This is a genomic window from Bradyrhizobium sp. TM102 (assembly GCF_009176685.1).
In the GTDB taxonomy this organism is placed as follows: domain Bacteria; phylum Pseudomonadota; class Alphaproteobacteria; order Rhizobiales; family Xanthobacteraceae; genus Bradyrhizobium; species Bradyrhizobium ottawaense.
Genome location: NZ_AP021855.1, coordinates 2783979 through 2840652 on the forward strand (window position 1 = coordinate 2783979; position 56674 = coordinate 2840652).

Sequence of the window (56674 nt, forward strand, 5' to 3'; positions counted from 1 at the left end):
GTTCGGGCGCAGGGCGTCGTCGACCATCGGCGAGAAGAAGCGGATGGCAGTTCGCAGATGGGTCAACGCGATCCGGATCTGATGTAGCGCGTCGGGATCGCCGCGGCAGGTGCCGTCATGCTGGGCGAGCACGGCATCGAGATGACGGCGCGCGATGATGCGGAACGCCGTATCGCAGGCCATGCCGGGGCTGAGGCGGCCGGGCAGGGCATTGCGCTGCGCCGCCGGCGTGGCGCGAACGGCCGTCGAGGTCTTGGTGGGTCGCGCCATCTTTGCCCGCGCCAATCAGATTGCCCTATTTGCCTTCAGCGATCGCGTCCCGACAGTTCTGGAGCGTCTGCTCTTGTGTCCCGGATGCATCGATGGTCGCCCAGCCGACGTGACCGATATTATAGTGCTCTTGCTGCGCAGCAACCTCCTGCGTGGCGTCGGATGCGTCTCCCCGGCGGCTTCCGATCCGCATCTGCCGGGTCGCGAGGTCCGCAACCAGGAACAGGCCGTTCAGCGGCACATTGCGCTCTCGCGCCAATGCGGCGATCGCGTCCCGTTCGTCCTCGCGGGCGAATACGCCGTCGATGATCGCCGAATGGCCCTGCGCCAACACCCGCCGGGCGTGCTGAGCCAGCGTGCCGTAGACGCGGGCCGCGTGCTCTGGCGTGTAGGCGGACGGCGGCAGGCGGTGCGTGTCCTCGACCCCGAACATCTGCTTGCGAACGAGGTCGCTGCGCAGCACGACGGCTCCCGGGGGCGGCGCGACGACGGGCGCGAGCGCATTCGCCAGGACGGTCTTGCCGGTGCCTGACAGGCCGCCGATCGCAACCAGGCGCGGAGCAGGGGGATGGATCAGCGTCCTGGCGAGGTCAAAATAATGCTGTGCCTGGTCAAGGATGCTGGGGTCATCGGAATGCGGCGGCTTCAGCCGTGCCAGGGCCACCTGGGCGCGGATCGCCGCCCGGATGGACATCAACAGCGGCAGGGCCGAGAGCGCGTCGAGATTGTCGGCCGGCGTTGCGGCGAGATAGCGGTTCAGGACGATGTTGGCGGCGCGGGGCTGATCGTGGTGCAACAGGTCCATCATCGTGAATGCGAGATCGTAGAGCACGTCGACGGTTGCCATCTGCGCATCGAACTCGATGGCATCGAACAGCACGGGCCGGTCGTCGAGCAGGACGATGTTTGCGAGATGCAGATCGCCATGGCAGCGGCGTACGAAGCCCATCCGGCCGCGCTCCGCGAGCAGCGGACGAACACGCAGGAATGCCTCGTGGGAGGCTTTGCCCAGCTTTTCGATGTCTTCCGCGATGAAATGGCCGCCGGCCCGCAGACCGTGACTGTTGCCGTCGATCAGGGCGGGGATGGAGGCGACCCATGCTTCGCCGTCCGCGCGTGTCGCCGCGCCGTGGGAAGCCACGATCGCGTCGGCGGCAGCCGCGGCAAGGGTCGCATCCAGCGGGCCGGCCTTTGCCAGATGATCGAGCGTCCGGTTTTCGTCGAAGCGCGCCATCTCCACCGCATATTCCACCGGCAGGCCCTGTCCGTCGACCTTCAACGATCCGTCCGCCTCTTCGGTGATCGCGACGACCCGGTGGTAGATCTGTGGCGCCAGCGGCCGGTTGATCCGGATTTCCTCCTCGCAGGCCGCCTTACGTTTCTCGAGCGTCGAATAGTCGAGGAAGGGAAACTGCACAGCCCGCTTGATCTTCAGCGCTCGCTTGCCTTCGAGAAAGACCGAAGCTGCGTGCGTGTCGACCCGCTTCACGCCCGGATGCCTGCCAGAATCGGAGAGCGCCGCAAAGATCCGGTCCTGGGTCGCAGAATCGTCTGTCATTCCCGCTGGCACATCCAGATGCGTCGGAAGGCGGCCCGTCCGCCGACCAAGGTAACCCTTAGAAGCAGATCGCGGCCAGTCCTTGACGTCGGTTAACCCCTGTTACTGGTGAACTGGACGAGGTTCCCTTGGCTTGACCAGGATCAAGCATCCGGGCGAACGCGGGCGTATTCTGACGACCAAGGAGAATCCCGATGCCCATCAAGGATGTCTTTCTGCCGCTTGTCGGCCAGCCCCGCGGATCGGCCCTGATTGCGATCGAGAAATGCGTGGCCGTCGCCGCCGACCTCGGCGCCAGGATCACGGGGCTCGCGCTCGAGGAAGACATTTTCGAGCGGCCGAAGGTGATGCTGTCTCATGATCGCGATTCCGCGGAGGCCGGCGTTTCGCGTGAGGCGAACGAGACGCAGCAGCTCCTCGATGCCTTCACCAGCGCGGCGTCCCGCGCCAACATTCGCGCCCAGAGCAGAACGGGCAAGGTACCGGCGGACCAGATCGCGGCGATCCTGGCCGAGCATGCCCGTTTCAGCGATCTCACGCTGTTTCCCGTGAAGCCGCACGACAGCCGAACGGAGCACATCATCGAAACTCTCCTGTTCGAATCCGGGCGGCCGCTGCTGCTCTGCCCGGAGCAGCGTGCGGAGCAGCTGCGGCCGGAATTCGAGAACGTCATGATCGCCTGGGATCATTCTGCCCGCGCTGCGCGTGCGGTCGGCGACGCTTTGCCCATTCTTCAGGCTGCCACCGTGGTCCGCGTGGTGACGGTCGCAGAGGACAAGGCTGACGCGGTCGCGCAATCCGGCGCGGCTCTCGTCGACCATCTGAGAGAACACGGGGTCTATGCCTCCTTCGAAACGGTGACCGGCAACGGCAGCTCGATCGGCAAGGTACTGGGAAGTTGGGCGAATTCCCATGGCATGGATGCCATCGTGATGGGCGCCTACCATCATTCACGCCTGAACGAGATCGTGTGGGGCGGTGTGACAAAGACCGTCATTGGCCAGCCACCATGCTGGGTTATGATCTCGCACTAGGCTCGCCAATTTTCCCGGCCTGATCGTCAACCATCGGAACCGCCGTTGACCCGGCGCATTTGCTTTCATGTCAACCTATCGTCTCAACAATCTGCTGGCGCCGCGTTCAGTTGCGCTCGTTGGCGCGAGCGCCCGTCCGGTCTCAGTCGGACGCGCCGTTCTGGAGAACATTCACAAGGCCGAATTCAAGGGGCGCTTCGGCCTCGTCAATCCACGCCATGCCGAAATCGGCGGCGTCGCGGCGGTGAAGAGCCTGGACAGCTTGGACTTCGTGCCCGAGCTCGTGGTCATCACCGCGCCGGCGCGCGAGATTCCCGGTATCATCGACCAGGCCGGGCGTCGCGGATCGGCGGGCGCGCTGATCGTCTCGGCCGGGCTCGGCCACGGACCGGGCTCTCTGCACGAGGCTGCAATCGCGGCGGCCCGCAAATACGGCATGCGGCTGATCGGACCGAATTGCCTCGGCATCATGATGCCCGGGGTCAGCCTGAATGCCAGCTTTGCCGCGCACATGCCGGGGGCGGGCAGCCTCGCGCTGATCTCGCAATCGGGCGCGATTGCTGCCGGCATGGTCGACTGGGCTGCACAGCGCGGCGTCGGCTTTTCCGGCATCGTCTCCATCGGCGATCAGATCGACGTCGATATCGCCGATCTGCTCGACTATTTCGCGATGGATCACAAGACTCGCGCGATCCTGCTCTACATCGAATCCATCAAGGACGCGCGCAAGTTCATGTCGGCAGCGCGTGCCGCCGCGCGCGTGAAGCCCGTCGTCGTAGTGAAGTCGGGGCGCATGGCGCAGGGCGCAAAGGCGGCCGCCACGCATACCGGCGCGCTCGCCGGCGCGGACGCGGTCTATGACGCGGCGTTCCGCCGCGCGGGTGTCCTGCGGGTCTCCGATCTGCGTGAGCTGTTCGATTGTGCCGAGACGCTCGGCCGCGTCGAATCGCCGACGGGAAAGCGTCTCGCCATCCTGACCAACGGTGGCGGCATCGGCGTCCTCGCCGTCGATCGATTGGTCGAACTCGGCGGAATCCCGGCGACCATCTCGCCGGAGGTGCGCAAGACGCTCGATGCGGCCCTGCCGCCGACCTGGTCCGGTGCAAATCCCGTCGACATCGTGGGCGACGCCGACGCCTCGCGCTACGCGGCGGCGCTCGAGGTGCTGCTGGCCGATCGCGACAATGACGCGGTGCTGGTCCTCAACGTGCAAACGGCGATCGCCTCGGCCGCCGAGATTGCCACGACCGTGACCGAGCTCGTCGCTAAATATCGCGAGAAGCACCGCCGATGGGCCAAGCCCGTATTGGCCGCCTGGGTCGGGGCCGATCAGGACATCATCCAGGCGCTTTCCGGCGCCGGTATGCCCAACTATCCGACCGAGGACGACGCCGTGCGCGGCTTCATGCATCTGGTCCGGCACCGAGAAGTGGTGGAGGAGCTGAGCCAGGTTCCTCCCGCGATGCCCGATACGTTCGTGCCGGATGCCCGGGGGGCGAGGCAGATCGTCACCGCCGCGATCGCCGATGGCCGTGAATGGCTCGAACCGGTCGAGATCAAGCACCTGCTCGAAGCTTACGACATCGCCATGGTGCCGACCTATGCGGCGACCGATGTCGAGCAGGCGGTGGCCTATGCGAAGGAAATCTTCGCGCAGGGCGGCACCGTGGTGCTGAAGATCATGTCGCGGGACATCATCCACAAATCCGATGTCGGTGGCGTCGTGCTCAATCTGACGACGCCGGAGGCCGTGCGAGCGGCCACCTCCGACATTCTCGCCCGGGCGAGAAAGCTGCGGCCCGAGGCCCGCATCGGCGGCGTCATCGTCCAGGCGATGGTCGTCAAGGCGAAGGCGCGCGAGCTGATCCTGGGCCTCGCCGACGATCCCACCTTCGGCACCGTCGTCGTGTTCGGCCGCGGTGGCACGGCGGTGGAGATCATCAACGACAAGGCGCTGGCGCTGCCCCCGCTGGACTTGCAGCTCGCTCGCGATCTGATCGACCGCACCCGCGTGTCGCGGCTGCTAAAGGCCTATCGTGATGTGCCGGCGGTCAAGCAGGACGCCGTCGCCATGGTGCTGGTCAAGCTGGCGCAGATGGCGGCCGACATTCCCGAGATCCGCGAATTCGACATCAATCCGCTGCTGGCGGACGAAACCGGCGTGACCGCGGTCGATGCCCGCGTCGCGGTCGGGCCGCCGCAACGAAAGTTCGTCGGCTCAGGCCCGGCCAATTTCGCCGTTCGCGCCTATCCGTCGCAATGGGAGCGGCGCCTCAAGCTCAAGGACGACTGGCGCATCTTCGTGCGGCCCATGCGCCCCGAGGACGAGCCGACCATCCACGAATTCCTGCGTCACGTCACGCCGCACGACCTTCGCCTGCGGTTCTTCGCACCGATGAAGGAGTTTACCCACGAGTTCATCGCGCGCCTGACCCAGCTCGACTATGCGCGCGCGATGGCCTTCATCGCCTTCGACGAGGCCACCGGCGAAATGGTCGGCGTGGTCCGGCTCCATTCGGATTCGATCTACGAGAGCGGCGAATACGCGATTTTGCTCCGGTCCGATCTCAAGGGCAGGGGGCTCGGCTGGGCCCTCATGCAGCTGATCATCGACTACGCGCGGTCGGAGGGACTGAAGATCATATCGGGCGACGTGCTCAAGGAGAACAGCGTGATGCTCGAGATGTGCCGGCACCTCGGCTTCGAGGTCAAGCCGGACCCGGCCGAGCCCGATATCTGCGACGTCAAATTGAAGCTGTGAGCGCGCCTGCTTCACGAGCGCGCTTCAGCCGAATTCGCCGCGGCGGATGATTTGGCCGTGGTCCGCAAATTCCTGATGATGATCGCGATCAACGGCACCAGCACCGGCACGATCGTGCTGAGCGGATGATGTACCGCGCCTGACACCTGGGCCTGGAGCGCGCGCGCCTCGAGCTGAAGGGCTTCGATGGAGGTGTCGTGAATTTCGTTGGCGAGCTCGATATCGCGGCCTGACGGAGCGCGGCCGGCGATTGCGAACAGAGCGGCCGCGATGGCGAAATTGACGGCGCCGAGGATGGCCGCCGCGGCAATCGCGCTCCAGATCTGCACCAGCGCGAAATAGGCCGACAGTTCCAGCATCAGAAGCCCGAACGCCGCGATCAGGGCCGCAAAGGCACGCAGGCCGAGGCCAACAAGCAGATGGCGCAGCCTGATGTCCGCGATGATCCTGTCGGTGCGCCACAACGCGCGCAGATGTTTGACCACATTCTCGGTATTCACCTAGTGTCTCCTCAGCATGAAGCCGACAACGACGCCGAGCGCGAAGGCGGAGGCGAGCGATGTGATCGGACGGTCCGCAATGAGACCCTGAAGCTGCGCCTGCTCTTCGTCCACGGTCTCGCCGAGCTCGGTCAGCGCCGCCCTGATCTGATCGGCGAGGGCCTCGGCGCGGTCCTTCGAGCTCTCGAACATTTCCTCGCCGGCGGTGCTCAGCAAGCGTGCGACGTCAACCTTCAGTGCCCGCAATTCTTCGCTCATCCTGTCGCTGTCGAACATGGACTTGATATCCCCATTGAATGGACGCAAGCCTAGGGCCCGCGCGCGCGATCGCGCTTGATTTGCGTCAATCGGGCAGCGCAGTTCAGCTCTTGAGACAGGTCAAGCCGGGCGCCATATGCTGGCCTAGAAATGCCGTCTGAATGGGGACCGATTGTCCCGATGAGGTGGAAGCGTGAACCACGAACCGCTGTTGCTCGCGACGCCGTCCGGCGACGTGCTGAACCTGCGCCCTGAAGGGCCCTGGACCGCCGCGAATGTGGTCACGCTCGAGACGTTGTCCCGGTCGGTCGGCGCCGACGTCGATCGCTCGCGCGTCGTCACCCTGGATATGTCGGGCGTCAGTGCGCTCGACACGCTCGGTGCCTGGGTCCTGGAAAAGCTGTCGCGCAGGGCCGCAACATCGGGCAGGTCGGCCGAATTCGTCGGCGTCGCCGATCATTTCAGCGGGCTGCTGGATGAGGTGCGCCAGGTCAACCGCCACACGCCGGCCCCGACGGCTGCGCCCAATCCGGTGCTGGCGAGGCTGGGCGATCTCGGCAAGTCCACGGCCGACGCGCGGGAAGACGTCACGATCTTCCTGCAGATGCTCGGCGCATTGTTCATGGCCGTGATAGGCGTGCTGCGTCGGCCGCGTTCGCTGCGGCTGACCTCGCTGGTGTATCAGCTCTACCGCATCGGGTGGCAGGCGATCCCCATCGTCGCGCTGATCACCTTCCTGATCGGCGCCATCATCGCACAGCAGGGCTTCTTCCACTTCCGCAGGTTCGGCGCGGAGTCCTACACCGTCGATATGGTCGGCATCCTGGTGCTGCGCGAGCTCGGCGTGCTGATCGTCGCCATCATGGTCGCGGGACGGTCGGGAAGCGCCTACACCGCCGAGCTCGGCTCGATGAAGATGCGCGAGGAGATCGACGCGCTCTCGACCATGGGGCTCGATCCCGTCGACGTCCTGATCCTGCCGCGCGTTGCGGCCCTGGTCATTGCGCTGCCGATCCTCACCTTCATCGGATCGGTCGCCGCGCTCTATGGCGGCGGTCTCGTCGCGCAGTTCTATGGCGACATGGGGCCGGCGATCTACATCGCGCGGCTGCACGAGGCCATCTCCGTTACCCATTTCGAGGTGGGCATCCTGAAGGCGCCGTTCATGGCGCTGGTGATCGGAATCGTGGCCTGCAGCGAGGGCTTGCGCGTCAAGGGCAGCGCGGAGTCGCTGGGGCGGCAGACCACGACGTCGGTGGTGAAGTCGATCTTCCTGGTGATCGTGCTCGACGGCCTGTTCGCGATCTTCTTTGCCTCGATCGGAATGTGACGATGGACGTATCGCAGGACGAGTTCGCGATCCGCGTCCGTGATCTCGTGGTCGGATTCGGCCGCCAGACCGTGCTCGACCATCTGTCGCTCGACGTTCGCCGCGGCGAGATTCTCGGGCTGGTGGGGGCGTCCGGCGGCGGCAAGTCGGTGCTGATGCGCACCATCATCGGCCTCATCCCGCGCCAGGGCGGGACCATCGAGGTCATGGGCCAGCCCACCGGCGGCCACGGCCGCGGCGCAGCCACGACATGGGGCATCCTGTTCCAGCAAGGCGCGCTGTTCTCCTCGCTGACGGTCCGCCAGAACGTCCAGTTTCCCTTACGCGAAAATCTTGTCCTGTCGCAGGAGCTGATGGACGAGATCGCGATCGCCAAGCTCGAGATGGTCGGCTTGCGCGCCCAGGACGCCGACAAATATCCGGCGGAGCTGTCGGGCGGCATGACCAAGCGCGTGGCGCTGGCGCGCGCGCTCGCGCTCGATCCGCCGATCCTGTTCCTGGACGAGCCGACCTCCGGCCTCGATCCGATCGCCGCCGGCGATTTCGACGCGCTGATCACGACGCTGCAAAGAACGCTGGGGCTGACCGTGTTCATGGTGACCCACGACCTTGCGAGCCTGACCACGGTCTGCGACCGCGTCGCCGCGCTGGCCGACGGCAAGATCGTGGCGATCGGCCCGATGCGCGAATTGCTGCAATCCGAGCATCCCTGGGTGCGCGCCTATTTCCACGGCAAGCGCTCGCAGATGCTGCAACACGAGATGAGATGAGACATGGAAACCCGCGCTCCCTACGTGCTGATCGGCAGTTTCGTGCTGGCCGCGATCCTCGCGGTGTTCGGCTTCGTCTATTGGCTGAACAACACCGGCGGCATCGGGCCGCGCACGAACTATCACGTGCAGTTTCAGGGGCCGGTCCCGGGCCTCCTGGTCGGCGCCGGTGTGCTGTTCAACGGCATCCGTGTCGGTGAGGTGACCCAGCTCGCGCTCGCGCCGGATAACCCGCGCTTCGTCAATGCGACGATCTCGGTTGCGACCGCCACGCCGGTGCGTTCCGACACCAGGGTCGGCCTCGAATTCCAGGGCCTGACCGGCGTGCCGGTGGTGACGTTGGAGGGCGGGGTTGTCGTTGCCAAATCCGGCGAGCCCGTGACCTTGATCGCCGAGGCCGGCGCCGGCCAGAGCATGACGCAGGCGGCGCGCGATGCGCTGCGGCGGGTCGACACGGTGCTTCAGGACAATTCCGGCCCGCTGAAGGACACCATCGCGAATTTCAGGACGTTCTCCGACGGCCTCGCGCGCAACACCGGCAAGCTCGACGGCATCATTGCGGGCCTGGAGAAGATGACCGGCGGTGGGACGCCCGCGCAGAAAATAACCTACGACCTGCGCACGCCGAAGAATCTCGGGCCGGCCGGCAAGACGCTCTCCGCTTCCCTGGCCATTCCCGAGCCGACCGCGGTCGCAATGCTGCAGACCCAGCGCATGCTGTTCGCGCCCGTCGGGGACAGACCGGGCTTTGCGGATTTCCTCTGGGCCGACAGCATTCCAAAATTGGTGCAGGCACGCCTGATCGACAGTTTTGAGAATTACGACATCGCCCACGCCCCCCTACGCACGACCGACCTCGGTCAGGCGGATTACCAGCTCCTGATCGACATCCGGCGCTTTCGGATCGCCACGGAGGGCGAGGCACGGGTGGAGATCGATCTGTCGGCGCGGATCGTCGACAAGAACGGCAAGGTGGTGGCATCCCGCCTGGTCGAGACCAGCGAAAAGCTCGACAAGGTCGAGCCGGCCGCTGCAGTCGCCGCCTTCGATGCAGCCTTTGCCCGCATCGCCAAGGAGCTGATCGGGTGGAGCGTGCAGGCAGTGTGACGCCGTCTATTCCAGCGTCTTCAGGTAGGACAGGAGATCGTGGATCTGGTCCGGACTGAGCTCGAAGGCCGGCATGTCGTCGTGACCGGTGTAGATCCCTTCGGCCAGCGCCTCACCAAGGGTCTCGATCGGATAACGCCGGTGCAGCGTGCGTAGCGGAGGCGCGCCCTCGAGCGGGCTGTGGGAGACGCGGTCGATCGCGTGACAGCGTGCGCAATTGGCCCGTGCGAAGGCCTTGCCGCGTTGTTCGGCGGTCGGGGCCGCCAGCGCAGGCGTCATCAGAAGCAGCCCAATCAGGCCGTGACGCAGGGCGGCTTGCAGCATGGAAAGTGATCCCGTCGAACTCTGGAAGCAGAATATGACGGGGATGCCACTCAAATTTGATCTCTGTCAATTGGCTTTGGCGCAGTGCAGTAAAATGCACGGGCGCGGTGGACCCGACCCGGTGTCGGGAGCAGCCGGCGCGGGGAGCGGTGGATGAAGCCTTCCGTGGTCACGATTGAGCCGAACGGGCATTTTTGCAGCGATTGCGCCGTACGCGGAGCGGCGGTTTGTTCGTCGCTGGATGCGGCCGAGCTCAGGGAATTCGAGCATCTCGGCCGCCGCGTTCATTTTGACTCCGGCGAGACCGTGTTCTCCGAGGAGGACATGACGACCTCGTTCTACAACGTCCTCGAAGGCGTCATGCGGTTGTACAAGCTGCTGCCCGACGGCCGGCGGCAGATCGTCGGTTTTGCCTTGCCCGGCGATTTCCTGGGGATGAACATCTCCGGCCGGCACAATTTTTCGGCCGATGCGATCGGCGCGGTGACCGTGTGCCAGTTTGCCAAAGCGCCCTTCGGCCGCTTCATCGAGGACCGGCCGCAGCTGCTCAGGCGGATCAACGAGCTGGCCATCCGCGAATTGAGCCAGGCACGCGACCATATGGTCCTGCTCGGCCGACGCTCGGCCGACGAGAAGGTCGCGACCTTCCTGCTCGGCTGGCGGGAAAGGCAGGTCGCGCTCAAGGGTCTGTCCGACACGGTCCCGCTTCCGATGAGCCGTCAGGACATCGCCGACTATCTCGGCCTGACCATCGAAACCGTCAGTCGCACCTTCACCAAGCTGGAGCGTCACGGCGTGATCGAGATCATTCACGGCGGCATCAGCCTGCTCGATCCTGTCCGTGCCGAGGCGCTGGCCGCAGCCTGATAGCCCATCCGCAACGCCCCCGACGTTTTTGATCTCGATCAATGACGCTGGCCTGCTGCAGCAAAATAATGCCCCAGACCTTTGGGAGGGGATAATGCCCGCTGATGCGTTGCTGGTGACCATCGTCGTCGTCGCGATCTTCGTCGCATTCGCCGCAGCTCTGGCTTGGGCAGACCGGCAAACCAGTGCAGGCCGGCTCGATCCGGATTCCAAGCGCTGACCTCCTGAGGTCTTGATCCGCTCAGACGCGCCAACAGCCGAGGCTTGGCCGGCTTGGCCTTCGCCAGCGCCTCAACGCAAGCGCGGCTTGCGCCGCCTGCAACTCTGCATCGACCGGACCGCATCGGCGCATCCTTCGGATGCAGGCTTTCGGCTTGAACGCGGCCTTTTCGGGGCATTTGCCACAAATCGCGCGGGTGCTTTCCGGTTGAAAAGCCTGATAACGTTGACTACGCAGGAACCTCAGTGCCTCGCAGTCTTAGGAGCCCCGCGGCGTGCCTCAGGACAAGACCGGCGACCCCCGACAGTCGGCGGGCAATAAACTATCGGTCCTGCGCAAGCACCCGATCTTCGCGGATCTGGAGCCGGAAGCGCTCGATCAGCTTTGCCGCTACGCCAAGCACACCACCGTGAAGCGCGGCGCGACGATCGCTGCCAAGGGCGATCCCGGCAACAATCTGTTTGCGGTGATCACGGGGACAGTGAAGATTTCCTCCTCGTCGCCCGACGGACGGAACGCCATTCTCAATCTGATCGGTCCCGGAGAAATCTTCGGCGAGATCGCGGTGCTTGACGGCGCTCCCCGGTCAGCCGATGCGACCGCCAACACCAATTGCGAGCTCTACATCATCGATCGCCGGGACTTCCTCCCGTTCGTGAAGAGCCAGCCGGCGCTGGCGATGAAATTCATCGAGCTGCTCTGCGCCCGTCTGCGCTGGACCAGCCAGCAGGTCGAGCAGGTCATCCTGCAAAATCTGCCGGGGCGGCTGGCGAGCGCGCTGCTCGGTCTCACCGAGGAGCGCAAGTTCGACTCCGGCAGCGGCACGCTCGCCATCACGCAGCAGGAGATCAGCGAGATGGTGGGGATGACGCGCGAGAGCATCAACAAGCAATTGCGCGCCTGGGCCGGCCGCAACTGGGTTCGCCTCGAGCACGGCGCCATCGTCGTGCTCGATACGGATGCGCTGCGCGAACTCGCCGAGAGCGGCCTCGACGGCGAGTGAGCGCGTACGCCTAGCCATCGATGATGGCGACTGCGCGGGTCCAGCCCGCGGAGGCGCGTTCGATCTTCACCGGAAAGCACGAGACCGTGAAGCCGGTCGAGGGCAGCTGGTCGAGATTGTGCAGTTTCTCCAGATGGCAATAGCCGATGTGCCGTCCCGCCTTGTGGCCTTCCCAGATCAGGCCGGCATCTTTTGTCTCGGCATATTTCTTCGCGGTGTAGAGGAACGGCGCGTCCCAGCTCCAGCCGTCCGTGCCGGTCAGCCGCACCCCGCGTTCGAGCAGATACATGGTGGCCTCATAGCCCATGCCGCAGCCGGAATTGACGTAGTCGGCCTTGCCGAATTTGGCGCCGGCGCTGGTGTTGACGACCACGATCTCTAGCGGCGACAGCGCGTGCCCGATGCGCTTCAGCTCCTTCTCGACGTCCTCAGCACTCGCCACGTAGCCGTCGGGCAGATGCCGGAAGTCGAGCTTCACGCCGGGCTGAAAGCACCATTCCAGCGGCACCTCGTCGATCGTCCAAGACCGCTCGCCGCGGTTCATGGTCGGATGGAAGTGCCAGGGCGCATCGAGATGCGTGCCGTTATGGGTCGACAGCGAGACCTGCTCGACGGCCCAGCCCTGGCCATCGGGCAAATCCTGCGCCTTGAGGCCGTCGAAAAACTGCAGCATGCGCGGCAGGCCCTGCCGGTGATCGATGTACTGGATGGTCGGATGGTTGCCCGGCGGATCGGCCGTCACGTCGTTTCTGAGCGGCACCGAGATATCGATCAGCTTCCGCGGCATGGGCATTCCTTCGAAATAGTCCGCTGTTTCGGACATCTTGAGGGGCCTCTCTTGGTCGCGTCAAGTCACGTGCCGGCGACGCAAGCCGTCCCGCCGGCTTCCACGACGACGCGAATTGCGCCAGATTGATCGATGCAACTGCTGCATCGATCAATGCCGGATTTGGCTTGGACATGGAATGCCGCGCGCCCTAGGGACGACATTGGCGCTTGACTTCACACCTGAAGGGGAGCGACCCAAGGCGGCCTGCAGCCTGCCGACAACGACATAATCAACCCAGGAGGAAGCCCAGATGAAGACACTCACCGGTATCATCGCAGCCGTTGCATTGGTGCTCTCAGCGCCGCTGGCGACCGCACGCGACTTCCGCTCCGCCGACATCCATCCCGCCGATTATCCGACCGTCGAGGCCGTCAAGTTCATGGGCAAGCAGCTCGCGGCGGCGAGCGGCGGCAAGCTCGGCGTGAAGGTGTTTCCGAACGGAGCCCTGGGCTCGGAGAAGGACACCATCGAGCAACTCAAGATCGGCGCGCTCGACATGATGCGGATCAACGCGTCGCCGCTCAACAACTTCGTGCCGGAAACGATCGCATTGTGCCTGCCGTTCGTCTTCCGCGACACGCAGCACATGCGCACCGTCCTCGACGGGCCGATCGGCGATGAGATCCTGGCGGCGATGGAGCCCGCAGGCCTGGTCGGCCTTGCCTATTACGATAGCGGCGCCCGGTCCATTTACACCGTGAAGGCGCCGGTCAAGTCGCTCGCGGACCTGAAGGGTCTGAAGATTCGTGTCCAGCAGTCCGATTTGTGGGTGGGCATGATCCAGAGCCTCGGCGCCAACCCGACGCCGATGCCGTATGGCGAGGTCTACACCGCGCTCAAGACCGGCCTGGTGGATGCAGCCGAAAACAACTGGCCTTCTTACGAGTCGTCGCGCCATTTCGAGGCCGCCAAGTTCTACAACATCACCGAGCACTCCCTGGCACCCGAAGTTCTGGTGATGTCCAAGAAGGTCTGGGACACGCTGAGCAAGGAGGATCAGGCGATGGTCCGCAAGGCGGCCAAGGAATCGGTACCAGTCATGCGCAAGCTCTGGGACGAGCGTGAGCAGGCGTCCCGTAAGACGGTCGAGGCCGCCGGCGTTCAGGTCGTGACGATCGCCAACAAGGCGGAATTCGTCGACGCGATGAAGCCGGTGTACCAGAAGTTTGCGGGTGACGAGAAGCTGCAGGGCCTCGTCAAGCGTATCCAGGACACGAAGTAACGCCACAGCGTCGGGTCCGGCGTCGCCGCGAAGGCGACCCGGACCCTTGCAAGGAGACGCGGGAATGACAGACCCACACGTCGCAGACCACGAGCAGGGGGCGGTCGCCGTACGCCCGGCGACCGGCTTGCTGTCGCGCGTCAATGCCGTCGTCGCGCGCGCGGGCATGTATCTGTCCGTGAGCGGACTGCTCCTCATCGTCACCGTCGTGTTCTATCAGGTGTTCGGTCGTTACGTGCTCAATTCGAGCCCGACCTGGACGGAGAACCTTGCGCTGGTTCTTATCCTGTATGTCACGCTGATCGGCGCCGCCGTCGGCGTGCGCGATGCCGGACACATCGGCATGGACAGCCTGCTGGTGATGCTTCCGGATCACGCGCGAGAGAAGATCGAGCTCGTCATCCACGTCCTGGTGGCCGCGTTTGGCGTCGCGATGGCCTATAACGGCTGGATTCTCGGCGCATCCGTGGGGACCGTGAAGATTCCCAATCTCGGCCTCCCCGAGGTCATCCGCTACGTCCCGCTGATCGCCTCCGGCGTCCTGATCGTCTCCTTTTCAATCGAGCACATCATTGCTCTCCTGCGCGGCGAAGAGGTCGTCCCCTCATGGAACTGATCATCCTCGGCGCCACGTTCTTCGGCTTCCTGATCCTCGGCGTCCCGGTTGCCTTCGCGATCGGTCTTTCGGCGATCTGCACCATCCTCTACGAAGGTCTGCCGGTCGCCGTCATCTTCCAGCAGATGATGTCGGGGATGAACATCTTCTCGTTCCTTGCGATTCCCTTCTTCGTCTTCAGCGGTGAGCTGATGCTGCATGGCGGCGTCGCCGACAAGATCGTGCAGCTCGCCAAGAATCTCGTCGGTCACATCCGCGGCGGGCTCGGCATGTCGAACGTGGTCGCCTGCACCCTGTTCGGCGGCGTCTCCGGCTCGCCCGTGGCCGACGTGTCGGCGATGGGCGCGGTGATGATCCCGATGATGAAAAAGGAGGGGTTCGACACCGACTACGCCGTCAATGTCACGACCCACGCTTCGCTGGTGGGCGCCTTGATGCCGACCAGCCACAACATGATCATTTATGCCCTGGCAGCCGGGGGCAAGGTATCGATCGGCGCGCTGATCGCCGCGGGCCTCCTGCCGGCAATCGTGTTGATGGCGTGCATGCTGGTCGCCGCTTATGGCGTTGCCGTGAAGCGCGGCTATCCGGCCGGCAAGTTCCCGGGCTGGGCCGAGGTTTTCCGCTCGCTCGCGGCCGCGCTGCCGGGCCTTCTGATCGTCGGCATCATCCTGGCGGGCATCCTGTCCGGCGTCTTCACGGCAACCGAATCTGCCGCCGTCGCGGTCACCTATACGATGCTGCTGACGTTCTTCATCTACCGCACCATGACCTGGAGCAACTTCCTGCGCGCCGCCGCCAAGGCGGTGAAGACGACGGGCGTGGTGCTGCTGCTGATCGGCGTCTCCACCATGTTCCAGTATCTGATGGGGCTGTACGAGGTGGCGGACCTCGCCGGCGACCTGATGAGCAAGGTCTCCACGCAGCCCTGGGTCATCTTTCTGCTCATCAACGTCATCCTGTTCGTGCTCGGCACGTTCATGGACATGGCCGCGACCATCCTCATCTGCACCCCGATCTTCCTGCCGATCGCGATGAAGGCGGGCATGGATCCGGTGCAGTTCGGCATGCTGATGCTGATCAATTGCGCCCTCGGGCTGAACACCCCGCCGGTCGGAACCACGCAGTTCGTCGGTTGCGCCATTGGCGGCATTTCGGTGGGCGCGGTGATGCGCACCATCCTGCCGTTCTACGCCGCGCTGATCGCAGCACTGATGTTCGTGACCTACGTCCCTGCATTCTCGCTGTGGCTGCCTCGCCTGCTGATGGGTTACAAGGGCTAGCAGCTACAGGAGAAGCTATCAGTGACTGACTATCGCAAGCTCTTTGATCTCACCGGCAAGACGGCCGTGGTGCTCGGCGCCGCATCGGGCATCGGCAAATCGTCGGCCGAGGCGCTGGCTGGGCTCGGGGCCCGCGTCGTCTGCGCCGATCGCGCGCTTGACGCCGCGGAGGCGACCGCCGCCGGGATTCGCGACAAGGGCGGCTGGGCGGAAGCAGCCAGCTGTGACGCCGCGAGCGCTGCGGACGTCAATGCGCTGGCCAAAACCGTGATGCAGAAATTTGCCCGGCTCGACATCGCGGTGACCACGCCCGGGCTCAACATCCGCAAGACCATCCTCGACTACACCGAGGAGGACCTCGACCGTGTCCTCAACCTCAACGTCAAGGGCACGGTGTGGTTCTTCCAGGCGTTCGGCCGCATCATGGTCGCGCAAAAGGGCGGCAGCATCATCGCCTGCTCGTCGGTGCGCGCGGTGACCATCGAGCCGGGCCTCGGCGTCTACGGCTCGACCAAGGCGGCCATCGGCCTGCTGGTGAAGGGCTTTGCCTCCGAGGTCGGCCATGCCGGCGTGCGCGTCAACGCGATCGCGCCGAGCATCGCCGAAACCGCGCTGACCGGCCCGTTCAAGCAGCGCCCCGACATCTACAATCTCTACGCCGGCCACACCGTGTTCAACCGCTGGAGCAGCGCCGACGAGGTCGCGACCGCAGTGGCCTATCTCGCTTCGGACGCCGCCAGCTATGTCAGCGGCAGCACGCTGTTCGTCGATGGCGGCTGGACCGCCGTCGACGGCCCGCCGACAGGCCTCACCCAGCTGCACAAATAGGGCGTCATCGGCTCTAGCCGGTAAAGCCAGCGCGCTGGCGCAGGTCCTTCCGATCTGCGCCGGTCAGCAACGCGATCAGCGCGGCCGCCTCTGTCGGATGCGCTGCCCGCATTGTCACGCCGGCCGTGTACATCGTCACGAGTTCGCAGCCGGGCGGCAGCGCCCCCGACAATGCAATGCCGTCTGTCGCGATGATCTCGGTCGCCTGCGTGCATCCGATCGGCTTTGCCGCGCCAGATGCCGCGAGCTCCCGCATCGCGGTTGCACCGTTCGGAAATATCTTCAGGCGCGATGCCACCTCATAGCCGATGCCGAGCTGGTCCAGCACTTTTGCGAAATGCTGGCCCGCGGTCGAGGCCTTGGTGTCGGGGACATAGATTGCATCGGCGCCGCGCAGCACGTCGCGCAGATCGGCCTCCGTCTTCACCGTCACCTTGAGATCGCGGCTGCGGACCGCCAGCGCGGTCTCGACCCGGCCGACATCCGTGATCGATGAGGGGACGATGAACTTCTCCTCGGCAAGCCTCGCAAGCAGCGCCTGCGTCAGGATCACGAGATCGGCCGGCGTGCTCGCGCGCAGCTTGTCCGCCATCACGCCGACCGCGCCGAACTCGCCGTCGATACCGAGGCCGGTTTGCGCCTTGAAAGCGTCGGTAACGCCGCGCACCAGGCCTTGTGCCGCGCCGCCGCTCAAAACGTTCACTGTCGTCAAGGCGCACGCTCCATCGCTGCAATGATCTTGTCGCGCGTGATCGGCAGGTCGCGCACACGCACGCCGAGGCAATCATACACCGCATTGGCGATCGCCGCCGTCACCGGGCCGTGCGCGGCTTCGCCGGCGCCGACCGGCTCGATCTCCGGCCGCTGGATGATCTCGACGTCCACGGCCGGCACCTCGCTGAAGGTCAGGATCGGATAGTCCGTCCAGGAGGTCGAGGTGATGCCGGTGCGGTCGAACCGGACGCGCTCCTTCAGCACCCAGCTCGTGGCCTGGATCGCGCCGCCCTCGATCTGGTTGACCACGCCGTCCGGATTGATGGCCTCGCCGACGTCGACTGCAAGCGTCAGCCGCTTGACGCGGATGTCGTCGGTGCCCTCGATCTCGGCAATCGCAGCGCAATAGGCGCCCATGTTCTTGTAGCGGGCAAAGCCGACGCCGTGACCGATGCCGGGCTGCTTCTGCGGCTTCCATGCGGCGCGTCGCGCCGCAGCGCTGATGACATCGTGCGCCCGCTCGTCACGCAAATGCCGCAGACGGAACGCGATCGGATCTTCGCCGCGCAGGGCAGCGATCTCGTCGAGCAGGGACTCGATGGCGAACACGTTGCCTTGCCCGCCCAGCGTCCGCAGCGCCGAGGTGCGCACCGGCATGGTCAGCAGCCGGTGGCTCGTGATCGTCCAGGCCGGGAAGTCGTAGAGCGGGACGGAGTTGCGGTCGCCGCCGCCGCCATTGGCGGCCGGCGGGTTTGTCGAGATCATGCGGGGATAGGGATTGGCGATCTCGGTTGCGGCAAGCAGCGCCGGCTGCGCCGCGCGTCCCGGCCTTGCTGCATGGCCGTTGCTCCAGATCGCGTGGCGCCAGCCGGCGATCTCGTTGCCTGCATCGAGATCGGCCTCGATCTCGATGGCCATCGCCGCCCCAAAGGGCGCGTGGGACATCTCGTCGTGCCGTGACCACTGCACGCGCACCGGACGGCCACCGGCCGCCTTCGCCAGCAGCACGGCGTCGAGCGCGACGTCGTCGGCCGCATTGTGTCCGTAGCAGCCGGCGCCCTCGATGTGCTCGACGACGATGTTCTCGGCCGGCAGCTTCAGCACGATCGCGAGATCGGCGCGCAGGAGGTAGACGCCCTGGCTGTGCGTCCAGACATGGACACGGTCACTATCCCATCGGCCGATGGCGCAGGACGGGGCGATCGAGGCGTGGGCGATGTAGGGGCGGGTGTATTGCCGGCGGAGGGTCTGGACGGGCTTGCGCGACGGCTCCGCCATCCTGGTGTCGATGATGCTGCTCTCGACCGGCTGGCTCTTCAAAAAGCCCGCCAGATCGTCTTCATCGGGCAGCGGCTCGCCGGCCGACCATGTCGCGCTCTTGCGCAAGGCCTTGAGCGCTGCGTCCGCGGCCGCCTCGTTGTCGGCGACCACGCCGGCAAAGCCGCCGTCGCGGACGATCGCAATGAGGCCGGGGACTGCGCGTGCAGCCTCCTCATTCAGTGCGATCAATTTGGCGCCCGAGATATCCGGCCGCAGTACCCGTCCGTGCACCAGTCCCGGCAGCGCAAGGTCGTGGATGAAACGCGGCCGCGCGAACACCTTGTCGGGAATGTCGACACGTTGGACCGAATGTCCGGCGACGGTGCGCCCGGCGGCACTCTTCGCTGTCGGGCCTGCGGTTGCGTCGTGGTCGAGCGAGACCTCGCCCATCAACTCCCAATAGCTGGTCCTGACATTGCCGGGACCAGAGATGGTGCCGTCGTCGACATCGAGCAGCGATGCATCGACGCCGAGACGTTCCGATGCCGCGCGAAGGAAGCGCTGGCGTACCTCGGCACAGATCTGACGCAGCGCGCGGCCGGACTGCTGGATCGAGAGACTGCCGGAGGTGACGCCTTCGTTCGGGCTCGTCGCCGTCGAGGCACGGATCATGTCAATGCGGCCGATCTCGACATCGAGCTCGTCCGCCGCGATCTGCGCCAGCGCCGTAACGATGCCCTGGCCGATCTCGACCTTGCCGGGCGAGATCGCCACACGGCCGTCATCGGTCAACCTTACCCATGACGACAGCTTGGGATTGGCGATGAGGCTGACAGGCAGTTTCGGGGCAGGGGATGGCACGCTCATGACGCCGCCATCTCCGCCGCCGCACGCAGCACGGCGCGGACCATGCGGTTATGCGACCCGCAGCGGCACAGATTGCGATCCAGTGCGGATCTGACCTCTGCCTCCGTCGGTGACGGATTGCGCTTGAGCAGCGCGGCGGCGCCGACGAGAATTCCTGCGACGCAATAGCCGCACTGCATCGCCTGTTCGGCGATGAAGGCACGTTGCAGCGGGTGCGGCTGCTCTGCGGTGCCGAGGCCCTCCACCGTGACGACGTCCTTGTCGGCGACCGACCACATCGGCATGTCGCAGGAGGTCATCGCGCGGCCGTCGACCATGACGTGACAGGCGCCGCACTCACCGGCGCCGCAGCCGAAATGGGCCCCCGTCGCGCCGAGACGGCCGCGCAGCACATCGAGCAGCGTCTGATGGGGATCGGAATCCACGGTCGTGGCTGCGCCGTTGAGCCGGAATTGAATGGTCGGCATGATCGCTCTGCGGCCTCAGGACTTGTCGAACTTCTTGACGACGTCGGCCCATTTCTCGATGTCGCCGCGCAGGAATTTGTCGAACTGTTCCGGCGTCATCGACATGGGCACGGCGCCCTGTTCTGTCCAGAGCTTGACGATGTCGGGCCGCTTCACCATTGCGTTGACGGCGGCATTGAGCTTGTCGATCACGGGCTTCGGTGTGCCGGCCGGCGCCATCAGGCCGAGCCAGATGGTCGCCTCGTAGCCTGCTACACCGGCTTCGCCTGCTGTCGGCACGTTCGGCAGCACGGTCGAACGCTGCTTGCCGGTGGTTGCGAGCGCGCGAACTTGATTTTCGCCGATGTTCGGCGCCATCGCCGGCACCGCGTCGATCATCATCTGCACCTGTCCGCCGATCACGCCGCTGCGTGCCTCGCCGCTGTTGCGATAGGGAACGTGCACGACATCGATGCCGGCCATGGCTTTGAACAGCTCGCCGGCCATGTGGTAGGGCGTGCCCTGACCGGAGGAGGCGTAGTTCAGCTTGCCCGGCTGCGCCTTGGCGAGCGCGATGAACTCGGCCAGCGTCTTCGCCGGGACTTGCGGGTTCACCACGATGACGAGATCGGAATAATTCACCGGCGCGATCGGCGCGAGGTCGCGCATCAGCTCATACTTGCGCTTGTCCGCCGTCAGCAGCGATTCATTCGCGGTCTGGGTGTTGGACATCATCAGCAGCGTGTAGCCGTCGGCCGGCGACTTCACAGCTTCCACGGTGCCGATGACGCCGCCGGCGCCGGTGCGGTTCTCGACCACGAAGGGCTGACCAAAACTCTCCTGGAGCACGTTGCCGATCAGCCGGGCGGCGACGTCGGCCGGCCCGCCTGCGCCGAACGGCACGACAATCCGGACCGAATGGCTGGGATAATCCTGCGCGAATGAGGGGGCTGCGGAGACTACGGCAAGCAAGCCGGCCGCCAATGCCAGCACGGATCGTCGGGCGATCATGCCCACCTCCCTGATATCGTTCTTGTTGGCCGGCACTGTAGCGGCAGGGAATGCGGACTGTCGACGCCTCACAAAGCCGATCGCATCAGGGAATATCGGGCGGTTTTCGGTGTGACCGCGCCGCCTTCGCGGCTGCAGCAGGAACCCGCGGCGCGCGCGCCTTGAGCAAATCGCATGGGCCGTGCCGGATAAATGCGCTCGGCTGGCTGGTATTTTGGTGTTACGAACTGGGCCATGAACCAGCACGCCAAAATCGAAATCCGCCATTCGACCTGTCCGCATGATTGCCCCTCGGCCTGTGCCCTCGATGTCGAGGTGGTCGAAGGCCGCAGCATCGGCCGTGTCCGCGGTTCGAAAAAGCAGACCTACACGGCCGGCGTCGTCTGCGCCAAGGTCGCCCGTTACGCCGAGCGCATCCATCACCCCGAGCGGGTCACGTTTCCGATGCGCCGCATTGGGCCGAAGGGCTCGGGGCAATTCGCGCGCATCTCGTGGGACGAGGCGCTGGACGAGATCGGGCATCGCTTCAATCAAGCCGAACGCGAATTCGGCGCGGAATCGATCTGGCCCTATTACTACGCCGGCACGATGGGCCTCGTGATGCGGGACGGGCTCAACCGTCTCACGCATGTGAAAAAGTATTCGCGCTTTTATCAGACCATCTGCGCCAATGTTGCGCGCATCGGATTCGCGATCGGCACCGGCAAGATCGCCGGCGTCGATCCGCGCGAGATGGCGCTGTCCGACCTCGTCGTGATCTGGGGCACCAATCCCGTCAACACCCAGGTCAACGTGATGACGCACGCCTCCCGTGCGCGCAAGGAGCGCGGCGCGAAAATTGCGGCGGTCGACATCTACGACAACGAGACCATGAAGCAGGCCGACATCAAGATCATCCTGCGGCCCGGCACCGACGGCGCCTTTGCCTGCGGCGTGATGCATGTCCTGTTCCGTGACGGTTACGCCGACCGCGCCTATCTGGACAAATACACCGACTGCCCCGCCGAGCTCGAAGCGCATCTGGAGACGCGCACGCCGGAATGGGCGTCCGCGATTTGCGGCGTTCCGGTGGCGGAAATCGAAGCCTTCGCGAAAGCGGTTGGCGAGACCAAGCGCACCTTCTTCCGCTTTGGCTACGGCTTTACGCGCAGTCGCAATGGTGCCACGCAGATGCACGCGGCAAATTGCATTCCCGCGGTGACCGGCGCCTGGCAGTATGAGGGCGGCGGCGCCTTCTTCAACAATTACGCGCTGTGGCATTTCAATGAATCCATCATCGAGGGCCACGACGCCATCGACCCGAGCATCCGTGCGCTCGACCAGTCCAAGATCGGCCGCATCCTCACCGGCGATGCCGAGGCCCTGCGCGGCAAGGGGCCGGTCAAGGCGATGCTGATCCAGAACACCAATCCGATGACGGTGGCGCCGGAGCAGGCGCTGGTCCGGCAGGGCTTTGCGCGCGAGGATCTGTTCGTCGCGGTGCACGAGCAGTTCATGACCGAGACGGCGAAGATGGCGGACATCGTGCTGCCGGCGACCATGTTCATGGAGCATGACGATCTCTATTACGGCGGCGGCCATCAGCACATCTCGGTCGGACCGAAGCTGATCGACCCGCCCGGCGAATGCCGCTCCAACCACGAGGTCCTGCAAGGGCTGGCGCCGCGGCTCGGCGCAAAACATCAGGGCTTCGAGATGACGCCGCGCGAGCTGATCGACGCGACCTTGAAGCTCAGCAACCACGGCGACATCGGCGGTCTCGAAGCGGACCTCTGGCGCGACCTGCAACCGGACTTCCGCACCTCGCATTATCTCGACGGCTTTGCCCATGCGGACGGGAAATTCCACTTCAGGGCCGATTGGGCGCATCCGCCGTTCGGCGTGACCATGGGCGATTTCGACAAGATGCCGTCGCTGCCGGACCATTGGGCGGTGATCGAGCACACCGACCAGACCCATCCGTTCCGGCTCGCGACCAGCCCCTCGCGCAGCTTCCTCAACACCACCTTCAACGAGACGCCGTCCTCGCAGGCACGCGAGGGCAAGGCGAGCGTGATGATCCATCCCCTGGATGCCGCCGCGCTCGACATCGCCGACGGCGATGCGGTGACGCTCGGCAATCCCCGCGGCGAGACCACGCTGGTGGCGACGCTGTTCGACGGCGTGCGGCGCGGCGTGCTGATCGCGGAGTCCGTTCATCCCAACAAGAACCATATCGGCGGCCGCGGCATCAACATGCTGACCGGCGCCGAGGCCGTGGCGCCGATCGGCGGGGCCGCGTTCCACGACAACAAGGTCTGGATCAGGAAAGCCGCTCCCGTCTAAGGAGTGCATTCCGTGACGCCGTATCCTGCGAACTCCTTCGCAATGTTCGGGTTCATGGACTTTGCCTGCGCGATATCGGTGGCGCCGTCACCGCCGCTCCTGCGGGTGGCGATGCCGCGGCCGAACAGCGACGATGACGAGCGCGGGTTGCGCTGGATCGCGTCGGTGTAGTCCTTGATCGCCTCAGCGGTCCGGCCGAGCTTGAGGTTGACGAGCCCGCGGCTGTCGAGTGCATCGCTCAATCCAGGATCGACCTGGAGCGCCAGATTGCAGTCGGCGAGCGCGCCCTGCAGATCGCCGGTCGCGGCGCGCGTCCAGCAGCGATTGTTGAGCGCCTCGCCATCCCCGGGATTCCTGCGGATCACGACGTCGAAATCCTGCATGGCGAGCGCGTAGGCGCGCTTGATCGCGTAGACTTGGCCGCGCTTGTAACGCGAGGCGACGTCATTGGGATTCGCCGCGATCTTGCGGCTGAGATCGGCGATGACGGGATCCCTGGCGAGATCGTCCGCGCTCGGGAGCGGCTCTGCCTGCGGCGCCTCGCAGACCGGTTTCTGCGGCTCGGGTTTCTGAGGCTCCGGCTTGGTCGGGTCGCCGGCCTTGGTGTCGGGCGGCCGCGTCACTGAACCCGCGAACGAGAATTCCGTGGTCAGCGAGGACGACAGCCACGGCACCTGCTCGCGCTTGGTGGCGGCGACGACGCCGTTCTTGGTGTTGGTCAGGGCCTGCTCGGCGCTGATGTTCGGCGCGCGCATCTCGCGCAGCAACTCGGCGACGAACAGGCCATGCTCGGTCTTGCCGCTGGCCGCGACCGCACCGAGCGCGGCGGAGTAGAGCACGAGCGAATTGCTCGGCGCGATCGCCGGCGCAAGGCCCGCCGAATAGCGGCGGAAGCGCCGTTCGAACGGGTTGCGGCGCGAGGCGTCGATCAGCGCGATCTTGATCGCAGCGCCGCGCGTGTTCATCTCGGCGAGGATAGTATCAAGGCTGAAGCCGTCGCGTGCCACATCCGGCTCGGTCCAGATCTGCGCGTCGACCGGAAGCAAATAGGTCTGCCGGTTGGACTGGATGGCAAAACCGTCGAAGAAGATCAGCGCCACCGCGCCGCGTTCGATCCGGGCATAGAACCGATCCAGCACCTGCCGCATGGCGTCGGCCGTGAGATTGTTCTGCCGGTCGACGACGAAGCCGTCGCGCTTCAATTCTTCAGTGACGTCCTGGGTGTCGTTGGCGACCTCGTTCAGCACGAACTCGTTGTCGGGGTATCTTGCGTTGCCGATCACCAGCGCCAGCTTCGCGGCATCAGCCGCGTGGCTTGCGCGGCCTGCGCCCAGCGCGAGCAAGCCTGTCAGCAACAAAATCATCGCGGCGCGCATGAAATGGCTCATCGGTGATCAAAATCTCCAGTCAGGATAGCGGCCGTCACCCGCAATTCAATCGCCGAGCGAATTTGCGCCCACACGCTATGGTGACACGGCGTTGCAGATTGCCCTTGCGCGCGCCGCCCGTCCTGCCGCAAATGGCTGCAAAACGGATGGCAAGGAAGCGAGCGTAGCATGACCGACACCACAGCAATCATCACAGAGAAGCGCGGGCAGGCGTTCTGGATCACCATCAACCGGCCGGAGAAACGTAACGCGCTGAACGGCGAGGTCATCGCCGGCATCACCAAAGGCTATCGCGACGCGCACGACGACAAGGACGTCCGCGTCATCGTGCTGACGGGCGCGGGCGACAAGGCGTTCTGCGCGGGCGCCGATCTGCAGAATTCCGGCGCGGCTTTCGCGATGGATCATTCCAAACCAAATGTCGACTATGCCGATCTGTTACGTTTGTCACAGAACGCCACCAAACCGGCGATTGCGCGGGTCGGCGGCGTCTGCATGGCCGGCGGCATGGGCCTGCTCTGCATGACCGACATGGCGGTCGCGGCCGATCACGTCGTCTTCGGCCTGCCGGAGGTGAAGGTCGGCGTGTTCCCGATGCAGGTGCTGAGCCTGTTGCAGAACATGGCGCCGCCGCGCCTCGTCAACGAATGGGCGCTCACCGGCGAGCCGTTCGATGCCAAGACGGCGCAAGCCGCGGGTCTGCTCAACTACGTCGTGCCCACCGCCGAGCTCGATGCCAAGGTCGACTGGCTGATCGGCCGCATCGTCGACAAATCCCCGACCGCGATCCGCCGCGGCAAATACGCCATGCGCGCCATCGCCTCGATGTCGTTCGACGAGAGCATCGCCTACACTGAAAGCCAGATCGCGCTGCTCGCGATGACCGAGGACGCCAAGGAAGGGTTGAAGGCGTTCAGCGAGAAGCGGAAGCCGGTTTGGACGGGAAGGTGAGGGGGATAAATTGGTGCTCGTGACGGTGCCGCTTTCTCTCTCTCTCTCTCTCGTGTCCCGGACGCGCTGCAACGCTCTTGCGTTCCTGCGCAGAGCCGGGACCCAGGAGGCGGCAAAGTAGGCGGCGAGATGGGCCCCGGCTCTGCAGTGCACCGCCGAAGAGGCGCTGCACTGCGTCCGGGGCACGAGGGTGTTTTCCACCAACCCCGATTAAATTTTCAAACAACAGACACGCCTTCGCCTTCCCGCGGCGCATTTCGCCCGGGGTTTGCTTTCGCTTCACGCCCTGTCCGAGGAAAGGGCGCAGGGAAGGCCGGGCGCCGGCTGGCACCCGCAAGACTCCCGTGCAAGAATGATGCACACGCAAGGCACAGGAGCAGTACAGGGCAGCCCAACATCCGGCCTTCCCTGCGCAGTGGTTTGACGGCTTATGCGTGCTCTCCCCGGAGACGAGTTCTGTCTTGCCTCCGTCACTTCCGCGAAAGTCACGGACGCGCCTCGGTCGAAGCGACGCCGCATTCGCGGGGCTTGACCGTAGCAACGACGGCCAGGACCACACGGTTTTGCCGTACGCAGGCTTCCCGCTCTGCCCCAGGGCGTCTTCGCCCAAGGGCCTGGCAGGCATCGAGCGCCGTTCGTACAACGCGGCTTGCGGGACGCTCACAGGGTTCGGCTCAATCCATCGCCCCGCCCTGCGTCTCACATCCGCGACGGCGCTGCCCAGCGTCCACCGCCGCCCGATCCGCGGTTCGTGACGACGTACGACCGCCCCTTGTCACGGGATCAGGATGGGGCGACAATGCGATAAATCAGAAATTCTGTAAAGGCGAATATTTTGGGATGTGACGGTTGACCGAGCGATGGGTGTTTCGCCCGTCGGGTGGCGCAAGGGCTTGTAGGTGTCGTAGGGTGGATTAGCGTCAGCGTAATCCACCACTGTCTGTCCCGCAGAAGCGGAAGAGGTGGGTTACGCCCTGCGGCCGCGCTTTGCGCGCCCACAGGGCTAACCCACCCTACGAGACCTTACCCCGCGTTGGGCTTCAGCCCGGCCGCCTGGATGCCCGCCACCGCGCAGGCCTCGTCATTGTCGGAGGTGTCGCCGGAGACGCCGACGGCGCCGAGCAGCGTCGCGCCATCCATGATCAGGACGCCGCCGGGGACCGGCACCAGCGCGCCCTTGGCGATGGTGTTCACGGCATCGATGAAAAAGGCCTGCTCCTGGGCGCGCTGGAACAGCGCCCGCGAGCCCATGCCCATGGCGAGCGCGCCATAGGCCTTGCCATGCGCGATCTCGCCGCGCATCAGGCTGGTGCCGTCCTGCGCCGCGGCGAGCTTGAGCACGCCGCGCGCGTCGAGGATGGTGACGACCAGCGGCTTCAGCTTGAGTTCGCCGGCCTTCGCGAAGGCGGCATCGAGGATCTTGCGGGCGGTGTCGAGCGTGAGGTCAGCCATGGCTGGTTTCCTTTGCAGCAGTTGAGGTGGAATTGGTCTCAGTACGATCGAGGCTCATCGCCAGCACGCGCGCGACGTGAAGCGCCTCGCGCCGGGTGCCGTCATGGATCTGGTGGCGGCAGGAGGTGCCGTCGGCGACGACGAGAGTCGTCGGGTCTGCGCGCCGCACGGCGGGCAGCAGCGACAGCTCGGCCATCTCGATCGAGGCATCATAGGTGTCCGCGCCATAGCCGAACGCGCCGGCCATGCCGCAGCAGCTCGATTCGATGGTCTCGACCGCAAGGCCCGGGACGAGCCGCAGCACCTGCTCGACCGGCTTGAAGGCGCCGAAGGATTTTTGATGGCAATGGCCGTGCACGACGGCCTTGTGAGCGATGGTGCCGAGCGGCAGTTGCAGCCGGCCGGCCTCGGCCTCGCGCACCAGAAATTCCTCGAAGGTCAGCGCGTGCGCGCCGACCGCCTTGGCGTCGTTGTCCTTGCGCAGCGAGGCGAGCTCGTCGCGCAGCGTCAACAGGCAGCTCGGCTCGAGGCCGACGATCGGTACGCCGCGCGCCGCAAAGGGCGCAAACGCGGCCACGAGACGATCGAGCTCGACCCTAGCTTCATCGACGAGGCCTGCGGACAGGAAGGTGCGGCCGCAGCAGAGCGGACGGCTGCCGCTGGTGGGCTTCGGCAAGTGAACGCGATAACCGCCGGCCGCGAGCACGCGCAGCGCGGCATCGAGGTTCTCGCGCTCATAGATGCGATTGAAGGTGTCGGCGAACAGCACGACCTCGCGGCCATCAACGGGCCCGACCACGTCAGCCGCCGGCGCAAACACGTCGCTGCGGAAGGCGGGCAGGGCGCGGCGTGCGCTGATGCCGGCAAAGCGTTCGAACAGCTTTCGGAGCAGCGGGCTGCGGTTGCGTAAATTGGCCAGCGGCGCGAAGCGCGCGGCGAGGCCGGCATAGCGCGGCAGATAACCCACCAGGCGGTCGCGCAATGTCAGGCCGTGCGAGGCGGCGCGCGCGGCCAGCACCTCGATCTTCATCTTGGCCATGTCGACGCCGGTCGGGCATTCGTGGCGGCAGGCCTTGCAGGAGACGCAGAGTTTCAGCGTTTCCATCATCTCGTCGGAGGACAACGCATCCGGGCCGAGCTGGCCTGAAATCGCAAGGCGCAGGGTGTTGGCGCGGCCGCGGGTGACGTCCTTCTCGTTGCGCGTGGCGCGGTAGGACGGGCACATCACGCCGCCCTCGAGCTTGCGGCAGGCGCCGTTGTTGTTGCACATCTCGACCGCGCCCTGGAAGCCGCCGCCGGCGCCGGGATAAGCCGACCAGTCGAGCTTGGTCTTCAGCTCGCCGACCCGATAGTCGGGCTTGAAGCGGAACAGCGAGCGGTCGTCCATTCTGGGCGCATCGACAATCTTGCCGGGATTGAGCACGCCATCGGGATCGAAGCGCTGCTTGACCTCGCGGAAGTCGGCGACGAGACGCTCGCCGAACATCGTCTCGTGGAATTCGGAGCGCACCAGGCCGTCGCCATGCTCGCCGGAATGCGAGCCCTTGTACTCGCGCACCAGCGCGAAGGCCTCCTCTGCGATGGCGCGCATCGCCTTGACGTCCTTCTCCAGCTTCAAATTCAACACCGGGCGCACATGCAGGCAGCCCTCGGAGGCGTGCGCATACATCGTGCCGCTGGTGCCGTGCTTGGCGAACACCTCCTTCAGCCGTGCGGTGTAGTCGGCGAGGTGCGGCAGCGGCACGGCGCAATCCTCGACGAAGGAGACCGGCTTGCCCTCCTGCTTCATCGACATCATGACGTTGAGGCCGGCGGCGCGGAAATCGGCGATGCCGCTCTGCAGCGCGGGTTCGGTGATCTCGACCACGCCGCCCCATTTGCGTTTGTCGTTGGTCCAGCCGAAGCCGAGATCGCCCATGAGCTCACCGAGCTGCTTCAGGCGCACGAGGTTGTCCGCCTGGTCTTCTTCGGCGAATTCGACGACCAGCACGGCGTCCGGATCGCCCTTGATCGCGGCAGAGATGATGGGGCGGAACATCGCGATGTCGCGGCCGAGCGCGAGCATGGTGCGGTCGACCAGCTCGACCGCGATCGGCTTCAGCTTGACGAGATGCTGGGCCGCATCCATCGCCTCGTAGAAGCTGCCGAAATGACAAACGCCCAGTGCCTTGTTGCGGATCACGGGCCACAGCTTCAGCTCGACCTTGGTGGTGAAGGCCAGTGTGCCCTCGGAGCCGACCAGGAGGTGCGCCATGTTGTTGCGCGCATTGCGCGGCACCAGCGCATCGAGATTGTAGCCGCCGACGCGGCGCTGCACTTTTGGAAAGCGCGCGGCGATCTCGTCGGCCTCGCGCGTGCCGAGATCGAGCATGTCGCGGAACAGGGCGCGGGCGCTGTTGCCCGCGTCGAGATCGGAGAGATCGCGCGAGACCTCGCCGTAACGGCCGAGCGTGCCGTCGGCAAGCGCGGCCTCCATCGATAGCGTGTTGTCGCGCATCGTGCCGTAGCGGAGTGAGCGTCCGCCGCAGGAATTGTTGCCGGCCATGCCGCCTATGGTGGCGCGCGAGGCCGTGGAGACGTCCACCGGGAACCACAGGCCATGCTTTCTGAGCTGCCGGTTGAGATCGTCGAGGACGATGCCGGGCTCGACCACGCAGGTGCGGCCTTCGACGTCGAGCGAGAGGATGCGGTTCAGGTGTTTCGACAGATCGACCACGATCCCGTCATTGACGGTCTGGCCGCATTGCGAGGTGCCGCCGCCGCGCGGGGTCACCTTGCGCCCCTCATCGCGGGTGATCGCCAGGGCCAGCAGGGCCTCGTCCATGGTCTTGGGCACGACCACGCCGGCCGGCACGATCTGGTAGAACGAGGCGTCGGTGGCGTAGCGGCCACGGCTGAAGCGGTCGAACAGGACATCGCCGGTGATTTCCCGGGCCAGGCGTGCCGCCAGGCCGTCCGTTTGGGCCGATTCCGGTGATTTTCCAGCCACTTCCGCCGCCATGGTCCGCTTTCGCCTGTTCGCCGGCACCGTCTTGCCTCCCGTCACGGCCCTTGGCAAGCGAGCCCTGCTTCTTGTGCATTGACGGACCTCGCCGGGCGAGGGACAAGCCCGGCGAATAGTGATATGCGAGCGGCTCGCGGGAGCTCCGAATTCGGGCCGACCGACGCCAAAGCCGAGACAAGCTTCAAAGACCGGGAAGGACGCCGATGACCGTGCACACTGGAAGGCATTTCTTACAGATTCCAGGACCGACCAACGTGCCCGACCGGGTGCTGCGGGCGATGGACATGCCGACCCTGGACCATCGCGGTCCGGAGTTCGCCGAGCTCGGTTTTGCGGTTCTCGCCTCGATGCAGCGGGTGTTCCGCACCAAGCAGCCCGTGATCATCTTCCCCTCGTCCGGCACCGGCGCCTGGGAAGCGGCGATGGTCAACGTGTTCGCGCCCGGCGACAAGCTCCTGATGTGCGAGACCGGCCAGTTCGCCGTGCTGTGGCGCGGCATCGCCGACAAGTTCAAGTTCGACGTCGACTTCATCCCGAGCGACTGGCGCCACGGCGCCGACCTCGCCGAGATCGAGAAGCGCCTCGTCGCCGACAAGCAGCACGCGATCAAGGCCGTCTGCGTCGTGCACAACGAGACCTCGACCGGCTGCGTGACGCCGCCGCTGGAGGTGCGCAAGCTGCTCGACCGCGTCAAGCATCCGGCGCTGCTGATGGTCGACACCATCTCCGGCCTCGGCTCGATGGAATATGAGCACGACGCCTGGGGTATCGACGTTTCGGTCGCGGGCTCGCAGAAGGGCCTGATGCTGCCGCCCGGCCTCGGCTTCAACGCCGTCTCGGAGAAGGCGCTCGCCGTTGCGAAGGCCAACCCCGGTATGCGCTCCTATTGGGACTGGCAGGAAGTCATCAACTTCAACAAGCTCGGTACCTTCCCCTACACGCCCGCCACCAACCTGCTCTACGGCCTGCGCGAAGCGGTCAAGATGCTGGAAGAGGAGGGGCTGGAGAACGTCTGGAGCCGCCACAAGCGCCACAGCGCGGCGACGCGCGCCGCGATCAAGGTCTGGGGCCTGGAGACGCAGTGCGCCGACCCGGCTGCACACTCGCCGGCGCTGACCGGCGTGCGCGTGCCTGATGGCCACGACGCCGACGCCTTCCGCAAGGTGGTGCTGGAGAACTTCGACATGTCGCTCGGCACCGGCCTGAACAAGGTCAAGGGCAAGGTGTTCCGCATCGGCCATATCGGCCATTTCAACGATCTGATGCTGATGGGCACGCTCGCCGGCGTCGAGATGGGCCTGGATCTGGCAAAGATCCCGCACCGGAGCGGCGGCGTGTTGGCGGCCATGGACGTCCTGAAGGGACGCGACGCGGTGCCGATGTCCAAGGCCCAGGTGGCTTAAAGGCTCAACTGGCCTGAACCGACCTAACCAAAAGAAGAGAGCGCGCGATGAACGCACCGACGACGACGAACGAAGACCTGCTCTACTCCGTCACGGACGGCATCGCGCGGATCACCTTCAACCGCCCGCAGGCGCGCAACGCAATGACCTTCGCCATGTATGATCGCATGGCGGAGATCTGCCAGGAGATCAACGCTGACCGCTCGATCAAGGCGCTGATCCTGACTGGCGCCGGCGACAAGGCCTTCGCCTCCGGCACCGACATTTCCCAGTTCCGTGCGTTCAAGACCGCGCAGGACGCACTCGACTACGAGGCCCGCATCGACCGCGTGCTCGGCACGCTCGAGCAGTGCCGCGTGCCCGTGATCGCGGCGATCGCCGGCGCCTGCACCGGCGGCGGCGCCGGCATCGCGGCCTGCTGCGACCTGCGCATCGGCACCGAGACGACGCGGATGGGCTTTCCGATCGCGCGCACGCTCGGCAACTGCCTGTCGATGTCCAACATCAGCCGCGTCGTGGCGCTGGTCGGACCTGCCCGCACCAAGGATCTGATCTTAAGGGCGCGCCTCGTCGAGGCGCCGGAGGCCCTCGCGCTTGGCCTGCTCAACGAGGTCGTGCCTGACGTCGAGACGCTGCAGCGCCGCGCCGACGAGACTGCAAAGCTGGTCGCCAGCCACGCGCCGCTCACGCTGGAAGCGACCAAGGAAGCGGTACGCCGCATCCGCCGCACGCTGTCGCGCGAAGAGGGCGAGGACCTGATCCTGAAAGCCTATATGAGCGAAGATTTCCGCGAAGGCATGGATGCCTTCCTCAACAAGCGCACGCCGAACTGGAAGGGCAAGTAGCTCGCGTCCTTGGCCGGCTGCGCCATATTAGGGCGTGTACGCATAAAGGCGCAGACGTCGGCTTTGAGATTTAAGCAGAAATTTTCTGCTCAATCAGAGCATTGCCGGTTTTGACCCGGAAGCGGACTTGGCGGTCTTGCCGTAGACCGCTAATATTTTTGAGGGTCACTTGCGGAACTGCACGGCATGGCGCGAAATGTAGATCAACTCGAACTTGTGGCGCTCCATCGAAAGGGCTGCGACGATCCTGCAAAACGCGAGAGGCGCACCTTTGATTTTGTCGTAAACGGAGCGTCCCTCTTCGAAGCCACGGGCGCGTCTCTTTCCGACATGTGTGGGTGCATTTCGGACCCCCGTTTCGAGCCTGAGTTGGCTGGCCGTATGAACGTCAAGTCGGTGACTATGCTGACGTCAGACTTGCGCATGGGAGTTGGTAACCGAGCGGTGTTGTTTGAATGTCCCGAATGTGGCGACTTCGCTTGCGGAGCCATCACCGTCTTTGTATCTCGTGACGGAAATTCGGTGAGGTGGTCTGACTTTGCATACGAAAACGGTTTCGAGCCACAGACCCCACGTACCGGCTTGGGTCCGTTTGCGTTTGATTGGGCCGCATATCTCGCGGCATTCTCCGGTGCGCACGCGTGGTAAGTCAGCTTATGGCCCAAAACTGACGTTCGTCGATGTGGTCGAAAGTCCGCAAGTAACCCAAAGCGGACCTCATACTCTAGCTGACTTGGAAGTCGGTCGATCGCCGCTATTATCCTTCCGGTACTCCGGCAATGTGCAATCCTTTAATGAAGCGCTTGATGCCGGTGACGAACGCCGCCTCGCCGATCACTGGAGCGCTTTTGACGCGGCGGATGGTAAACCCTGGATCAAGCGCTAGTCCTGCTTTCGCTGCGACTTGCGCCTCGTCTAACCTCCCGAGAAGCGCGAGCGCTGCAGCGTATCCGAAATGCAGCAGGGGATAATTTCGATTGGCCTCGATTCCTCGAGCAAACCAGACGGCTGCCTCAGCATCGGCAGCGATCAGCAGCTTGGAAAAGCCGGCCGTATTCATCCACCGGAACGAGGAGGTATCGCGAGGAGAGAGCCGCAGGGCTTCATTGATGTGGGCCTCGGTATCTGCAGCGCAACCCATGTAATTCTTCGCAACGCCCAGCATCTCGTAAGCGTCAGCCAAGTTTGGATCCAGCGCCAAGGCTCGCTCGCACTCAGCTATACCTTGGGTTACGCGATTGGTGCAGATGAGGCAATGGCCAAAGTGAAATGAGCCCAGGCATGGTCAGGCGCAAGGCGCAGCGCCCTCAGCACTTTTGTCTCTGCTGCTGCCAAATGTTCGTCGGGACGGTCGGTTAGAAACAACACTCCAAGTGCGGCCTCGACCGTCGCCGTCCTGCTCAAGGCATCGATATGATCAGGATCAATCGCCAGGGCTTGTTCGAAAAAACAACGAGCTTCGGCCAGATATTCGGGTGTCAATCCCTTGTTTAAGGAATAGCGGCCCTGGAAATAGAGATCGGCCGCATCGGGATTCAACCTTGTTGCCGCGCGACGCGACTCTGCGGCAACGAATTGGACGTCGAGAGTCCGGGCAAGTCTGGCCACGATCTCGTCTTGCATTTCCAGCAGGTCGGCGACGGGTTTGTCGAAACGCTCGGCCCACAAATAGCCGGCACTTTCCGCATCGGTCAGTTGCACATTGACCCGGAGGCGGCTTCCACCACGCTGGACCGACCCCTGGAGCACGTAGCGGATGTTGAGTTCGCGACCGATCTGTTTGAGATCGACTGACTTGCCCTTGTAAGTGAACGCGGTGTGCCGACCGATAACCAAGGAGCCGCTGATGCGCGAGAGGTCTGTGGTCAGACTCCCGGTGACGCCATCGACGAAGTAGTCTTGCGCGGGATCACCGCTGAGATTAGCGAAAGGCAGTACAACGATCGAAAGACGGGGTGGCAAAAGCGCAACCGGCTTTGCCCGCTCAGCCCGTCCGAGCGCCTGTCTATCCCGGGCCGGGGCGAAGGCCCGGACAGGCCGGGCGATATTTTTGAGGGTGAGCTCGCCAAGATCGACGAACTCAATGCCGACCTTACCTCTGACTTGATCGTGGACAGCGGAGGATATGCAGATGCTGCCTGAATCGGCGATGCCCTCGAGCCGAGCCGCGATGTTAACGCCGTCGCCAAAGATGTCGTGTGGCTCGACGATCACGTCGCCAATGTTGACGCCTGCGCGAAAGGCAATACGTCTGTGTTCCTCCTCGTTTTTTGTAAGTTCGTTGATGCGCATTTGGAACTGCACAGCGGCTCGAACCGCCTCAACTGAGCTTGTAAACTCCGCCAAGAACCCATCGCCGGTGTTCTTCACGACACGTCCGCCGTGTTCGGCAATCGCTGGTAAGACAACATGCGCTAGGAGGGCCGTTACCTTGGCGTGCGTAGCCTCTTCGTCATTGTGCATGAGCCGCGAATAGCCAGCGACGTCAGCAACCAATATCGCTGCCAACCTGCGCTCCATCGGGGCGGGGCGATCCTGTACCATAGCACTGGGCCTCGGGGACGCGACTATACGACAGAACGGCCAAAATGCCTACTCAGACGATGTCGGCTTGTGGCCCATCTGCGAAGTTGCGCCGCGTCTAATGGAGGTCCGCTCATCGCGGCGAACCGGACCAGATTTGCTCGACCTGAGTTCTTCTATTTTGATCCGGACGTGGCGCACACCGTCCTAGCTACGTCCGTTTCCGGCCGGTAGGCCACGCACCGAGGCCGCGGCCAAGTTTTGCCTTCGCGCCCCCGTTGCGGACGAGTCTGGATGGACAAGCGTCTCCTACGGTGTGCCGCTGCGAACGTATAATAGACAAATGAGAGGTTGCTGCGTTCAATTTGCTTGCTGATCAGAGAGCGCCGGCAATTCCAGCGCGAATGCGGGCGTCAACCCGCGCAATTCCAAAGGGAGGACAACGAAATGCGTCAATCGCTGACGTTACGCGCTGCCATTGCGTTAGCTTTAACAGCTTCCGCCCACATCGCATTCGCGGAAGATGCCCCGAAGGACAACCAAGGATACACCACCCCTAAGACCGTCGTCATCGACCTCGGCAAGGAAATTCCAAGTATGGCAGGGTGGCAACTGAGGCTGCGTGTTTTGAACATCGCGCCGGGCGGGCATATTGGGTTGCACAACCACAAGGACCGGCCCGCGGTTGTCTATTTCCATCAAGGGACGGATGCCGTCACAAACGAAGACGGCAGTTCAAAAACATTCCACCCAGGCGACACCACGGCTGAGGGTGTCAGTACAGTGCATTGGCATAAAAACACCGGCGATGATGCTGTGGTGATTTATACTGCCGACTTGATCAAAGTACCGGCGAAATAGCCGTAAAAGGGGACGCGGCCAACTTCCGCTTCTGGCCCCCTAGCTGACGTGCGTCGATGCTTGGGCGAAAGTCCGCAAGTGACCCGAAGCCGGACTTCGAGAAGCGGGATCAACAGTCGCTTGCTGCGGAACCGAATTATCTCGACGCCGACCTCTAATGAGAATTTACTGGTCCCACTCGTCACATTTGCCGGTCTTGCTCCAAGGTAAGGGGTAGCCGTAGCATGATCAGAGAACCCCAGTTCGACAGGTATTCGATCCCAACTCGCGTCTGTTTTGCCATTGCGATGGCTGGTAGTGCATTGCTGTTCGCCTTGGCGATCACGAGCCTTTATTTCATGGAATAACACGCTTGGAACCGTGTGCAGCGCGTGATGTTGCAGTCACATGTCTAGAGAGATCGCCATAATACTGTGGTCACTCGCCGCCGCCTGCGTGGTGGCATTCGGTATGGCCGCGCTCGTTTCCCCGCATTAGCAAGGGTGGCTTCCACCTCTGTTACTCGGATAGAGGAGTGATGTACTCCGAATGCAGGACGGTCGGTCTTGCAGCACCATCAAAGAGCACTGTAACGCCAGTGGTGCGAAGGCTGACTTCGACGACCGAGCCGACCTCGTGAGCCAAATGTGGGCATCGAAGCGACCCAAGCTCACTCATCTTGAAACGGGTGCCCACGACAAACCTATCGGCCATATGAACAATCCCAATTTCAATATTCATTATGCGTAAAGTAGCAAGTCTATATGCAATCCGAGATTCCTGCAACTTATGGCTGAATCTTTGGGAGAGCGGATTGGTTCTGGGGTGCTCCTCGTAACGGTCAGTGAATTCCATGTCGGCTGTCCGCAGCAGACCGGACAATGCCACGTCCACCGCCGCCCTCCCGGCCTCAGTCGAAAGCTCAACTGACGAGTTGTCTCGGCAACACCATCACGATGTTGATCTCGCGCTCCAATATCTTTGAGGCAATGATCGAAATGTGCAGCGCGAATGCATCCTCAATCTTCGCGGCCGTGTCCTCGTCCTTGGCGTAGACGAACAGGATGTCCCCATCGACTTCATCGAACCGCACGCCTGCTAAGAGACGGTCGAACGTCCTTGCGCCGACGATGAGCGCCATGCGGGCTTGGATTGCTTGGTCGTGGATATCGGTGAGTCGCATACGTCGAATATGGGGCCGAAGCTCACCGGGACAAGTGTTCAGAACCTTAGGCAAAGGCTCGATCTTCCCTCGGCGCCAGCATCACGGCGCATCACCGGGCAACGGCCGTTGCAGCGTCCTCGCTCATCCCATGGCGCTCGCATCCATATTTGCGCCCGTTAAGGAACTCGTTACTAGTCACTGTCACCATTTGCTGTATTAGGTCGCCACAGGCGGCAGCGCAATTCCGATAACCCAGTTTAAATACTTCGACACGCCCGGTTGGCGGTCTCTTGAAGGAGAGCCCCAATGTTTAAGGGCTTCACGGTGGCAGTTGTGGCGCTGATTAGCACAGCGCAGTTGGATCGATATCTAACCAACGGTATCAGGCACGCGTTTGGGTTTTAGATAATTCCTTTTAGCGGAGGCGCGTGATGGACATTTCATGGGCCGATCTCGATAGCGATCAAAAACGCGCCATTGCGATATTGGGAGCCGGACTTTCCATCGAACTCTGCGACCCTCTTGCCCTCCTGACGTTAAGGCGGCTCGGCCTGATCATAGGGTCCCATTTGACGGTTGTCGGCCACAATCTGCGAAGAGATGCCGTCGTGAAGAGTGTCATGGGCTAATCGTTGCGGGTGGTCATTGAGACTAGGATTGAGGATGCCAAGCGCAATCGAGCTTATTGTGGACGGTTACGTTAGCCTGAACGATAGGAGGGCTCTCGACGATCTGCGCATGCAGCGCCGGAAGCTGGCCGTGGACCTAAAGGCACGCACCGGTTTTGATTACCGGACAACCCTTCAGCAGATCGAGGAAGATATCATCGTGATCGAGGCTGGGCTGGCACAGATGGATGGTCCGGAGAAGACTTAACCGCCTAAGACCGTTCGCGTTCAAGCTGCCGGTCGGCTCCTTCGTGCTATCTCTATATAGTAAGCCGGCGTGCTCGAGCTGGGTTATCATCCCTGGTGACACGCAAGCTACGAACGTAATAGCCCTCTCGCTGAACTGCTGCCTTGATCTCGTCGCTGACTTTGAGAACTCTTTTTCTTCTCTTGCGCCATTTATTCTGAGAGCAAACTACGGGTATTGCAGAGCCTGTGCTTAGAACGAGAAAGTCGCGCTTCTCATTGCGATAGACATCAAACATTTTGCGTCCCCGCTGTTCGTATGAAATAACATGAAATATGTTTCGGCGTTTCAATGGACGAGCTTAGTATCTGGAATGTTTATGCGGGTGGTAAATCTGCAACGCCTGCGACTTTGCTTCGCCGCGTTCCGGAATTGGAACGAACCGGTGCAAAGCCCGGACCATCGTGCGTAGGTAGTAAGAAGCCAAATTCCGTCACAACTGAATGAGCAAAATGCACGCATGCTCAAAGCCACCCGATGCGATCACTGCGAAGATGAGTTCGCGCTGAGCTGACCGTTCTTGCGCCACCGCATAGGGACGGCGAGCTAGCCTGCGTCCGGCGAATCGAAATACATGTTCCTCGAGCTGTCGCGAAGCTACAGCGCGTGATAACTGATGCGCCAGCGCATCAGTGTCGTCCCGGTCGCGGCTTCCGTGTTGCGGATCGCGGGCGTCGGAAAGTCGGAGAAAGACGCTGGGCACCGCCTCAGCCTAATCGAAATTGGTTTCCGTGATTTTGAGAATTTGGTGACGGATTCGAACGTCAAGCTAGCGAAGAACGGTTGCAACAGCGGAGAAGTTCGACCGGACGGTCATCAAAAGCGGGGGACTTCGGATACCCGGCAACAGCGCCGATGCGGTGCGAGCGTTCAACACCAACTTGAACATCAAGTTTCAGGCGGGCAGTAAACGAGCTAAATGCTCGCTTCCGTAGGCGAGCCATCGTTCGTGAGCAAATAGAACTCAATGAAGATAATGGCGGGTAGGAGATACAGCCCTGTCGCAAACTCAGTATTTGAAACGTCCTGCTCCATTGGATCCCCAAGATGCCGTCTAAGACGATGATCAAGAGCAACGTGGTCAGGGTCGCAGCGGAGGCCGCCACTAGGACAATCTTGAGCAGCGTTCGCATGCGCAGACGTGAGTCTTCGAACGGCGGGCGACTGAGATGCCTCGTAAGACGCCCTTCATTGCCCCACCCGTAGCGCTTAGCGAACGGAACGTACAGGAGGCCGGCTAGGCCCAACCTTATCAGTCCAATGATCAGGTTGAGGCCGAGAAACACATAGATGCTGGACGTGCCCCCGACGATAAGGACGAGCAGAAGAGTGGAACGAATGCTGAGAGGTGACGTGCCCGCTAAGGTAGCACGAGGGCACCGTCAGCCGGCAGGTCCCCGAGAATTAGGTTTGCAGACCATTAAGGCCGCCTCTGGCGCAAAGCCGAACCACCCGGATCGCGCTGCGATGTCGGTTGTCATCGGTAGAGCCGACGGCGGGGCCGGGGTGCTTCGACGGCCGCTTGTGACCCAAAGCCTACTCGAGGCGCCCGATGTTTATTGACTCGTCGTTACTGCGGTAACGAGCCCAAGCAAAGTCAGGAGAATGGTGAGGGGATCACCGCAAGCACGCCGTCGATGAAGGCTCGGCATTCTGCGTGAGTCTTAAAGGTCCCCTTGTACTTCCCAAATAAGAAAACGGTTCGACCCTGCCCCTTTCCGAAAAAGTATCGGCCAACGGGCCGTCCGAGCTCGTCTTGGAGCTCGAGGCTGCCAAGGGTTTGCACGGTCTTAAGGTCTATCTCGGGAAGGTTGATCTTCACGTGGTCTCCGGCTCGCTAACGTGGTTCAGCTTCTTAGCGGGATGGGGGAGGCGACATTGGCAGTCACTAAGTCGCAACATTCATGGAAACGGTCGAACAGGGAAAGTCCAATTGGCTCTACAAACCGTGTGCCCCCCGCGTCCGCATGCCGCAGTTTCCGCCTCTGCCCTTAGCCGGACCACGCTTACCTCGGCGCAGCCGCGCTCGCTCCGGCTGGGCTTGTGAAGAATAGAGCACTTGTCTGACTTCATTCCAAAGCTGGCGCAAGTCCTTGAGATTCTTGTCAAAATTCTGAAATTCGGACCGCGACTAAACCCGGCCTCCCGGTGGGAAATATGGTCGATTGATGCGAGCGGGAGGCGGGGTCACTGCCCTTATTGCGCGACCCGAAAGTTCGCCTGTAGGAACCGGTTAAATGATCTCTGCTGTGGCGTACAGGTGACATGCTTAGCGCGACTCCTCGGCTATGTTGCATCATCAAATTGCTCGCATTCCATGTCTAAAAATTGGGGAAGATAATGAAAAAGCTCGCCATCGCCGCCACCGCTCTTGTCCTCGGCACCGCCGGCGCGTCAGCGGCCGATCTGGCCGCCCGGCCTTACACGAAGGCGCCGGCGCCTGTCGCCGCCGTTTACAACTGGACCGGCTTCTACATCGGTGCGCAGGCCGGTTACGCTTGGGGTGATAACAGCACCCGTGAGTTCGTCACCGCAACGGGCGCCCCCACTGGCTTCGTCCAAGGCTTCAACGCTGATGGCTTCGTTGGCGGTGGTCACATTGGCTACAACTGGCAGTTTGGCCAATTCGTCTTCGGTCTCGAGGGCGACATAGAGGGCGCCGACGTCAAGGGCGGTTATCGCCTGGCAAACACAAACGGCACGGACTTCCGGATCGACGCTCAGGCCTCTATCCGTGGTCGCCTCGGTGTAGCTTTCAACAATTCGCTGCTTTACGTGACCGGTGGTGCGGCCTGGGCGGATATGGACCACACCTACGTGCTCGCGAACGCGCTGTTCGAGACCGTCTCCACCACCCGCACCGGCTGGACAGTCGGCGCAGGCTGGGAATACGGCTTCACGCCCAACTGGTCGGCCCGTGTTGAGTACCGCTACACCGATTTCGGCACCTTCCGGAACAACTCCACCGTCTCGTTCCCCGGCTTCTCCTACGAGCACGATCCGGTGTTCCACACCGTGCGTGCGGGTGTCAGCTATCGCTTCGGCGGCCCGGTGGTCGCGAAGTACTGATCTGCCCAACCCGATCAAAATCAGCAGCTCAAAGCCCCGGCGTCGTCCGGGGCTTTTTGTTGTCGGATAGTGAGCAGCTCCTGCGAGCGCCAGCATTCCGCTTCAGGGCCTTCAGCGACACCTTCAGATGTTCTCGGTGGATCATCAGCGACGAGTGGCGGCTTCAATGAGCGGCGCGATAGGATTGGAGCGGCGGAAGCGGTGGCGATGTCAGCTTTTGGGCTCATAGCTGACCCGCCGCGGCGTCCGCCGATCTGTCCGCTCGTGGACCCTGAGCAGACGTGGCGCTGCTTAGCGCCGATTAGCAACTCCAGGATACGCAACGCCAATACGCACGTCCGATTGCAGCACTTTTAGCTCGGCGGCGCTATCACCCGCTTTCGCAGATATCGAAGAGAAGACGCACCAAGTGCCGAGAGTTGAACTCAACGCAACCTTTCCGGGCCGCTGGCCGAGGCGCGATGCGACTCTTTGAGGAGCCGCACCGTCATTGCCGTGGCAAGGCCTGTAGCGATCAAGTAGGCGGGGGACATGTTCCACCCGCTTCCTGCGAGCATTAAATAGCACAGCACCCCCGCAGCCGACACGGTAAAGCCAAGCCAGGCAAGCCTGGGAACGCGAAATCCACTTTCTTCGCCCCGCCAAAGATCAAGCACGAGATAGAATGCGAGAAAGGTGTTGCAGAGCGCTGCCGGCGGCAGACCCATGGCGATCCCGCGATCGTATGCGAGATAGGATAATACACCGTCGACTTGGGCAATAACCGCGAACGGCAGATAGCGCAGATTGATGCAGGACAGGGCGATGGACGCAAGTTCGAACGCGTAGAAATAGCACTCGTGCATCTTCGGCAGTAGGTACGGCATGAGCATGAGCGATACACACGCGACAAGCAGAATAAACTCCGGCTCCGAGCGCTTGGAGCGCGCGATGAAAACCGACAACGCAAGCCCACTCGCCGCTGCAAGCACTACGCCTACGGCGACTCCGATTGCGTACGGTGTGCCCGAAGCGAATATCAGATGTTCGCTGCACTTATGAAGAGACGATCAAAAGTGTTAATCTGGTCCATATAGACGCTGAGCACGGAGACAAAGGATCTGCTCGCGACGAGAACTGGAATGGCGAGGAGCAGATAGATCCCAGGAACAGTGGCCAGCCACGCTACATGGATCCTGCGGCGCAGAATCATGCCCAATACGAAAGGGCTCAAGAATACGGCCTGGGCCTTCACCGAAAAAGCCACCGCGAACGGCAGAATGCCATTCCGGTCTCGCATGAATAGCGCCACGGACAAGCGCGCGTCGAACTGGAAGGGCAAGTCCTTCAAGAGACCGCTGCATTGCGCCTCCATGTCCAGTCCCAACGCGCCTCCGACAGCCGTCGCCCAAGCGATCTCAATAATGCCGGTCTTTGCACGTCGCGCAGGCGTACAATACCGGTTGTCAAGGGAGCCGGTTGGCTATCTTGCCGTCCCAACAAAGTGTCCGTCTGCCTCGCCGTCCTTAGTGAATCTTGGACAGACGCAAAAGCCTCCCGGTGAGCTGCGGGTTGGACACATGACCTTTGGTGTACCCGACGGCAGTTCGGAAGCATTCACGAGGCATTGCGATTTAGGTTTTGGATCCTGCGACCCACCCTTGGCGAACACGGCTGTACCAGCGCCGGCCAGCATTAAAACAATAAGGACGTCTTGAAGGAAGCTCATGCGGAGTCCTTATAGCGGTGGCAATCAATTGAGCGGTTCTTCAACAGGATCGAGCAACATCATCGGATAGCGACGCGCTACGGCAAATTTACTGCCAACTGCCTCGCTGTTCCATTTCGCTAATCAGGCTATGGCTCGGCGCTAAACTAAATAAGTCCAATCCTAATTTGATGCCGCGGAACCTTGGGGAGCTTTAGTTTCATTCCTCGCGCCGATGAGCCTTCCGCCGCGTCTGTGTCTCGCGAATTTCTTGGTAACTCGTCGCTTCATCTATGAGGCGCATCGTGCATGAGCGTGCGAGCTGCTTAGCGATAATTTGGGCGCGGTTGGCGATGCCGTGCTGAGTGGCTTTTAGGACTCCAGCATGTTGTGCGCGCGCAAAGACATCGCAGGCCTTTGGCAGGAAGTTCGGCGCGTACCCGAACGCCTTAACGCCCTGCTTGGTGCGGAATTCGATCTGGTCGGCTATCGCGAAAAGGTCTTCGCCGATAAACGGCCTGAGACTCTGCACTGTCAAAAAAGCAGGGAGATTGGGGCCGCTCCTGTAACGTCCTTTGGGCGGGCGAATGCGGCCTAGGCCCACCATGAAGCCAGTCTGAGTGATCACGCGCTGCCCGTTGTCGAGGACCGCAACCTCAATCTCGATGGTTCCGAATTGAAGGATGCCTTCATGCGTCGCTTGCGGCAAGTGTCTCGCCCAGCGGGCTTTAGCGGCCTTCCGAGCTATTTCCCTGCGCTCGTCACGTGATAGGGCGGCTGCCCTTGCGGCGCCGCCAGCGGCTCGGGCGGGAACTCCCCACTGGACTTTCCACCGCGTTCTTCGCCGCTCGTGGTCGAGGTCTAAACTTACTTTTCTACGCGTATTCATATTTCAGCAATATGGTCAGATCCGAAAATTGCAAGCGCTGCGTGGAAGCAAAAATCGGCTTAGGGAAGCGCAACAATGTTACGCCGCGAGCAATGCCGGATCATTCAGTACAGCCTTAACGCGTTCAGGTGAAGAGCACTGCCAGACTGTTGTACAAAAGGCCCTCAGCATCATGTCCTTGCACCGAATTTGTGGAACCGGCCGAACCGTTGCCGCTAGAGCTTGGGCAACACTTAGTGCCTGATAGATATTTCGTTCTTGGTAGAGCTTCGGGCCAAAGAGGCCTCCCAGCAATCCGCCCCAAAAGCTATGCCTGTGCGAACGCACCAAGACGCCCTTCTTGCCCACCGAGATCCAGCAGGCGTCTCCGCTGTCCAATATGATTGTCGCGTCGTGGCCGAATTTTTCGTTGATATAGAGCAGGCGCGGCATCACTCATCACTCTTAGCTTATTTGTATTTTCGGAAATTACGCTTAATCGAATTGGCCCATTTCTAAAATAAGTTTAGGCCTTAATCAGGGCCACGGCTAACTCCGCGAGCCCGGCGGATCGCTTGTAGCTCAGGTGCGCGAGGCTTGTCTCGTTTCGGATCTCATTCCAAAGTCATAACGGGGATGACGTCGGATGGCTTGAACTTGGCCGGATTCGCCAGCACAATGGTCGTTGAATTCATCTCTGAATTTCCAATCCGAACAAGAACATAGGGAAGACGCCCGTGGGACATGGAATGAAGGCCGCAATTGCGCTGACAGTAGCGCTTTGCGGCACGCCGGCTGTTGCCGGCTGGGAGCCGGCAAAGCCCGTCGAGATCGTGGTGGCGGCGGGCGCGGGCGGCGCCTCCGACCAGATGGCGCGGATGATGCAGGCCGCGATCCAGAAGAACAATCTGATGAAGCAGCCGATCGTGGTCTCGCTCAAGGGCGGCGCCTCGGGTGCGGAAGCGCTGATGTACATGAAGTCCAGCGAGGGCGATCCGAACAAGGTGCTGATCGCCTATTCGCTGATCTACATGCTGCCGCTGTCGGCCAAGATCCCGTTCAACTGGCGTGAGCTGACCCCGGTTTCGGTGGTCGCGCTCGACCAGTTCGTGCTCTGGGACAACAGCGCGGGCCCCAAGACGGTGAAGGAATTTGTCGCGGCCGCGAAGGCCGCCAGCGCGCCGTTCAAAATGGGCGGCACCGGCTCCAAGCGCGAGGATCACGTGCTGACCGTCTTCCTCGAGCAGAAGACCGGCGCAAAATTCTCCTATCTGCCCTACAAGTCCGGCGGCGAGGCCGCGACCCAGCTGGTCGGCAACCACACCGAAGCCAACGTCAACAATCCATCCGAAAACCTCGAAGTCTGGCGCGCCGGCCAGGTTCGTCCGCTCTGCGTGTTCGACAAGGAGCGCATCTCCTACACCAGCAAGGTGACGGACACCCAATCCTGGGCTGACATCCCCACCTGCAAGGAGGAGGGGGTCGACGTGCAATATCTGATGCTGCGCGCGATGTTCCTGCCCGGCAAGGTGACGGCTGAGCAGCAGGCGTTCTACGTCGATCTGTTCCACAAGGTGACGCAGACCGCCGAGTACAAGGACTACATGGAGAAGCAGGCGCTGAAGCCGGTCTTCCTCACCGGCAAGGACATGGTGCAGTTCCTCGAGGAGGATGATGCCATCAACAAGTCGCTGATGACCGAAGCCGGATTCGTCGCGAAGTAGTCGCCTTCTTCACTTCGCCCCGCTTGCGGGGATTGGTCGGATCGCATCGTAAGATGCGATCCGGGTGAGGGGGGACTCTCCGCGAGCTCAACTTTCACCGTCACTGTGGAGACTCCCCCTCACCCTGACCCTCTCCCCGCAAGCGGGGAGAGGGGATCAGCCGCAGCGTTTGTTGTTAGAGCATGTCCCAAACCGATCTTGAAATCGTCGTCGACGATCCGACCGCGCCTGAAGACGACTCGCCTTCCGTCGTCTCCTCCGGCACGATCGAGATCGTCGTCTGCCTGCTGCTGCTCGCGCTGGCCGTCACGCTCGGCTACGACAATTGGCGCACAGGCGCGTCCTGGGATTCGACCGGGCCCGAACCCGGTTATTTTCCGTTCTATCTCTCGGTCATCCTCGGCGGCGGCAGCCTCTACGGCCTGATCGTGGCGCTGCTGGCGCGGCGTGCGGCGTCCGGAACCTTCGTCACGCGCGCACAGGCCCGCCGCGTCATGGCGGTGTTCGTGCCGACGCTGCTGTTCTGCCTCGTGATGCAGTTCCTCGGCCTCTATGTCGCGAGCTTCCTCCTGATCTCGGGCTTCATGCGCCTCGTCGGCAAGATCGCGCTGTGGAAGTCGCTGCTCACCGCTCTTGTGTTCACGGCGATCATGTTCGTCACATTCGATGTCGCCTTCGACGTCATCATGCCGAAAGGGCCGCTCGAAGCGGCCTTCGGCCGTTAGGCAGTCCCGCGATGGAAGCTTTCGGTCTCCTGCTTCACGGCTTTGCCGTCCTGCTGACGTGGAAGACGCTCGTCCTGATGATGGTCGGGCTGGTGCTCGGCATCTTCGTCGGCGTGCTGCCCGGGCTGGGCGGTCCCAACGGCGTTGCCATCCTGCTGCCGCTCACCTTCACGATGGATCCGACTTCGGCGATCGTGATGCTGTCCTGCATCTATTGGGGCGCGCTGTTCGGCGGCGCGATCACCTCGATCCTGTTCAACATCCCCGGCGAAGCCTGGTCGGTCGCGACCACCTTCGACGGCTATCCGATGGCGCAGCAGGGCAGGGCGGCGGAGGCGCTGACCGCGGCGTTCACATCCTCCTTCATCGGCTCGCTGGTCGCGGTGCTGCTGATCACGTTCCTCGCGCCGATGATCTCGTCCTTTGCGCTGAAGTTCGGCCCGCCTGAGTTTTTCGCGGTTTATCTGCTGACATTCTGCTCGTTCGTCGGATTGGGGCGCGAGGCCAAGCACAAGACCGTAATCTCGATGTCGCTGGGGCTGCTGCTCGCCGGCATCGGCATGGATACCGTGTCGGGCAATCTCCGCATGACCTTCGGCTCGCCGGAGCTGCTCCGCGGCATCAACTTCCTGGTGGCCGTGATCGGCCTGTTCGGCATCAGCGAGATCCTGCTGACGATGGAGGAGCGGCTGGCGCTGCGTGGGCACGCCGCCAGCATCTCGCTCCGCGTCGTGCTCGGCGTCTGGAAGGACCTGCCGAAATACTGGGCGACGCTGCTGCGCTCCTCCTTCATCGGCTGCTGGCTCGGCATCACCCCCGGCGGCGCGATCGCGGCCTCCTTCATGGGCTACAACCTCGCCAAGCGTTTCGCCAAGGATCCCGAAAGTTTCGGCAAGGGCCGCATCGAGGGCGTGTTCGCGCCGGAGACGGCGGCGCATGCGTCAGGCACCTCGGCGCTGCTGCCGATGCTGGCGCTCGGCATTCCCGGCTCGGGCACCGCCGCGATCCTGCTCGGCGGCCTGATGGTGTGGGGGCTCAATCCGGGGCCGCTGCTGTTCGTCGAGCACAAGGACTTCGTCTGGGGCCTGATCGCCTCGATGTATCTCGGCAATGTCGTCGGCCTCGTGCTAGTGCTGACGACCGTGCCGATCTTCGCCTCGATCCTGCGCGTGCCGTTTGCCGCGGTGGCGCCGATGATCGTGGTGTCCTGCGCGATCGGCGCCTACGCGATCCAGAACGCGATGTTCGACATCTGGCTGATGCTCGGCTTCGGCATCGTCGGCTACGTCTTCAAGAAGATCGGCATTCCGCTGGCGCCGTTCACCCTCGCGCTCGTGCTCGGCAATCGCGCCGAGGATGCCTTTCGTCTGTCGATGATCGGCTCCGGCGGCGACCTCAAGGTGTTCTGGTCGAACGGCCTGGTCGGCTCGATCACGACGTTGGCGATCGTCCTGCTGTTCTGGCCAGTGATCGACGGACTCCTTACGCGTTTGGGACGGAAGCAACGGAGCTAGAGCTATGCAAGGGTAAGGCAAATATTTGGCCCGGCATGGAAGCCCGCATGCGCGGGAGGTTGTGAGCTGATGGCGTCTCTCTCTCTCTCTCTCTCTCTCTCTCTCTCTCTCTCTCATGGTGGTTGGCTCTGTGGCATTTTCTGACGGGCTACCCGGCAACAAGCTGCCATGACTTTGGGCACCGTCTAGTTGACGCCCGGTTTTGGCTCAAAGCCGAAGTGTAGGTGAAGCGTCAACGGAGAGAACTGCGCATTCTTCATTGAATGACGAATTAAAATACCGGCCGCCAGTGCTGCCGGAGTCAATGGATGTTTCTTGCGAGTACGGCAATCGTTCCGGCGAATGCGAGTTGCGAACCCACGCCAAATAGTCCTGTCAACGCGCGCTTAGAGTGTATCCACCAATGGAAGCGTTGCAGGACGTGAAGCAAGCCACGCGGGTAAAGGGTGTGAGCGAATTGCAACGCGTCTGGCAACATTGCGGTGGAGGCGCCGATCGCAATTGTCCAAATTGATCCTTCCGCTGCAAACATCCAGAGCGCAAGGCCGAGCCCGGCGCAAGCATCAATCCCGATGATTGACAAATCCCTCAGCGTCGCGCGGCTGAAGGACAGGCGGCGATTGTTGGCACCTTTGCCTAGACTTATCGAGTGAAGTGGATAGTCCCAATGCGGAATTGCATCAATTGCAAAATGACTTGCGAACCCTGCGATCGCCGCGGCTGCCGGGTGCAATGGAAACAGGCTGGCGATCGCGCCACCGACGATCGCATGCGTACTCAGGATCATCTGATTCTCTATTTACTGCAGGAATGGTTTTGGATGGGAACAATGGCATTAACTACCCTAGTCATATCGTGGTCCTCCGAGGTTGCTGCGATTTGACCTAGGGAGATCATCTTGCGCTAACCGTTGGAAAAGAGAATGTTAGACGTGATTGTCGGAATTGGCCTTCGGATCAAAACCGGCCTCGGTTGCACGAGCGGCTGTTAGAGTCCCGAAACTGCGGCGACAGGAAGCAGCGGAGCGGGATCTTCGCTCTCTTGTTGCAGCAGATACTATCGACGAGGACAGCAGCGAATAAGCAGGCGACAACCATCAAGCCGGTAAACACGGCGAGAAACCAATTTGTATCATCTTCTTCAACCTCGCGGCGTTCACGCGCCTCGCCACCCCAGGCCGACGTCGGCAAGGGCACGGACAGTACCCTTTCGACTTGACGGTTCAAGCCCTCGCTGCTCTTAGAGGCATGACATGTCGGGTTCAGCGTGATCGCCCGCATGTTGCCGTTTATATTCTAGAAAGTCGGAACTGCGCCGCGGTTAGGCCGACTGCTCACGCCGGCGTGCTGGGCGCCGCAGATGATCGTGGTATCCTGCGCGATCGGCGTCTACGCAATCCCGAAATGCGATATCGCCTCTGGCTGATGCTCGGCTTCGGCGTGGTCCGGCCATTCTTCAAGAAGATCGGCATTTCGCTCGCGCCGTTCACCCTCGCGCTCGTGCTCGGCAATCGCGCCGAGCATGCCTTTCGTCTGTCGATGATCGGCTCCGGCGGCGACCTCAGGGTGTTTTGGTCGAACGGCCTGGTCGGGTCGATCACGACGCTGGCAATCGTCCTGCTGTTCTGGCCGGTGATCGACGGCATGCTTTCCCGCGTCGGATGGACGCAGCGGACCAGGGCGACATTGCAACCCAAATAGCCTTTTAAATCCAAGAATATAAGGCAAGCGGTGTCGTTGTAGTCCGGGTCACTACACGCCGCGATTGTTTCCGGATGTTGCTGCCGCGGCACAGCCTTTGGGCAGGCGGTGGCGTATGTTTCGATCACGAAATCGTGCGGAGGGGGTTCTCCATGAAGCGGATCGTGATTGGACTGGCAGCGGCCATGTCGCTGTTCGCGACGGGCGCATTGGCTGCTGATATCGCAGCAAGACCCTATGTGAAGGCGCCCATCGTCGATCCGGTGTGGAGCTGGACCGGGTGGTATGTCGGCGCCAATGGCGGCTACAGCTGGGGCCGCTCGCGCACCGACGTCTCCTATTTCAACTCGGCAACCGGCTTGGCGATCGTGCCTCCGGCCGGCTCCATCACCAGTGGGTCGTTCGACATGAACGGTGGCGTTGCCGGCGGCCAGGCCGGTTACAACTGGCAGAACGCCAACTGGGTCTACGGCATCGAGGGCGATCTGCAATGGTCGGGCGAGAAGGGTCGCACCGGCTTCGTCTGCGCCGGCAGTGCCGTGTTTCCGATCGCCGGACCCTGTCTTCCCGGCCTGACGTTCCTTCCCGCCGGCGCTGCAACCAACACGATTCTGACGATCGACCAGCATCTGCAGTGGTTCGGCACCGTTCGTGGCCGCGTCGGCATTCTGGCGACCCCCAAGGTGCTGTTCTACGGCACTGGCGGTCTGGCCTTCGGCGAGATCAAGACGACCGGCACCATGACCGGCTTCACTCCCGCAGGCGTGGCGATCGCCTCGATCGGTTCGAACTCGACCACGCGCGCAGGCTGGACCGTTGGTGTGGGTGTCGAAGGCAAGATCACCCAGAACTGGAGCGCCAAGCTCGAATATCTCTACATGGATCTTGGACGCTTCTCGTCCGGTCCGTTCACGCTCGCACCGCTCTCCACGGTCAGCGCCAACGCCTCCTCGCACTTCACCGATCACATCCTCCGCGCCGGCATCAATTATCAGTTCGGTGGCCCGGTGGTCGCCAGGTACTGAGCACGCGCAGAGATCAACAAAGGCGTCTCATAACAAGCAAAGCCCGGCTCGCGCCGGGCTTTGTCGTTTTCCGGCTTGAGCTGCTGCTAGAGCATCGCGCGCGCACGCGGCCGAATCCTCCGATCGACTTGATCTTCGAACGCAGGACGCGGTCCGAGTAATTCTTCCCGATGGTCGCCGCACTGAATCTGCCGCGCAGGTGAGCAGGCAAGGTCATTTTTGAGCTGGTCATAGCAGCGATCGCCATGCTGCTCGTGGCGCAGGCCTTTTGCGGTTCCGCACTTCCACAAAGGGCAGCCCATTGCTCTTCTCCATGGTGGCGGTTTCGGGCTAAATTTGAAGTCTTTCCACGCCGGCTGCTAGACTGTTGGCTCTGCGCACCAAAATTGATTCATCCCATCACGGTCGGCGCGCCGCCGAGCTCCTGCCGCGGTCCGTTGGGGTTATGGAAGGACGGTGCCTGTTCTCTGCAGGTGCGCTTCTTGCCCGTGAGGTCATCAATGTCATTCGGTGTGTCCGCCGAAGGGCAGTCTCAGGGCCGTCGTGAAATCGTTTTGAACCATCCGCCGCGGTGGTTTTGGAACTCGGTCGCCGCCGCGACTCAGTCCTCGGCCACTTTCAGTAATCCGACACTTTCGGACTCCACCGGCGCGCGTCCTGCGTACTCAAGGAAGATGCGTTCAAGTCTCAGGAGCCCCTTATTCCTTGTTCATCTCGGTCATTTTGCTAACCATCGACCATTACTGGCCTTAGTTTTGTAAACCGCTTGAGTTTTCAGAACCTGAGAGGGGTGAAACTTTGGCCGCGGGAGCTGCCTCGTAGACTCCGGCCAACTTCCCTTAAAAGTTCGTGCACGCCAAGCCCTATGATGAGGAGAGCGACAGCGCTTGCCGAGACACCCTTCACGCGCTTCCGGCGAAGCAGAAGTGCTGAGTGCCTCGCTCGCGCGGGTCCGAGCCGCGCTCGATCAGAGCGTAACCTTGATGCGCAGCGACGAACGCGTTCTCGGGGATCCAGCGTTTAGTGTACTTCACCAATTTATGGTTTCCCGTGGCCATCTCGCCTGGCCCATTGTGACTGAGGAACGATGTCTGAGTCTCCTCCCTGGCCGATCCATTGCTAATGGGTACACGATACCAAACCATTTTGGTGGGTCGCGCAGCGCACAAAGCCTCCACAGTACCAATCGCATCGTCGACATACTGGATCGCGCCATTCGAATGCATTAGATCGATGCTTCCGAGCCAGTCGGCGGCGTGTTCGATATCGCTGAAAAACATCAAGCGGTTCGTTGCCAGCTTACTTGCACGACGTACCATTGCCGGCGTCTCAACAACTGCCCAGCGAATATCCGGGGACATTTGTCGCGCAACCTTGTAGTGGATTCCAGCCCCGCCGCCGAAATCGAGCACCGATCCTACGTTCGCAACGAGCGGCCAGTTCTCTTCTGCCTGGAAGGCGACCGTCTTGCGAAAGATTGTCTCGACAAGCTCTTCGTTTTCGTAGCCCTCGATAACTCCTTGGGGCGGGAAAAGCCTCAGACGCAGCCTGCGCATCAAATTCATCGGCAAGTAGTTCCAGTGTCTTTGCTAATCTTTCCAGATACAATCAGAAACTGTAAGAAATGTACATCCGCCAGATGCACACCAAAAGCACATCAACTTATGCGGCGCTGTGACGCGTATCTTTGATGTACGAACTAAAGTAGGGGGCCGAACTGGGGTGTTGAACCACGCCCGTGCCGAATCCGAAATCGACCACCACCTAATCGGCCTGCTGGCCGAATTCCGGTGGGGCGGGAGCCAAGATCCTGGGCGTGACGCGCAGGCACCGCGATCAATTAGTCTAGTCACTTGACGCAAGCTGATCAATTGACACGCTTTCCAACAGCTCTCGGAAAGGCCAATCTCGACGCCCTCGGAACCTTCTGCTAGTTTAGCGTTATCGACCTCGCAAGGTGCGCTGTGATGCATGAAGCGTCGATTCGATTGAGCTGTTTGCTGCTGGCGTACAGAACGAGGGTTGTGGGGATTGCCGCTGTTGTCGCGGGCAGTTTAATCACTTCATCCTGTGTGAGCTCTAACGATACATCCTCGAACTCAAGAGTTGCGACTGGTGCCCCTTGGGCGCGAGATCTAAACGAGCCGCCGCCGAGTCGACCGCCCGCACGGAAACCCGACTAGATCCTACAAGGCAATCACCCAGATTTCCGCCATCAGTGCAATTGTCTCCTAGTTGATTGCTTCAGGGTGAGACCCCATCACTTGGAACAGTGCCGATTGGCTCCCGTTTACCCTTCGAAATGCGCATGCGAATTCGCGTTCAGAAGAGCAACCTTAGATGACGCGAGCTTTTCTCAGCCTCGCGATCTCGTCAGCGGCCAAGCCGAACTCCATCAGAACCTCTTCCGTCTGCTCGCCGAATTCTGGCGGCGGCGCCACCATCCTGCTCGGCGTGCGCGACATCGTCACGGGCTGGCCGACCAGGCGGATGTGGCGGTCCTCGTCGTTCGGCACGTCCTGCGCGATGCCGAGATGCTTGACCTGCGCGTCCTCGAACATCTGGTCGATCGCATAGATCGGCCCGCAGGGCACGCCTGCCTCGTTGAGCTCGCTGACCCAGGTCTTGGTCGACTTCATCACGGTGCGCTTCTCGATCTCGGCGTTGAGCGCGTCGCGGTTCTTTGAGCGGGCCGGCGCCGTCGCATAGTCGGGATGCACATAGAGCTCCGGTGCGCCGATGGCCTGGGCGCAACGCTCCCAGATCCGCCCGCCTGTCGTAGCGATGTTGATGTAGCCGTCGGAGGTCCTGAACACGCCGGTCGGAATGCTGGTCGGATGGTTGTTGCCGGCCTGCTTGGCGACCTCCTTCTCCATAAGCCAGCGCGCGGCCTGGAAGTCGAGCATGAAGATCTGAGCCTGGAGCAGCGAGGTCTGCACCCACTGGCCCTTGCCCGAGACCTCGCGCTCGAGCAGCGCGGTGAGGATGCCCATGGCGCAGAATAGGCCGGCCGTCAGGTCCGCGACGGGGATACCGACCCGCATCGGGCCTTCGCCCGGCGCGCCGGTAATCGACATCAGCCCGCCCATGCCTTGCGCGATCTGATCGAAGCCGGGCCGCTTGTGATAGGGGCCGTCCTGACCGAAGCCGGAGATGCTGCCATAGACGATACGCGGGTTGATTGCGGCAAGGCTCTCATAGTCGATGCCGAGCTTCTTCTTCACGTCGGGCCGGAAATTCTCGACCACGACGTCGGCCTTGGCGGCGAGGCGCTTGAACAATGCGAGCCCGCGCTCATCCTTCAGGTTCAGCGTCATGGCCCGCTTGTTGCGGTGCAAATTCTGGAAGTCGGAACCCCGGCGAGGCCCGCCCGGCTGCTCGCCGCCGGCATCCTCGGTCAGCGCGTCGATCTTGACGACATTGGCACCCCAGTCCGCCAGCTGCCGCACGCAGGTGGGCCCGGAGCGGACGCGGGTCAGATCGAGCACGGTAAAGCGCGACAGGGCTTCCGAGGCATGCGGAAAGGGCATCTTGAGAGGCTCCGGGACAGATTGCAGGCCTACCATAGAGCCGAAAGGTCATCCGGCAAGCGGAGACTGGAACAGCCAGCCATGCGCCGTGGCCGAACAATCGGCGCCGTGAGTCATCGAGAACCTGGCAGCAGATGAGGTCGCGTGCGCTAATCGTCGGACGAGCGATGCTGCTTAGTGCGACAGACGCCTAAGATCGTCACGCGCCTTCGCGGCGAGCGGGTCGTCACCATGGCGCGCGATAAAAAGCTCGTAGCCTTCCACCGTGTCCTTGCGGCGGGCGGCGTCGTATTCCTCTGCCACCGCGGCGGAAGGATCCCGAGCGCTAGGAACGGTTGGCGAACGCGCCTCGCTGGCACTTTTGGCCGGTTTGGCTTTCGAATCCATAACAGGCACTCCTCCAGAGCAGGCGAGGGCGAACAACGCACCGAGAGCCCAGGCTGACAGCAATATCTTCATGTCTTTCGCCGACTCGAATTGGTGCGGTACCTGGCCACAGGCCGCGCATCCTTGCCGATGGAGCTTTGACAGAGCGACTGTATGAGAGTGCACACTGCTCAAAGGCGCCTTTAATTTCAAGACTCGCGGTGCATGTCATTAATGATTTCTGAATCGTTTACGACGTTGTTCAGGAAGGGGCAATGCCCCGACTGGGCTGCGCGAGGTGCCGTTCAAGCAGGGTGGTCGCAGTGAGGTGCTGACGCTGCAGCGGCCACACATGCGACGGCGCCTGCTGGTCAGGTTGCAGCCATAGCTCCGGCTGCACATGCCCGATTAACAATCCCGGCGATCGCAAGCCCATCGCTTGCTCCGTTCGTGCGGGGCTCGACGCCGAAGGCGGACCCGCTGTGATGCCTACGGCGCCCGGCGTGGCAAGGGCTGGCGCAGCTGGTACCCGAACTCTTTCCCAAGTCGAGCTACCGCGCACCGTCGCTCGGTGGGTCGACAGCGATCAATTCCTTGTTGTGATAGTAGCGCGCCACGCACCCGATATTGCTGGTAATATCCGCACTGATCAGGGTTGCTGGCTTCCAGCGATGCCTCGGCACTTTGACCACTTGATCGGGACTCGACGCGAGCAGTCCATCTCGCGCAACGGCCTCTTCCCAAAAGGCGTCGAAGGTTGCCCTTTCAAGGCGTAAGCGCGAACCGGTCGTGCTGAAATAGAGCGAGATGGCAATCATCGCGTTTAGCAGCAGGGGCCAGACCGGCTTGTCGAACGAGATAGAGGCGCCGCCGAGAGCGAGCTTCTCGCGAAGCTGTGGCCAATAGATCCTGGCGAGAAAAGCCGAGGAAAGTGTGAAACCGAAGACGATCAATATTAGGGCCTGGTTCTGCGCGCGATCGACGAGGCGCGCGCCAGTGATCAGCTGGTGCAGAAAATACTCGAAATACCAGCAGCCGAGGCAGACGGCGACAATACCCCAAGCCAGCCATTTTTCTCGACGGCCATCCCGCTTTTTCGGCGCAGGTATGGCAGTCGAAACGGCGACCACAAGTACGAGCCAGCCGATCAGCGATGGAGAAACCAGGAGAGTTCCCAGGTCGATCAGAGAAAATTCGAGGCCGTCTCTGATTGAGAAGCTCAGGTCCCAACCACTGTCGACGGCGGCCATCCGCTGGCCGTTACCGGGGGCCGCAGCGACGATTAGCCACCCGATCACGACAGCCGCTGCAATAATGCAGTGATGACCGCCCTGCATTTTCTGCCCAAAAGCAAACCGGGCGAGCAGGGAGGCCGCTAAAATCGCCACGAGCCAGACGGCGGTGAATTCGTTGCAGGTCGCCGAAAGAAAGGCGGCGACGACTGCCCATGTCGTTGCTTGAATCGAGAACTTCTGCTCGCGATCAATTGCGTAAACGCACTCTCCCAATATCAGAATTGTAACTAATCCCGGAGGCACGTAGCAGGCTAGTCCCGGCAACCAGTAGAGAAGGTCATGCGCGCTTGGCGTTGCTCCGGCAATTGCCGCGGGAAACCCGAGCATCAGCACAATCAATGCCGGGCCGCCGACGTTCGGCCACATCCGCACCATGGCAAAGGCGGATCCGGCGATGAACAGGAGAGCGAAGGCGATCAGCGTCGCGACGTAAGCCGGCAAAATACTGCTGCTCGCGGCTTGCGCTACTGCGGCTGGAATCTGAATGATCAGAAGCGGGACAATGCGCCCCGACAGACCGGTGTAGAAATGGAGGACGGTCGGTACGAAGCCGTAGCGGACATTCTCGTAGGCAAAGCAGAAGTCGTCGTGCTCGGGCGCACCATAAAGCGCCACCAAGATGAGGGCTGTCAGAAAAATGAATGGGCCTGCACACGCAAGCAGCCACGCCGACCGGGCAAACGATCGATCTGTCGAGAGTTCGGCCTTGCCAGCAAAATTGGACGACATGCGCCCCAAAACCTTACGCTAGTGAGGGCCAGCATCACCCCGCGCCGTGCATGACTGCTTTTCCGCGCATAGTCCAGATCGGCACAAACGGTATTGACAACTCTCGGCCGCGTCGCTGTCACCGAGGCCTGCGGTGGAGCTATCTGATCGGTTGCGCTGAACGGTGCAGCGCGGTTCGGTTCCACGCCCGTTTCCAGGTGCGGATGGGAGCCGGCGGAATCAACTTTAATGCTACCGATCGCGATCCGCAGCCCCCCCGGCGCTTATCCCCTTCCGGACCAAGACTGGTTCCTCGCCGGGGAACGGTCGACGATGTATCTGATTGATTTTATTTGTGATTCTGGTTTTTTGAGCGGAATATTCGCATTTCTCGTCACGTCGTATGAATACGGGATCTCAGCCATTTTACGGGACGGGCGGGCACGTCGCCAAATTTAAACCAAACCTACACCTCTCTAGCTAGAATCATGCGCCAGCATCAGAATCCCGCCACGCGTTGATTTGGAGAGACACTTGGCCACCACAGTCTTAGTCAGTGCCACCAACAACGCCG

The 56674-nt window shown here is 62.5% G+C and carries 52 protein-coding genes and 1 pseudogene (2 of these 53 only partly in view); 26 read left to right on the plus strand and 27 right to left on the minus strand.

Annotation, left to right across the window (positions count from 1 at the left end; all coding sequences use genetic code 11):
* Positions 1-270: the 5' end (the start) of a CHAD domain-containing protein gene (locus GDN70_RS13125; RefSeq protein WP_152102621.1), read on the minus strand. 702 nt of this gene lie to the left of the window's left edge; only the first 270 of its 972 coding nucleotides appear in the window; it begins with the start codon at positions 268-270; the stop codon falls past the left edge of the window.
* 25 nt (positions 271-295) lie between these two features.
* The gene (locus GDN70_RS13130; protein WP_152102622.1) at positions 296-1828 is read right to left on the minus strand and encodes a bifunctional aminoglycoside phosphotransferase/ATP-binding protein; all 1533 of its coding nucleotides are present in this window, start codon (positions 1826-1828) and stop codon (positions 296-298) included.
* A gap of 194 nt (positions 1829-2022) precedes the next feature.
* Here GDN70_RS13130 and GDN70_RS13135 point away from each other — a divergent pair, with 194 nt between their 5' ends.
* Both GDN70_RS13135 and GDN70_RS13140 read left to right on the plus strand, forming a co-directional pair.
* Complete coding sequence (locus tag GDN70_RS13135; protein ID WP_038947180.1) at positions 2023-2862, plus strand: universal stress protein; 840 nt, start codon at positions 2023-2025, stop codon at positions 2860-2862.
* 67 nt (positions 2863-2929) lie between these two features.
* Complete coding sequence (locus GDN70_RS13140) at positions 2930-5623, plus strand: bifunctional acetate--CoA ligase family protein/GNAT family N-acetyltransferase (protein ID WP_152102623.1); 2694 nt, start codon at positions 2930-2932, stop codon at positions 5621-5623.
* A gap of 11 nt (positions 5624-5634) precedes the next feature.
* Here GDN70_RS13140 and GDN70_RS13145 read toward each other — a convergent pair whose 3' ends face one another.
* Positions 5635-6123, minus strand: coding sequence for a hypothetical protein (locus GDN70_RS13145; protein ID WP_038947182.1), 489 nt, complete (start codon positions 6121-6123; stop codon positions 5635-5637).
* Positions 6124-6399, minus strand: a complete 276-nt coding sequence (locus tag GDN70_RS13150) for a hypothetical protein (RefSeq protein ID WP_152102624.1) — start codon at positions 6397-6399, stop codon at positions 6124-6126.
* A gap of 175 nt (positions 6400-6574) precedes the next feature.
* Between GDN70_RS13150 and GDN70_RS13155 the strand changes: the two genes are divergently transcribed.
* Genes GDN70_RS13155 through GDN70_RS13165 form a run of 3 tightly spaced genes read left to right on the plus strand, consistent with a single transcriptional unit; the run spans position 6575 to position 9588 of the window.
* Positions 6575-7711 carry an ABC transporter permease gene (locus GDN70_RS13155; protein ID WP_028142570.1) on the plus strand — a complete coding sequence of 379 codons (1137 nt, stop codon included), beginning with the start codon at positions 6575-6577 and terminating at the stop codon, positions 7709-7711.
* A gap of 2 nt (positions 7712-7713) precedes the next feature.
* Complete coding sequence (locus GDN70_RS13160) at positions 7714-8481, plus strand: ABC transporter ATP-binding protein (RefSeq protein WP_028142569.1); 768 nt, start codon at positions 7714-7716, stop codon at positions 8479-8481.
* A 3-nt stretch (positions 8482-8484) separates the two neighbouring features.
* A complete protein-coding gene (locus GDN70_RS13165) occupies positions 8485-9588 on the plus strand; it encodes an ABC-type transport auxiliary lipoprotein family protein (protein WP_028142568.1) in 1104 nt (367 codons plus the stop codon).
* A 6-nt stretch (positions 9589-9594) separates the two neighbouring features.
* Here the strand turns inward: GDN70_RS13165 and GDN70_RS13170 are convergent, their stop codons facing one another.
* Positions 9595-9912 carry a cytochrome c gene (locus tag GDN70_RS13170; protein ID WP_028142567.1) on the minus strand — a complete coding sequence of 106 codons (318 nt, stop codon included), beginning with the start codon at positions 9910-9912 and terminating at the stop codon, positions 9595-9597.
* Positions 9913-10065: 153 nt separating this feature from the next.
* Between GDN70_RS13170 and GDN70_RS13175 the strand changes: the two genes are divergently transcribed.
* The 3 genes from GDN70_RS13175 (at position 10066) to GDN70_RS13180 (ending at position 12002) form a co-directional block, all read left to right on the plus strand.
* Positions 10066-10779: a helix-turn-helix domain-containing protein gene (locus tag GDN70_RS13175; RefSeq protein ID WP_028142566.1), complete on the plus strand. Its 714-nt coding sequence runs from the start codon at positions 10066-10068 to the stop codon at positions 10777-10779.
* 94 nt (positions 10780-10873) lie between these two features.
* On the plus strand, positions 10874-10999 hold the full coding sequence (locus GDN70_RS35675) for a hypothetical protein (protein ID WP_256379459.1): 126 nt from the start codon (positions 10874-10876) through the stop codon (positions 10997-10999).
* Between the two features lie 274 nt (positions 11000-11273).
* Positions 11274-12002, plus strand: a complete 729-nt coding sequence (locus tag GDN70_RS13180; RefSeq protein ID WP_028142565.1) for a Crp/Fnr family transcriptional regulator — start codon at positions 11274-11276, stop codon at positions 12000-12002.
* A gap of 10 nt (positions 12003-12012) precedes the next feature.
* Here the strand turns inward: GDN70_RS13180 and GDN70_RS13185 are convergent, their stop codons facing one another.
* A complete protein-coding gene (locus GDN70_RS13185; RefSeq protein ID WP_152102625.1) occupies positions 12013-12789 on the minus strand; it encodes a cyclase family protein in 777 nt (258 codons plus the stop codon).
* A 292-nt stretch (positions 12790-13081) separates the two neighbouring features.
* Between GDN70_RS13185 and GDN70_RS13190 the strand changes: the two genes are divergently transcribed.
* The 4 genes from GDN70_RS13190 (at position 13082) to GDN70_RS13205 (ending at position 16780) form a co-directional block, all read left to right on the plus strand.
* Positions 13082-14053, plus strand: a complete 972-nt coding sequence (locus tag GDN70_RS13190; protein ID WP_028142563.1) for a TRAP transporter substrate-binding protein — start codon at positions 13082-13084, stop codon at positions 14051-14053.
* A 64-nt stretch (positions 14054-14117) separates the two neighbouring features.
* Positions 14118-14669 (plus strand): TRAP transporter small permease, encoded by a 552-nt coding sequence (locus GDN70_RS13195; RefSeq protein WP_028142562.1) that lies wholly within the window; start codon positions 14118-14120, stop codon positions 14667-14669.
* Positions 14660-15952 carry a TRAP transporter large permease gene (locus GDN70_RS13200; protein ID WP_028142561.1) on the plus strand — a complete coding sequence of 431 codons (1293 nt, stop codon included), beginning with the start codon at positions 14660-14662 and terminating at the stop codon, positions 15950-15952. Before GDN70_RS13195 ends, GDN70_RS13200 begins: the two co-directional genes overlap by 10 nt.
* 21 nt (positions 15953-15973) lie before the next feature.
* Positions 15974-16780, plus strand: a complete 807-nt coding sequence (locus GDN70_RS13205; RefSeq protein WP_038971955.1) for an SDR family NAD(P)-dependent oxidoreductase — start codon at positions 15974-15976, stop codon at positions 16778-16780.
* 13 nt (positions 16781-16793) lie between these two features.
* Here GDN70_RS13205 and GDN70_RS13210 read toward each other — a convergent pair whose 3' ends face one another.
* The 4 genes from GDN70_RS13210 to GDN70_RS13225 are packed head-to-tail and all read right to left on the minus strand — an operon-like array spanning position 16794 to position 21078.
* Positions 16794-17492 carry a substrate-binding domain-containing protein gene (locus GDN70_RS13210; protein WP_152102626.1) on the minus strand — a complete coding sequence of 233 codons (699 nt, stop codon included), beginning with the start codon at positions 17490-17492 and terminating at the stop codon, positions 16794-16796.
* On the minus strand, positions 17489-19621 hold the full coding sequence (locus GDN70_RS13215; RefSeq protein WP_173015797.1) for a molybdopterin cofactor-binding domain-containing protein: 2133 nt from the start codon (positions 19619-19621) through the stop codon (positions 17489-17491). The genes GDN70_RS13210 and GDN70_RS13215 overlap by 4 nt, the downstream gene beginning before the upstream one ends.
* The gene (locus GDN70_RS13220) at positions 19618-20088 is read right to left on the minus strand and encodes a (2Fe-2S)-binding protein (RefSeq protein WP_152102627.1); all 471 of its coding nucleotides are present in this window, start codon (positions 20086-20088) and stop codon (positions 19618-19620) included. Before GDN70_RS13220 ends, GDN70_RS13215 begins: the two co-directional genes overlap by 4 nt.
* Positions 20089-20103: 15 nt before the next feature.
* Entirely contained in the window at positions 20104-21078 is a 975-nt protein-coding gene (locus GDN70_RS13225) for a tripartite tricarboxylate transporter substrate binding protein (protein WP_173015798.1), read from the minus strand.
* 234 nt (positions 21079-21312) lie between these two features.
* On the opposite strand from GDN70_RS13225, the gene GDN70_RS13230 reads away from it, so the two are divergent.
* Positions 21313-23403: a molybdopterin oxidoreductase family protein gene (locus GDN70_RS13230; protein WP_152102629.1), complete on the plus strand. Its 2091-nt coding sequence runs from the start codon at positions 21313-21315 to the stop codon at positions 23401-23403.
* On the opposite strand, the gene GDN70_RS13235 is transcribed toward GDN70_RS13230, so the two are convergent.
* Positions 23400-24791 (minus strand): caspase family protein, encoded by a 1392-nt coding sequence (locus GDN70_RS13235; RefSeq protein WP_173015799.1) that lies wholly within the window; start codon positions 24789-24791, stop codon positions 23400-23402. The genes GDN70_RS13230 and GDN70_RS13235 overlap by 4 nt on opposite strands.
* A 168-nt stretch (positions 24792-24959) precedes the next feature.
* Here GDN70_RS13235 and GDN70_RS13240 point away from each other — a divergent pair, with 168 nt between their 5' ends.
* Positions 24960-25742: an enoyl-CoA hydratase/isomerase family protein gene (locus tag GDN70_RS13240; RefSeq protein WP_038971950.1), complete on the plus strand. Its 783-nt coding sequence runs from the start codon at positions 24960-24962 to the stop codon at positions 25740-25742.
* Positions 25743-26765: 1023 nt separating this feature from the next.
* Here GDN70_RS13240 and GDN70_RS13250 read toward each other — a convergent pair.
* Positions 26766-27194: a heme-binding protein gene (locus tag GDN70_RS13250; protein WP_018319272.1), complete on the minus strand. Its 429-nt coding sequence runs from the start codon at positions 27192-27194 to the stop codon at positions 26766-26768.
* Positions 27187-30195: an FAD-binding and (Fe-S)-binding domain-containing protein gene (locus GDN70_RS13255; RefSeq protein WP_173015800.1), complete on the minus strand. Its 3009-nt coding sequence runs from the start codon at positions 30193-30195 to the stop codon at positions 27187-27189. Before GDN70_RS13255 ends, GDN70_RS13250 begins: the two co-directional genes overlap by 8 nt.
* 206 nt (positions 30196-30401) lie before the next feature.
* On the opposite strand from GDN70_RS13255, the gene GDN70_RS13260 reads away from it, so the two are divergent.
* Both GDN70_RS13260 and GDN70_RS13265 read left to right on the plus strand, forming a co-directional pair.
* Positions 30402-31601 (plus strand): alanine--glyoxylate aminotransferase family protein, encoded by a 1200-nt coding sequence (locus tag GDN70_RS13260; protein ID WP_028142551.1) that lies wholly within the window; start codon positions 30402-30404, stop codon positions 31599-31601.
* 47 nt (positions 31602-31648) lie between these two features.
* Positions 31649-32446: an enoyl-CoA hydratase/isomerase family protein gene (locus tag GDN70_RS13265; protein WP_152102630.1), complete on the plus strand. Its 798-nt coding sequence runs from the start codon at positions 31649-31651 to the stop codon at positions 32444-32446.
* Between the two features lie 757 nt (positions 32447-33203).
* Here GDN70_RS13265 and GDN70_RS35800 read toward each other — a convergent pair.
* Together GDN70_RS35800 and GDN70_RS13275 are read right to left on the minus strand one after the other, a co-directional pair.
* The gene (locus tag GDN70_RS35800) at positions 33204-33629 is read right to left on the minus strand and encodes a hypothetical protein (protein ID WP_152102631.1); all 426 of its coding nucleotides are present in this window, start codon (positions 33627-33629) and stop codon (positions 33204-33206) included.
* Positions 33630-33676: 47 nt separating this feature from the next.
* Positions 33677-34954 (minus strand): adenylate/guanylate cyclase domain-containing protein, encoded by a 1278-nt coding sequence (locus tag GDN70_RS13275; RefSeq protein ID WP_371731563.1) that lies wholly within the window; start codon positions 34952-34954, stop codon positions 33677-33679.
* Between the two features lie 462 nt (positions 34955-35416).
* Here GDN70_RS13275 and GDN70_RS13280 point away from each other — a divergent pair, with 462 nt between their 5' ends.
* The gene (locus tag GDN70_RS13280) at positions 35417-35830 is read left to right on the plus strand and encodes a cupin domain-containing protein (protein ID WP_152102633.1); all 414 of its coding nucleotides are present in this window, start codon (positions 35417-35419) and stop codon (positions 35828-35830) included.
* Between the two features lie 498 nt (positions 35831-36328).
* Here GDN70_RS13280 and GDN70_RS13285 read toward each other — a convergent pair whose 3' ends face one another.
* Together GDN70_RS13285 and GDN70_RS13290 are read right to left on the minus strand one after the other, a co-directional pair.
* Positions 36329-36664: a hypothetical protein gene (locus GDN70_RS13285; protein WP_152102634.1), complete on the minus strand. Its 336-nt coding sequence runs from the start codon at positions 36662-36664 to the stop codon at positions 36329-36331.
* Between the two features lie 67 nt (positions 36665-36731).
* Positions 36732-36992, minus strand: a complete 261-nt coding sequence (locus tag GDN70_RS13290) for a hypothetical protein (RefSeq protein ID WP_152102635.1) — start codon at positions 36990-36992, stop codon at positions 36732-36734.
* 413 nt (positions 36993-37405) lie between these two features.
* On the opposite strand from GDN70_RS13290, the gene GDN70_RS13295 reads away from it, so the two are divergent.
* Positions 37406-37603: a hypothetical protein gene (locus GDN70_RS13295; protein ID WP_152102636.1), complete on the plus strand. Its 198-nt coding sequence runs from the start codon at positions 37406-37408 to the stop codon at positions 37601-37603.
* Between the two features lie 34 nt (positions 37604-37637).
* On the plus strand, positions 37638-37850 hold the full coding sequence (locus tag GDN70_RS13300) for a hypothetical protein (RefSeq protein WP_152102637.1): 213 nt from the start codon (positions 37638-37640) through the stop codon (positions 37848-37850).
* Positions 37851-37902: 52 nt separating this feature from the next.
* Here GDN70_RS13300 and GDN70_RS35475 read toward each other — a convergent pair whose 3' ends face one another.
* A complete protein-coding gene (locus tag GDN70_RS35475) occupies positions 37903-38127 on the minus strand; it encodes a hypothetical protein (protein ID WP_152102638.1) in 225 nt (74 codons plus the stop codon).
* A gap of 2102 nt (positions 38128-40229) precedes the next feature.
* Here GDN70_RS35475 and GDN70_RS13315 point away from each other — a divergent pair.
* The gene (locus GDN70_RS13315) at positions 40230-40958 is read left to right on the plus strand and encodes an outer membrane protein (protein WP_152102640.1); all 729 of its coding nucleotides are present in this window, start codon (positions 40230-40232) and stop codon (positions 40956-40958) included.
* 425 nt (positions 40959-41383) lie between these two features.
* Here GDN70_RS13315 and GDN70_RS35480 read toward each other — a convergent pair whose 3' ends face one another.
* The 4 genes from GDN70_RS35480 to GDN70_RS13330 form a co-directional block, all read right to left on the minus strand.
* Positions 41384-41902, minus strand: a complete 519-nt coding sequence (locus tag GDN70_RS35480; RefSeq protein WP_244625878.1) for a hypothetical protein — start codon at positions 41900-41902, stop codon at positions 41384-41386.
* A gap of 74 nt (positions 41903-41976) precedes the next feature.
* Positions 41977-42324: a hypothetical protein gene (locus GDN70_RS35485; RefSeq protein WP_244625879.1), complete on the minus strand. Its 348-nt coding sequence runs from the start codon at positions 42322-42324 to the stop codon at positions 41977-41979.
* 541 nt (positions 42325-42865) lie between these two features.
* Entirely contained in the window at positions 42866-43354 is a 489-nt protein-coding gene (locus GDN70_RS13325; RefSeq protein WP_152102641.1) for a hypothetical protein, read from the minus strand.
* Positions 43355-43612: 258 nt separating this feature from the next.
* Positions 43613-43966: a hypothetical protein gene (locus GDN70_RS13330; RefSeq protein ID WP_152102642.1), complete on the minus strand. Its 354-nt coding sequence runs from the start codon at positions 43964-43966 to the stop codon at positions 43613-43615.
* Positions 43967-44262: 296 nt separating this feature from the next.
* Between GDN70_RS13330 and GDN70_RS13335 the strand changes: the two genes are divergently transcribed.
* The 3 genes from GDN70_RS13335 (at position 44263) to GDN70_RS13345 (ending at position 47476) form a co-directional block, all read left to right on the plus strand.
* Complete coding sequence (locus GDN70_RS13335; RefSeq protein WP_173015801.1) at positions 44263-45237, plus strand: tripartite tricarboxylate transporter substrate binding protein; 975 nt, start codon at positions 44263-44265, stop codon at positions 45235-45237.
* A gap of 182 nt (positions 45238-45419) precedes the next feature.
* Positions 45420-45962, plus strand: a complete 543-nt coding sequence (locus tag GDN70_RS13340; protein ID WP_152102644.1) for a tripartite tricarboxylate transporter TctB family protein — start codon at positions 45420-45422, stop codon at positions 45960-45962.
* Between the two features lie 11 nt (positions 45963-45973).
* Positions 45974-47476, plus strand: coding sequence for a tripartite tricarboxylate transporter permease (locus GDN70_RS13345; protein WP_038947223.1), 1503 nt, complete (start codon positions 45974-45976; stop codon positions 47474-47476).
* A 301-nt stretch (positions 47477-47777) separates the two neighbouring features.
* Here the strand turns inward: GDN70_RS13345 and GDN70_RS13350 are convergent, their stop codons facing one another.
* Entirely contained in the window at positions 47778-48263 is a 486-nt protein-coding gene (locus GDN70_RS13350) for a hypothetical protein (RefSeq protein ID WP_038947224.1), read from the minus strand.
* A gap of 569 nt (positions 48264-48832) precedes the next feature.
* On the opposite strand from GDN70_RS13350, the pseudogene GDN70_RS13355 reads away from it, so the two are divergent.
* Both GDN70_RS13355 and GDN70_RS13360 read left to right on the plus strand, forming a co-directional pair.
* Positions 48833-49176: pseudogene (locus tag GDN70_RS13355) on the plus strand (tripartite tricarboxylate transporter permease); the annotation flags it as partial.
* Positions 49177-49328: 152 nt separating this feature from the next.
* Positions 49329-50201, plus strand: a complete 873-nt coding sequence (locus GDN70_RS13360) for an outer membrane protein (RefSeq protein ID WP_038947227.1) — start codon at positions 49329-49331, stop codon at positions 50199-50201.
* 902 nt (positions 50202-51103) lie between these two features.
* On the opposite strand, the gene GDN70_RS13365 is transcribed toward GDN70_RS13360, so the two are convergent.
* The 4 genes from GDN70_RS13365 to GDN70_RS13380 all read right to left on the minus strand — a co-directional run bounded on the left by GDN70_RS13365 (position 51104) and on the right by GDN70_RS13380 (position 56121).
* Positions 51104-51766 (minus strand): hypothetical protein, encoded by a 663-nt coding sequence (locus GDN70_RS13365; protein ID WP_152102645.1) that lies wholly within the window; start codon positions 51764-51766, stop codon positions 51104-51106.
* 771 nt (positions 51767-52537) lie between these two features.
* A complete protein-coding gene (locus GDN70_RS13370) occupies positions 52538-53731 on the minus strand; it encodes a CaiB/BaiF CoA-transferase family protein (RefSeq protein WP_038947229.1) in 1194 nt (397 codons plus the stop codon).
* A 174-nt stretch (positions 53732-53905) separates the two neighbouring features.
* Entirely contained in the window at positions 53906-54118 is a 213-nt protein-coding gene (locus GDN70_RS13375; protein WP_312017543.1) for a hypothetical protein, read from the minus strand.
* Positions 54119-54648: 530 nt separating this feature from the next.
* Positions 54649-56121 (minus strand): hypothetical protein, encoded by a 1473-nt coding sequence (locus GDN70_RS13380; protein ID WP_049806479.1) that lies wholly within the window; start codon positions 56119-56121, stop codon positions 54649-54651.
* Between the two features lie 513 nt (positions 56122-56634).
* Here GDN70_RS13380 and GDN70_RS13385 point away from each other — a divergent pair.
* A protein-coding gene (locus GDN70_RS13385) for a M10 family metallopeptidase C-terminal domain-containing protein (protein ID WP_152102646.1) crosses the window boundary here: on the plus strand, positions 56635-56674 show its beginning. 2519 nt of this gene lie beyond the right edge of the window; only the first 40 of its 2559 coding nucleotides appear in the window; the start codon lies at positions 56635-56637; its stop codon lies beyond the right edge, outside the window.

Bases quoted from the DNA above. Each gene is read 5' to 3' on its own strand.
- GDN70_RS13230 (WP_152102629.1), top strand. From the start codon at position 21,313: ATGAACCAGCACGCCAAAATCGAAATCCGCCATTCGACCTGTCCGCAT.
- GDN70_RS13340 (WP_152102644.1), top strand. From the start codon at position 45,420: ATGTCCCAAACCGATCTTGAAATCGTCGTCGACGATCCGACCGCGCCT.
- GDN70_RS13300 (WP_152102637.1), top strand. From the start codon at position 37,638: ATGCCAAGCGCAATCGAGCTTATTGTGGACGGTTACGTTAGCCTGAAC.
- GDN70_RS13315 (WP_152102640.1), top strand. From the start codon at position 40,230: ATGAAAAAGCTCGCCATCGCCGCCACCGCTCTTGTCCTCGGCACCGCC.
- GDN70_RS13280 (WP_152102633.1), top strand. From the start codon at position 35,417: ATGCGTCAATCGCTGACGTTACGCGCTGCCATTGCGTTAGCTTTAACA.
- GDN70_RS13135 (WP_038947180.1), top strand. From the start codon at position 2,023: ATGCCCATCAAGGATGTCTTTCTGCCGCTTGTCGGCCAGCCCCGCGGA.
- GDN70_RS13190 (WP_028142563.1), top strand. From the start codon at position 13,082: ATGAAGACACTCACCGGTATCATCGCAGCCGTTGCATTGGTGCTCTCA.
- GDN70_RS13295 (WP_152102636.1), top strand. From the start codon at position 37,406: ATGGACATTTCATGGGCCGATCTCGATAGCGATCAAAAACGCGCCATT.
- GDN70_RS13345 (WP_038947223.1), top strand. From the start codon at position 45,974: ATGGAAGCTTTCGGTCTCCTGCTTCACGGCTTTGCCGTCCTGCTGACG.
- GDN70_RS13370 (WP_038947229.1), bottom strand. From the start codon at position 53,731: ATGCCCTTTCCGCATGCCTCGGAAGCCCTGTCGCGCTTTACCGTGCTC.
- GDN70_RS13260 (WP_028142551.1), top strand. From the start codon at position 30,402: ATGACCGTGCACACTGGAAGGCATTTCTTACAGATTCCAGGACCGACC.
- GDN70_RS13195 (WP_028142562.1), top strand. From the start codon at position 14,118: ATGACAGACCCACACGTCGCAGACCACGAGCAGGGGGCGGTCGCCGTA.
- GDN70_RS13265 (WP_152102630.1), top strand. From the start codon at position 31,649: ATGAACGCACCGACGACGACGAACGAAGACCTGCTCTACTCCGTCACG.
- GDN70_RS13290 (WP_152102635.1), bottom strand. From the start codon at position 36,992: ATGCGACTCACCGATATCCACGACCAAGCAATCCAAGCCCGCATGGCG.
- GDN70_RS13360 (WP_038947227.1), top strand. From the start codon at position 49,329: ATGAAGCGGATCGTGATTGGACTGGCAGCGGCCATGTCGCTGTTCGCG.
- GDN70_RS13160 (WP_028142569.1), top strand. From the start codon at position 7,714: ATGGACGTATCGCAGGACGAGTTCGCGATCCGCGTCCGTGATCTCGTG.
- GDN70_RS13285 (WP_152102634.1), bottom strand. From the start codon at position 36,664: ATGGAATTCACTGACCGTTACGAGGAGCACCCCAGAACCAATCCGCTC.
- GDN70_RS35675 (WP_256379459.1), top strand. From the start codon at position 10,874: ATGCCCGCTGATGCGTTGCTGGTGACCATCGTCGTCGTCGCGATCTTC.
- GDN70_RS35475 (WP_152102638.1), bottom strand. From the start codon at position 38,127: ATGTTTGATGTCTATCGCAATGAGAAGCGCGACTTTCTCGTTCTAAGC.
- GDN70_RS13330 (WP_152102642.1), bottom strand. From the start codon at position 43,966: ATGCCGCGCCTGCTCTATATCAACGAAAAATTCGGCCACGACGCGACA.
- GDN70_RS13240 (WP_038971950.1), top strand. From the start codon at position 24,960: ATGACCGACACCACAGCAATCATCACAGAGAAGCGCGGGCAGGCGTTC.
- GDN70_RS13185 (WP_152102625.1), bottom strand. From the start codon at position 12,789: ATGCCGCGGAAGCTGATCGATATCTCGGTGCCGCTCAGAAACGACGTG.
- GDN70_RS13225 (WP_173015798.1), bottom strand. From the start codon at position 21,078: ATGATCGCCCGACGATCCGTGCTGGCATTGGCGGCCGGCTTGCTTGCC.
- GDN70_RS13140 (WP_152102623.1), top strand. From the start codon at position 2,930: ATGTCAACCTATCGTCTCAACAATCTGCTGGCGCCGCGTTCAGTTGCG.
- GDN70_RS13375 (WP_312017543.1), bottom strand. From the start codon at position 54,118: ATGGATTCGAAAGCCAAACCGGCCAAAAGTGCCAGCGAGGCGCGTTCG.
- GDN70_RS13175 (WP_028142566.1), top strand. From the start codon at position 10,066: ATGAAGCCTTCCGTGGTCACGATTGAGCCGAACGGGCATTTTTGCAGC.
- GDN70_RS13170 (WP_028142567.1), bottom strand. From the start codon at position 9,912: ATGCTGCAAGCCGCCCTGCGTCACGGCCTGATTGGGCTGCTTCTGATG.
- GDN70_RS13215 (WP_173015797.1), bottom strand. From the start codon at position 19,621: ATGAGCGTGCCATCCCCTGCCCCGAAACTGCCTGTCAGCCTCATCGCC.
- GDN70_RS13150 (WP_152102624.1), bottom strand. From the start codon at position 6,399: ATGTTCGACAGCGACAGGATGAGCGAAGAATTGCGGGCACTGAAGGTT.
- GDN70_RS13335 (WP_173015801.1), top strand. From the start codon at position 44,263: ATGAAGGCCGCAATTGCGCTGACAGTAGCGCTTTGCGGCACGCCGGCT.
- GDN70_RS13200 (WP_028142561.1), top strand. From the start codon at position 14,660: ATGGAACTGATCATCCTCGGCGCCACGTTCTTCGGCTTCCTGATCCTC.
- GDN70_RS13235 (WP_173015799.1), bottom strand. From the start codon at position 24,791: ATGAGCCATTTCATGCGCGCCGCGATGATTTTGTTGCTGACAGGCTTG.
- GDN70_RS13130 (WP_152102622.1), bottom strand. From the start codon at position 1,828: ATGACAGACGATTCTGCGACCCAGGACCGGATCTTTGCGGCGCTCTCC.
- GDN70_RS13380 (WP_049806479.1), bottom strand. From the start codon at position 56,121: ATGTCGTCCAATTTTGCTGGCAAGGCCGAACTCTCGACAGATCGATCG.
- GDN70_RS13220 (WP_152102627.1), bottom strand. From the start codon at position 20,088: ATGCCGACCATTCAATTCCGGCTCAACGGCGCAGCCACGACCGTGGAT.
- GDN70_RS13350 (WP_038947224.1), bottom strand. From the start codon at position 48,263: ATGATCCTGAGTACGCATGCGATCGTCGGTGGCGCGATCGCCAGCCTG.
- GDN70_RS13165 (WP_028142568.1), top strand. From the start codon at position 8,485: ATGGAAACCCGCGCTCCCTACGTGCTGATCGGCAGTTTCGTGCTGGCC.
- GDN70_RS13365 (WP_152102645.1), bottom strand. From the start codon at position 51,766: ATGAATTTGATGCGCAGGCTGCGTCTGAGGCTTTTCCCGCCCCAAGGA.
- GDN70_RS13250 (WP_018319272.1), bottom strand. From the start codon at position 27,194: ATGGCTGACCTCACGCTCGACACCGCCCGCAAGATCCTCGATGCCGCC.
- GDN70_RS13255 (WP_173015800.1), bottom strand. From the start codon at position 30,195: ATGGCGGCGGAAGTGGCTGGAAAATCACCGGAATCGGCCCAAACGGAC.